Annotated in this window: 78 protein-coding genes, 2 tRNA genes and 1 pseudogene (2 of these 81 only partly in view); 9 read left to right on the forward strand and 72 right to left on the reverse strand. The window is 35.5% G+C overall.

The annotated features are described in order from the left end of the window. The 5 genes from rpsN to IGJ00_RS08185 form a co-directional block, all read right to left on the reverse strand. On the reverse strand, positions 1–149 hold the 5' portion of the coding sequence (gene rpsN / locus IGJ00_RS08165; RefSeq protein WP_065095743.1) for a 30S ribosomal protein S14. 121 nt of this gene lie to the left of the window's left edge; only the first 149 of its 270 coding nucleotides appear in the window; its start codon is at positions 147–149; its stop codon lies beyond the left edge, outside the window. Positions 150–405: 256 nt separating this feature from the next. Further along, entirely contained in the window at positions 406–762 is a 357-nt protein-coding gene (locus tag IGJ00_RS08170) for a YxeA family protein (protein ID WP_438844305.1), read from the reverse strand. Between the two features lie 250 nt (positions 763–1,012). Beyond that, a complete protein-coding gene (locus IGJ00_RS08175) occupies positions 1,013–2,419 on the reverse strand; it encodes a C39 family peptidase (protein ID WP_438844306.1) in 1,407 nt (468 codons plus the stop codon). Positions 2,420–2,645: 226 nt separating this feature from the next. Continuing rightward, entirely contained in the window at positions 2,646–3,353 is a 708-nt protein-coding gene (locus IGJ00_RS08180) for an ABC transporter ATP-binding protein (RefSeq protein ID WP_071867695.1), read from the reverse strand. 229 nt (positions 3,354–3,582) lie between these two features. After that, positions 3,583–4,959, reverse strand: coding sequence for a hypothetical protein (locus IGJ00_RS08185; RefSeq protein ID WP_438844307.1), 1,377 nt, complete (start codon positions 4,957–4,959; stop codon positions 3,583–3,585). Between the two features lie 618 nt (positions 4,960–5,577). On the opposite strand from IGJ00_RS08185, the pseudogene IGJ00_RS08190 reads away from it, so the two are divergent. From IGJ00_RS08190 to IGJ00_RS08205, 4 genes and pseudogenes are all read left to right on the forward strand, one after another. Beyond that, a pseudogene (locus IGJ00_RS08190) lies at positions 5,578–5,727 on the forward strand (DUF5960 family protein); the annotation flags it as partial. Positions 5,728–6,227: 500 nt separating this feature from the next. Further along, positions 6,228–6,860 (forward strand): SHOCT domain-containing protein, encoded by a 633-nt coding sequence (locus IGJ00_RS08195; RefSeq protein ID WP_414458008.1) that lies wholly within the window; start codon positions 6,228–6,230, stop codon positions 6,858–6,860. Between the two features lie 94 nt (positions 6,861–6,954). Beyond that, a complete protein-coding gene (locus IGJ00_RS08200) occupies positions 6,955–7,260 on the forward strand; it encodes a DUF5960 family protein (RefSeq protein ID WP_100495079.1) in 306 nt (101 codons plus the stop codon). 1,047 nt (positions 7,261–8,307) lie between these two features. Beyond that, complete coding sequence (locus IGJ00_RS08205) at positions 8,308–8,934, forward strand: hypothetical protein (protein WP_438844308.1); 627 nt, start codon at positions 8,308–8,310, stop codon at positions 8,932–8,934. 71 nt (positions 8,935–9,005) lie between these two features. On the opposite strand, the gene IGJ00_RS08210 is transcribed toward IGJ00_RS08205, so the two are convergent. From IGJ00_RS08210 to IGJ00_RS08540, 67 genes are all read right to left on the reverse strand, one after another. After that, a tRNA-Ile gene (locus IGJ00_RS08210) sits at positions 9,006–9,079 on the reverse strand. A 337-nt stretch (positions 9,080–9,416) separates the two neighbouring features. Further along, on the reverse strand, positions 9,417–9,746 hold the full coding sequence (locus IGJ00_RS08215) for a hypothetical protein (RefSeq protein ID WP_438844309.1): 330 nt from the start codon (positions 9,744–9,746) through the stop codon (positions 9,417–9,419). Next, a complete protein-coding gene (locus IGJ00_RS08220; protein ID WP_438844310.1) occupies positions 9,739–11,628 on the reverse strand; it encodes a DEAD/DEAH box helicase in 1,890 nt (629 codons plus the stop codon). The genes IGJ00_RS08215 and IGJ00_RS08220 overlap by 8 nt, the downstream gene beginning before the upstream one ends. 707 nt (positions 11,629–12,335) lie before the next feature. Next, the gene (locus IGJ00_RS08225; RefSeq protein WP_438844311.1) at positions 12,336–12,680 is read right to left on the reverse strand and encodes a hypothetical protein; all 345 of its coding nucleotides are present in this window, start codon (positions 12,678–12,680) and stop codon (positions 12,336–12,338) included. A 172-nt stretch (positions 12,681–12,852) separates the two neighbouring features. Continuing rightward, a tRNA-Ile gene (locus IGJ00_RS08230) sits at positions 12,853–12,926 on the reverse strand. 270 nt (positions 12,927–13,196) lie between these two features. After that, complete coding sequence (locus IGJ00_RS08235; RefSeq protein WP_438844312.1) at positions 13,197–14,123, reverse strand: peptidoglycan recognition protein family protein; 927 nt, start codon at positions 14,121–14,123, stop codon at positions 13,197–13,199. Between the two features lie 81 nt (positions 14,124–14,204). Further along, positions 14,205–14,462: a holin gene (locus IGJ00_RS08240; RefSeq protein WP_438844313.1), complete on the reverse strand. Its 258-nt coding sequence runs from the start codon at positions 14,460–14,462 to the stop codon at positions 14,205–14,207. Between the two features lies 1 nt (position 14,463). After that, on the reverse strand, positions 14,464–14,697 hold the full coding sequence (locus tag IGJ00_RS08245; protein ID WP_438844314.1) for a hypothetical protein: 234 nt from the start codon (positions 14,695–14,697) through the stop codon (positions 14,464–14,466). A gap of 17 nt (positions 14,698–14,714) precedes the next feature. Then, complete coding sequence (locus IGJ00_RS08250) at positions 14,715–15,521, reverse strand: hypothetical protein (protein ID WP_010734001.1); 807 nt, start codon at positions 15,519–15,521, stop codon at positions 14,715–14,717. Beyond that, positions 15,521–15,658 carry a CD1375 family protein gene (locus IGJ00_RS08255; protein ID WP_010734000.1) on the reverse strand — a complete coding sequence of 46 codons (138 nt, stop codon included), beginning with the start codon at positions 15,656–15,658 and terminating at the stop codon, positions 15,521–15,523. Before IGJ00_RS08255 ends, IGJ00_RS08250 begins: the two co-directional genes overlap by 1 nt. A gap of 37 nt (positions 15,659–15,695) precedes the next feature. After that, positions 15,696–15,809, reverse strand: coding sequence for a CD1375 family protein (locus IGJ00_RS08260; RefSeq protein WP_264082979.1), 114 nt, complete (start codon positions 15,807–15,809; stop codon positions 15,696–15,698). Position 15,810: 1 nt separating this feature from the next. Beyond that, positions 15,811–16,116 carry a hypothetical protein gene (locus tag IGJ00_RS08265; protein WP_438844315.1) on the reverse strand — a complete coding sequence of 102 codons (306 nt, stop codon included), beginning with the start codon at positions 16,114–16,116 and terminating at the stop codon, positions 15,811–15,813. Between the two features lies 1 nt (position 16,117). Continuing rightward, positions 16,118–18,223, reverse strand: a complete 2,106-nt coding sequence (locus tag IGJ00_RS08270) for a BppU family phage baseplate upper protein (protein ID WP_438844316.1) — start codon at positions 18,221–18,223, stop codon at positions 16,118–16,120. Between the two features lie 18 nt (positions 18,224–18,241). Continuing rightward, positions 18,242–19,285 carry a hypothetical protein gene (locus IGJ00_RS08275; RefSeq protein WP_010733997.1) on the reverse strand — a complete coding sequence of 348 codons (1,044 nt, stop codon included), beginning with the start codon at positions 19,283–19,285 and terminating at the stop codon, positions 18,242–18,244. Then, positions 19,285–20,160 carry a phage distal tail protein domain-containing protein gene (locus tag IGJ00_RS08280; RefSeq protein WP_096081705.1) on the reverse strand — a complete coding sequence of 292 codons (876 nt, stop codon included), beginning with the start codon at positions 20,158–20,160 and terminating at the stop codon, positions 19,285–19,287. The genes IGJ00_RS08275 and IGJ00_RS08280 overlap by 1 nt, the downstream gene beginning before the upstream one ends. Further along, positions 20,160–25,208, reverse strand: a complete 5,049-nt coding sequence (locus IGJ00_RS08285; protein WP_438844317.1) for a tape measure protein — start codon at positions 25,206–25,208, stop codon at positions 20,160–20,162. Before IGJ00_RS08285 ends, IGJ00_RS08280 begins: the two co-directional genes overlap by 1 nt. Further along, entirely contained in the window at positions 25,201–25,770 is a 570-nt protein-coding gene (locus IGJ00_RS08290) for a Gp15 family bacteriophage protein (RefSeq protein WP_169058388.1), read from the reverse strand. The genes IGJ00_RS08285 and IGJ00_RS08290 overlap by 8 nt, the downstream gene beginning before the upstream one ends. Before the next feature lie 8 nt (positions 25,771–25,778). After that, positions 25,779–26,240, reverse strand: a complete 462-nt coding sequence (locus tag IGJ00_RS08295; protein WP_126134284.1) for a hypothetical protein — start codon at positions 26,238–26,240, stop codon at positions 25,779–25,781. A 27-nt stretch (positions 26,241–26,267) separates the two neighbouring features. After that, positions 26,268–26,429 carry a HeH/LEM domain-containing protein gene (locus IGJ00_RS08300; RefSeq protein ID WP_080637949.1) on the reverse strand — a complete coding sequence of 54 codons (162 nt, stop codon included), beginning with the start codon at positions 26,427–26,429 and terminating at the stop codon, positions 26,268–26,270. Next, complete coding sequence (locus IGJ00_RS08305; RefSeq protein WP_010733992.1) at positions 26,384–26,860, reverse strand: phage tail tube protein; 477 nt, start codon at positions 26,858–26,860, stop codon at positions 26,384–26,386. Before IGJ00_RS08305 ends, IGJ00_RS08300 begins: the two co-directional genes overlap by 46 nt. 10 nt (positions 26,861–26,870) lie before the next feature. Then, positions 26,871–27,248 (reverse strand): minor capsid protein, encoded by a 378-nt coding sequence (locus IGJ00_RS08310; RefSeq protein WP_074799462.1) that lies wholly within the window; start codon positions 27,246–27,248, stop codon positions 26,871–26,873. Continuing rightward, positions 27,248–27,610 carry a minor capsid protein gene (locus tag IGJ00_RS08315; protein WP_224434333.1) on the reverse strand — a complete coding sequence of 121 codons (363 nt, stop codon included), beginning with the start codon at positions 27,608–27,610 and terminating at the stop codon, positions 27,248–27,250. The genes IGJ00_RS08310 and IGJ00_RS08315 overlap by 1 nt, the downstream gene beginning before the upstream one ends. Beyond that, entirely contained in the window at positions 27,610–27,945 is a 336-nt protein-coding gene (locus IGJ00_RS08320; RefSeq protein ID WP_226076025.1) for a putative minor capsid protein, read from the reverse strand. Before IGJ00_RS08320 ends, IGJ00_RS08315 begins: the two co-directional genes overlap by 1 nt. Further along, positions 27,942–28,397: a hypothetical protein gene (locus tag IGJ00_RS08325; protein ID WP_284592129.1), complete on the reverse strand. Its 456-nt coding sequence runs from the start codon at positions 28,395–28,397 to the stop codon at positions 27,942–27,944. Before IGJ00_RS08325 ends, IGJ00_RS08320 begins: the two co-directional genes overlap by 4 nt. A 31-nt stretch (positions 28,398–28,428) precedes the next feature. Further along, positions 28,429–28,533 carry a HeH/LEM domain-containing protein gene (locus IGJ00_RS08330; protein WP_161643373.1) on the reverse strand — a complete coding sequence of 35 codons (105 nt, stop codon included), beginning with the start codon at positions 28,531–28,533 and terminating at the stop codon, positions 28,429–28,431. A 59-nt stretch (positions 28,534–28,592) separates the two neighbouring features. Continuing rightward, on the reverse strand, positions 28,593–29,477 hold the full coding sequence (locus IGJ00_RS08335) for a hypothetical protein (RefSeq protein ID WP_265262215.1): 885 nt from the start codon (positions 29,475–29,477) through the stop codon (positions 28,593–28,595). A gap of 13 nt (positions 29,478–29,490) precedes the next feature. Further along, a complete protein-coding gene (locus IGJ00_RS08340; RefSeq protein WP_284592128.1) occupies positions 29,491–30,054 on the reverse strand; it encodes a capsid assembly scaffolding protein Gp46 family protein in 564 nt (187 codons plus the stop codon). 301 nt (positions 30,055–30,355) lie between these two features. Then, positions 30,356–31,504: a phage minor capsid protein gene (locus IGJ00_RS08345; RefSeq protein WP_284592127.1), complete on the reverse strand. Its 1,149-nt coding sequence runs from the start codon at positions 31,502–31,504 to the stop codon at positions 30,356–30,358. Positions 31,505–31,508: 4 nt separating this feature from the next. Further along, the gene (locus IGJ00_RS08350) at positions 31,509–33,047 is read right to left on the reverse strand and encodes a phage portal protein (protein ID WP_438844318.1); all 1,539 of its coding nucleotides are present in this window, start codon (positions 33,045–33,047) and stop codon (positions 31,509–31,511) included. A gap of 14 nt (positions 33,048–33,061) precedes the next feature. Further along, complete coding sequence (locus tag IGJ00_RS08355) at positions 33,062–34,357, reverse strand: PBSX family phage terminase large subunit (protein WP_100495005.1); 1,296 nt, start codon at positions 34,355–34,357, stop codon at positions 33,062–33,064. After that, a complete protein-coding gene (gene terS / locus IGJ00_RS08360; protein WP_100495004.1) occupies positions 34,332–35,219 on the reverse strand; it encodes a phage terminase small subunit in 888 nt (295 codons plus the stop codon). The genes IGJ00_RS08355 and terS overlap by 26 nt, the downstream gene beginning before the upstream one ends. Before the next feature lie 47 nt (positions 35,220–35,266). Further along, complete coding sequence (locus IGJ00_RS08365) at positions 35,267–36,064, reverse strand: class 1 fructose-bisphosphatase (RefSeq protein WP_100495003.1); 798 nt, start codon at positions 36,062–36,064, stop codon at positions 35,267–35,269. Between the two features lie 57 nt (positions 36,065–36,121). After that, positions 36,122–36,331 carry a hypothetical protein gene (locus IGJ00_RS08370; RefSeq protein ID WP_100495002.1) on the reverse strand — a complete coding sequence of 70 codons (210 nt, stop codon included), beginning with the start codon at positions 36,329–36,331 and terminating at the stop codon, positions 36,122–36,124. Positions 36,332–36,471: 140 nt separating this feature from the next. Then, a complete protein-coding gene (locus IGJ00_RS08375) occupies positions 36,472–37,743 on the reverse strand; it encodes a site-specific DNA-methyltransferase (protein ID WP_100495001.1) in 1,272 nt (423 codons plus the stop codon). Further along, entirely contained in the window at positions 37,733–37,975 is a 243-nt protein-coding gene (locus tag IGJ00_RS08380) for a hypothetical protein (RefSeq protein ID WP_071866030.1), read from the reverse strand. Before IGJ00_RS08380 ends, IGJ00_RS08375 begins: the two co-directional genes overlap by 11 nt. Then, on the reverse strand, positions 37,975–38,154 hold the full coding sequence (locus IGJ00_RS08385; RefSeq protein ID WP_100495000.1) for a hypothetical protein: 180 nt from the start codon (positions 38,152–38,154) through the stop codon (positions 37,975–37,977). Before IGJ00_RS08385 ends, IGJ00_RS08380 begins: the two co-directional genes overlap by 1 nt. A 67-nt stretch (positions 38,155–38,221) precedes the next feature. Beyond that, complete coding sequence (locus tag IGJ00_RS08390) at positions 38,222–38,758, reverse strand: hypothetical protein (RefSeq protein WP_438844319.1); 537 nt, start codon at positions 38,756–38,758, stop codon at positions 38,222–38,224. 124 nt (positions 38,759–38,882) lie between these two features. Continuing rightward, a complete protein-coding gene (locus tag IGJ00_RS08395) occupies positions 38,883–39,008 on the reverse strand; it encodes a hypothetical protein (RefSeq protein ID WP_269148518.1) in 126 nt (41 codons plus the stop codon). A 244-nt stretch (positions 39,009–39,252) separates the two neighbouring features. Beyond that, complete coding sequence (locus tag IGJ00_RS08400) at positions 39,253–39,669, reverse strand: ArpU family phage packaging/lysis transcriptional regulator (protein ID WP_034687947.1); 417 nt, start codon at positions 39,667–39,669, stop codon at positions 39,253–39,255. A 606-nt stretch (positions 39,670–40,275) separates the two neighbouring features. After that, positions 40,276–40,566, reverse strand: coding sequence for a hypothetical protein (locus IGJ00_RS08405; RefSeq protein ID WP_438844320.1), 291 nt, complete (start codon positions 40,564–40,566; stop codon positions 40,276–40,278). A 48-nt stretch (positions 40,567–40,614) separates the two neighbouring features. Next, positions 40,615–40,827: a hypothetical protein gene (locus IGJ00_RS08410; RefSeq protein WP_438748846.1), complete on the reverse strand. Its 213-nt coding sequence runs from the start codon at positions 40,825–40,827 to the stop codon at positions 40,615–40,617. After that, positions 40,824–41,027: a hypothetical protein gene (locus IGJ00_RS08415; protein WP_438748848.1), complete on the reverse strand. Its 204-nt coding sequence runs from the start codon at positions 41,025–41,027 to the stop codon at positions 40,824–40,826. The genes IGJ00_RS08410 and IGJ00_RS08415 overlap by 4 nt, the downstream gene beginning before the upstream one ends. Before the next feature lie 42 nt (positions 41,028–41,069). Next, positions 41,070–41,246, reverse strand: a complete 177-nt coding sequence (locus tag IGJ00_RS08420) for a hypothetical protein (RefSeq protein ID WP_326273860.1) — start codon at positions 41,244–41,246, stop codon at positions 41,070–41,072. Then, positions 41,246–41,599, reverse strand: coding sequence for a hypothetical protein (locus IGJ00_RS08425; protein ID WP_438748850.1), 354 nt, complete (start codon positions 41,597–41,599; stop codon positions 41,246–41,248). Before IGJ00_RS08425 ends, IGJ00_RS08420 begins: the two co-directional genes overlap by 1 nt. Positions 41,600–41,612: 13 nt before the next feature. Next, positions 41,613–41,804 (reverse strand): hypothetical protein, encoded by a 192-nt coding sequence (locus IGJ00_RS08430; protein WP_108173729.1) that lies wholly within the window; start codon positions 41,802–41,804, stop codon positions 41,613–41,615. 21 nt (positions 41,805–41,825) lie between these two features. After that, positions 41,826–42,053, reverse strand: coding sequence for a hypothetical protein (locus IGJ00_RS08435; protein ID WP_108173728.1), 228 nt, complete (start codon positions 42,051–42,053; stop codon positions 41,826–41,828). 45 nt (positions 42,054–42,098) lie between these two features. Beyond that, positions 42,099–42,353 carry a hypothetical protein gene (locus tag IGJ00_RS08440; protein ID WP_438844321.1) on the reverse strand — a complete coding sequence of 85 codons (255 nt, stop codon included), beginning with the start codon at positions 42,351–42,353 and terminating at the stop codon, positions 42,099–42,101. Beyond that, on the reverse strand, positions 42,350–42,817 hold the full coding sequence (locus IGJ00_RS08445; RefSeq protein ID WP_438844322.1) for a methyltransferase domain-containing protein: 468 nt from the start codon (positions 42,815–42,817) through the stop codon (positions 42,350–42,352). Before IGJ00_RS08445 ends, IGJ00_RS08440 begins: the two co-directional genes overlap by 4 nt. A 17-nt stretch (positions 42,818–42,834) precedes the next feature. Next, complete coding sequence (locus IGJ00_RS08450) at positions 42,835–42,981, reverse strand: hypothetical protein (protein ID WP_157798995.1); 147 nt, start codon at positions 42,979–42,981, stop codon at positions 42,835–42,837. Positions 42,982–43,058: 77 nt separating this feature from the next. Continuing rightward, positions 43,059–43,256 (reverse strand): hypothetical protein, encoded by a 198-nt coding sequence (locus tag IGJ00_RS08455; protein WP_100494989.1) that lies wholly within the window; start codon positions 43,254–43,256, stop codon positions 43,059–43,061. 424 nt (positions 43,257–43,680) lie between these two features. Then, positions 43,681–44,073, reverse strand: coding sequence for a YopX family protein (locus tag IGJ00_RS08460; protein WP_100494986.1), 393 nt, complete (start codon positions 44,071–44,073; stop codon positions 43,681–43,683). Further along, positions 44,070–44,279, reverse strand: a complete 210-nt coding sequence (locus tag IGJ00_RS08465; RefSeq protein WP_100494985.1) for a hypothetical protein — start codon at positions 44,277–44,279, stop codon at positions 44,070–44,072. The genes IGJ00_RS08460 and IGJ00_RS08465 overlap by 4 nt, the downstream gene beginning before the upstream one ends. Continuing rightward, complete coding sequence (locus IGJ00_RS08470) at positions 44,276–44,590, reverse strand: MazG-like family protein (protein WP_100494984.1); 315 nt, start codon at positions 44,588–44,590, stop codon at positions 44,276–44,278. The genes IGJ00_RS08465 and IGJ00_RS08470 overlap by 4 nt, the downstream gene beginning before the upstream one ends. After that, positions 44,590–44,733: a hypothetical protein gene (locus IGJ00_RS08475; RefSeq protein WP_198508193.1), complete on the reverse strand. Its 144-nt coding sequence runs from the start codon at positions 44,731–44,733 to the stop codon at positions 44,590–44,592. Before IGJ00_RS08475 ends, IGJ00_RS08470 begins: the two co-directional genes overlap by 1 nt. After that, positions 44,715–44,912, reverse strand: coding sequence for a DUF6877 family protein (locus tag IGJ00_RS08480; RefSeq protein ID WP_100494983.1), 198 nt, complete (start codon positions 44,910–44,912; stop codon positions 44,715–44,717). The genes IGJ00_RS08475 and IGJ00_RS08480 overlap by 19 nt, the downstream gene beginning before the upstream one ends. After that, entirely contained in the window at positions 44,909–45,067 is a 159-nt protein-coding gene (locus IGJ00_RS08485) for a hypothetical protein (protein ID WP_157798993.1), read from the reverse strand. The genes IGJ00_RS08480 and IGJ00_RS08485 overlap by 4 nt, the downstream gene beginning before the upstream one ends. 27 nt (positions 45,068–45,094) lie before the next feature. Next, entirely contained in the window at positions 45,095–45,457 is a 363-nt protein-coding gene (locus tag IGJ00_RS08490) for a DUF1064 domain-containing protein (protein ID WP_100494981.1), read from the reverse strand. Then, the gene (locus tag IGJ00_RS08495; RefSeq protein WP_100494980.1) at positions 45,457–46,365 is read right to left on the reverse strand and encodes a Lin1244/Lin1753 domain-containing protein; all 909 of its coding nucleotides are present in this window, start codon (positions 46,363–46,365) and stop codon (positions 45,457–45,459) included. The genes IGJ00_RS08490 and IGJ00_RS08495 overlap by 1 nt, the downstream gene beginning before the upstream one ends. Positions 46,366–46,401: 36 nt before the next feature. Next, positions 46,402–47,292, reverse strand: coding sequence for a recombinase RecT (locus IGJ00_RS08500; RefSeq protein ID WP_100494979.1), 891 nt, complete (start codon positions 47,290–47,292; stop codon positions 46,402–46,404). Next, positions 47,279–47,386: a zinc ribbon domain-containing protein gene (locus IGJ00_RS08505; RefSeq protein ID WP_143351906.1), complete on the reverse strand. Its 108-nt coding sequence runs from the start codon at positions 47,384–47,386 to the stop codon at positions 47,279–47,281. Before IGJ00_RS08505 ends, IGJ00_RS08500 begins: the two co-directional genes overlap by 14 nt. Continuing rightward, positions 47,386–48,327: a YqaJ viral recombinase family protein gene (locus tag IGJ00_RS08510; RefSeq protein ID WP_100494978.1), complete on the reverse strand. Its 942-nt coding sequence runs from the start codon at positions 48,325–48,327 to the stop codon at positions 47,386–47,388. The genes IGJ00_RS08505 and IGJ00_RS08510 overlap by 1 nt, the downstream gene beginning before the upstream one ends. A gap of 71 nt (positions 48,328–48,398) precedes the next feature. Then, positions 48,399–48,644 carry a hypothetical protein gene (locus IGJ00_RS08515; RefSeq protein WP_100494976.1) on the reverse strand — a complete coding sequence of 82 codons (246 nt, stop codon included), beginning with the start codon at positions 48,642–48,644 and terminating at the stop codon, positions 48,399–48,401. Positions 48,645–48,684: 40 nt separating this feature from the next. Next, positions 48,685–48,870: a hypothetical protein gene (locus tag IGJ00_RS08520; RefSeq protein ID WP_100494975.1), complete on the reverse strand. Its 186-nt coding sequence runs from the start codon at positions 48,868–48,870 to the stop codon at positions 48,685–48,687. A 10-nt stretch (positions 48,871–48,880) separates the two neighbouring features. Further along, complete coding sequence (locus IGJ00_RS08525) at positions 48,881–49,135, reverse strand: helix-turn-helix domain-containing protein (RefSeq protein WP_100494974.1); 255 nt, start codon at positions 49,133–49,135, stop codon at positions 48,881–48,883. Positions 49,136–49,141: 6 nt separating this feature from the next. Continuing rightward, the gene (locus IGJ00_RS08530) at positions 49,142–49,687 is read right to left on the reverse strand and encodes a hypothetical protein (protein ID WP_438844323.1); all 546 of its coding nucleotides are present in this window, start codon (positions 49,685–49,687) and stop codon (positions 49,142–49,144) included. 62 nt (positions 49,688–49,749) lie between these two features. After that, the gene (locus IGJ00_RS08535; RefSeq protein WP_198508192.1) at positions 49,750–49,902 is read right to left on the reverse strand and encodes a hypothetical protein; all 153 of its coding nucleotides are present in this window, start codon (positions 49,900–49,902) and stop codon (positions 49,750–49,752) included. Next, positions 49,899–50,153: a helix-turn-helix domain-containing protein gene (locus IGJ00_RS08540; RefSeq protein ID WP_100494972.1), complete on the reverse strand. Its 255-nt coding sequence runs from the start codon at positions 50,151–50,153 to the stop codon at positions 49,899–49,901. Before IGJ00_RS08540 ends, IGJ00_RS08535 begins: the two co-directional genes overlap by 4 nt. A 137-nt stretch (positions 50,154–50,290) precedes the next feature. Between IGJ00_RS08540 and IGJ00_RS08545 the strand changes: the two genes are divergently transcribed. The 5 genes from IGJ00_RS08545 to IGJ00_RS08565 form a co-directional block, all read left to right on the forward strand. Then, complete coding sequence (locus tag IGJ00_RS08545) at positions 50,291–50,683, forward strand: helix-turn-helix domain-containing protein (protein ID WP_100494971.1); 393 nt, start codon at positions 50,291–50,293, stop codon at positions 50,681–50,683. 7 nt (positions 50,684–50,690) lie between these two features. Further along, the gene (locus IGJ00_RS08550) at positions 50,691–51,119 is read left to right on the forward strand and encodes an ImmA/IrrE family metallo-endopeptidase (protein WP_100494969.1); all 429 of its coding nucleotides are present in this window, start codon (positions 50,691–50,693) and stop codon (positions 51,117–51,119) included. Positions 51,120–51,256: 137 nt separating this feature from the next. Beyond that, complete coding sequence (locus IGJ00_RS08555; protein ID WP_100494968.1) at positions 51,257–52,873, forward strand: SIR2 family protein; 1,617 nt, start codon at positions 51,257–51,259, stop codon at positions 52,871–52,873. 179 nt (positions 52,874–53,052) lie between these two features. Further along, complete coding sequence (locus IGJ00_RS08560) at positions 53,053–53,595, forward strand: DUF5067 domain-containing protein (protein ID WP_100494967.1); 543 nt, start codon at positions 53,053–53,055, stop codon at positions 53,593–53,595. Positions 53,596–53,768: 173 nt separating this feature from the next. Beyond that, positions 53,769–54,091, forward strand: partial view of a tyrosine-type recombinase/integrase gene (locus tag IGJ00_RS08565; RefSeq protein WP_100494966.1) — the start only. It continues 823 nt past the right edge of the window; only the first 323 of its 1,146 coding nucleotides appear in the window; the start codon lies at positions 53,769–53,771; the stop codon falls past the right edge of the window.

A 54,091-nucleotide genomic window follows, 5' to 3' on the forward strand; every position in this document is an offset into this window, starting at 1 on the left:
AGTTTCAAACGATTAGGATTAGACTCTTTTGGTAGCTTAGCTAGTCCTTCATAATCTTTTGCTGCTTTTAACTCTTGACGTTGTTCACTATATTTATTGATCAAAGCTACTTGCTTATTCATTTTTGCAATTTTTGATTTTTTTGCCACTAATAATCTGCTCCTTTATTCCACTTTATATTTATCAAATCGTAATAGTTACGTTTTGGGTAGAACCACAATACCACTTCTTTATTTGTTTGTCAAAAAAGAAATACGAATAAAGTCAATTTATTAACGACTTCAGACTGAGCTCATCTTTCGAGTACATTGAAAAAGCTCCAATGATGTTTATTCTTAGCATCACTGTGAGCTTTTTCTACTATTTAATAAATGGCACACTAATAATTCAACATCCTAGCCATTATTAATTGATTTTTTCCAACGCCTTCGTAGGCACTTCGTTTTCTGCAACTTCATTCCAACCTTTTCCTTGTAACCCTTTTGCATAGATTTTTAAGTATTTACCTTGTTTTAACTCGTGATCCCCTAATTTTTTTACTGTTTGTTGATTGCCAGCTTCGTCGTATCCTTCAAACGTGTAGAGATAATCCTTCCCTTTTTTATCCCCACTACTTGTTTTGACATAGTATTCTTTCACTTCTTTATCAGATAAAAAATTATCCGTTAATGCTTGAAAGCCTTCTGTCTTTGATTCAATAAAAAATGCACCAATTCCTAAAATAAGCGCAATTGCTAATAATCCTTTTACTAGTTTTCCCATTATCATTCCCACTTCCCTATTTTTTTTCACTTCCTGTCTAAATCATACTAAATAGGTATGTGAGTCGGAATCTATTCCACTAGTGATTAGCTTACATTAACGTAACAAAATTTTTTTCTAGCAATTGATTTTGACCTAGCTAGAATTATGCAATAAAAAAAACCGTAAAACCCAAGAAGATAATTCATTCTCGGATTTTACAGGCTATAGAAAAGTATTACTACAACAATTGGTTTTATTATGGTTTAGTCTATCTTACAACTACCGCGTATTTACGTGCATTATAAATATTCTCAAATGTTGTCCGATTCATCCAATAAGAACCACTGATCGGATCTGATACATGGACTTGATTACTTCCTTTATTATATCCATCAAGAGTGACCGCATGATTATTATTCGCTGCGACACCAAAATTCCAATTCCCCCAACGGATTGGTTGGAAATTGATCGTCACCCAAGCAACAACCGGATGGCCATTTTTGACTTCGTTTAGCAACGTATTCATCGAGCTACCTGAAATATTTTGGGCATTTCCGTACTTCTTGCCCCACGTCGTCAAAGGTGCAGGATAAATTGCAGAATAAGTCCATGAATTTTCGACGAATGGGCTGCCAACAAAACCGCTGTTTGGATTACCATTCGGTGATTTAGGGATCGTATTCAAGAATTGAGTCAAACTCCAATTGGTGATCTTCCCTTTATATTGAAGTGCTTGCAATAAAGAAGCCCCTTCACATCCACTTGGCGCACCTAACGCATATTGGTTGTAATTTTTCACACCCAATAGTTTATAGTCCTCTTGATTTTGTTGACCACTACCAACTGCGTACCAACCAACACCTTCATAGACCCAGCCTTGTTTCGTGATTACTTTTTTCTCATTTTCATCTAACGTGTAATGGTGCCAGTTCACTCGTTTACTATATAAACGACTGACAGGAATGGCATTCGCACCTTTATAGGAATACCAACCGATTCCTTCATACTTCCAGCCTTGTTTCGTGATACTATCTCTTTCTTTTGCGTTCATCGTATAAAAATGTTCCCCATTATAGCGATTGTACAAACGATAGACAGGATCACCACTTGTCGGTGCCTGCCAACCAACACCTTCGTAATTCCAACCAATCCTTCTTAAATTATCTCGTTCACCAGTATCTCTCGTGTAAAAATGCTCACCACTATGTGGATTGAATAAACGATACATTGGAATCGTTTGCACAGCTGCTCTAAATAATCTTGGAGAGCCTTCGATCAATTCCTCTTTTGGCGCTTGTGTGATATCCGCTTCGTTTTTACCAGCTTTTTCTGGCGCTTCCAAAGCGACTTCTACTCCATCGACGATTGCAGTTTGTGGTTGCTCTGGTTGAACTTCTGTTTCTTCACTCGCTTGTATTGATGGTGTTTGTTGTGACTCTTGCGTTGGTACCTCTGTTTCTGTCGTTTCTGTCGTTTCTGTCGTTTCTGTCTGCTGACTGACTTCATTTGTTTCTGTATTTTTTATCTGTGGAGCTGCTGACGTTTGAGTCGATTCAGTCGAGGTAGCCATTGTAGACGAATCCTCTGCAAAAACTTGACTCACACCAAACGAACTCGCTAAAATCGCAAGTATCGTGAACCCACAAATCCCCTTAGTAATAAATCCCCTTTTCATCTTTTTCCTCCTCATAAATGAATAAAAAATAGCAATAAATTTAACATAAAATATTCTCTGAAAATATTATAACGACAGTAATATATACTATTATTTAAATTATACATGAATCTATTTTTTTGTCCGAATGATTTGTTTAATTTATTTGAGAACCAAAGAAAGCATACGCTAATTTCATTGAGTAAAACTAGATGGAGCTAAGGTAGAAATGAATGAATCTTATCTTTTAGAATATGAGGTTTTCCAATGCTGGCGAACATATATTATTATGAATGCGCCCATCCTTTAAAACAATTGCTCTGGAAGATTGACTGGCAAGCTCTAGGTCATGAGTCACCATAACGATTGTCTTTCCTTTGCTTACTAATTCTTTCAGTACTTCCATAATAAGGACACGTGAGTGAGTATCTAATGCGCTAGTAGGTTCATCTAAAAATAATATTTCTGGATCTGCTAATATTGTGCGACCAATTGCCACTTTTTGTTGTTCACCACCCGAAAGAGCATCAATGGGTTGGTGTAAATCCGCTTTTAATTCCAATCGTTCTGCCAGAGAATAAACATTTTCCCTTTTTATTTTGTGACCATTCAATGTTCCTGGGAGTACCATATTATCGTAGGCTGACAATGAAGGTATGAGTTGGAAATCTTGAAAAATAAAGCCGATTTTTTTACGGCGAAACTTTGCTAATTTCGCTGCACTCCATCCATAAGGAGATTTGCCATAGATCATCACCTCTCCCTCTGTAGGAGGTAATAAGCTAGAGATACAATGAAGCAACGTTGTTTTCCCTGAACCAGAAGGTCCTACGATTGATACAAACTCTTGTTGTTTTACATCAAAAGAAATATCAGTAAGCACTTGTAAAAGATTTCCTTTCGCAAGCTCTATTTCTTTTTTTAATTCAGTTATTGAAATCACTATCTCTCTCATCGGTCTTAACCTCCAAAAATTTAATAATACTAATAGTACTATCCTTACCACAAAATCATTCTAGTTTATAAATCGAATTCTCATATAGAACTGTAGGGCGCAAACTACTCACTGATAGTAGAAGGATCTCCCCTTTCAGCTATTCCCCAACTTCTTTCAATCTGAATTTATTACTCTCTTATGATTGGTTCAACTAAAACAGATGGATTCTTTTAGTATACTAATAAATCTACTCCACATACTTCTTTGATGTATGACGCTCAAACCAATAAATGGAAATAAAACACAAACCGAAGACAACAAAATTTCCTAACGATAATAGAATATTAATCGACCAATTCGCCTTAAAAATATTGCCCCCACCCAGATAGGTCACTCTTAATAATGGAATCGCAAACATTATTATTCCAATGAAAGTAACTACTATTGAGATAAGTGAAACTATACTGATTTCAATGATTCTCATTTTAAAAATCCAATTTGGTGTACATCCAGTATAAAAGTATTCTTTAGATTCAACTTTTGTTTTAATTCTAAAAAGAAAAATTGACACAAATACATTGGCCAAGCTGATGAGTATTGGAGCACCAAATACAAAAATAAGGTTGATGACCAAATCTGAAATATAAGAGTTATCATTTGTACCATCAATCAGTAGTTTAGTGTTGAGAAACAAAGCTATAAAATTCCCAACTAGCAAAGTAATGATGCTGACAGGACGAATTAATTTTATTAATTCTTCTATATTGTATTGCATATTGTAAAATGCAGTGCGGAACATTGGATTCTTTGTCATTTTGGGTAATCCAACAATTATATGTACGATCCCTCGAAATATGGGACGAATCAAAAAATTCATAGTCATAAGTATAGAAAGCCACAGAAGGAGCAATAAATTCATTGAGTTACTCATACTTTGAGTATATTCTTTTATTAAAGTTGGATCAGGAATATTTTTGAAATATAAATATACTGTCGCACCTACGCTTATGAGTAACGCAATTATTCCCAAAAATCTACCACTGTTCTTCGTTTTATTAGATGCTCTATGAGAGGAAAGGCTTCCCTTTCTTTTCTTATAGTTTTTAAGACAATAGCGCATACATGTATATAGAATAATTGCTAGTTGAATCATTATCACAGCAAAAATGATATTCCATGAGAACTGAAGAGGGATATGTACAAGAGATTCTTTAGCAGCACTCGAAGGTAATGTGGATAAAAAAAGCTGTGAAGATTTTAAGGAGAAGCAGCCTCCAAAAAAGGCTCCAATCATACCGATTAATGACATTTGACCAGTCATTACCAAACTAATTTGAGCTGGAGAAGCCCCTAAAAGAAGCAATATGTCATTTGTTTCATCAAAAAAATCTATACACTGTTTCATTGCATTGGTAGTCAATAAAAACAACACTACTATCCCTATAACGATTGGTAACTGCATAAAAACACCATAATCAACCGAACTGTTAAGATCAGCCCTACTTAACGCATTTAATATCACGAAAGCAGTGCTAAATATTAAACCAGAAACAATAAAAATAGGTAGTATTGATAGCCAAATATTCCAATGCTGTAAAAATTGCTTAATAATTAACTTAAACATTTACCAGCAGCCTCCTTATTTAGTATTTCTAAATTTAAGGTAGCATAAGAAAATTGTAGTAACAATTAGACTTTAGCCTTATTCTGAAAGGTATTACTCTAATTACAAAGTAATAAATACGACTATATTTTTGTTAGTAAAATTAACCATTAAGGATTATGACTCGACAATGGATTCTTTCTGTCCAAATAAAAAGAACAGAAAGAAGTTAACTCCTTCTTACTGTCCAAATTATTCTAAGATTTCTCTTTGCCAACATCATTTTGACAAAGAATCAAAATCATTTAGTATTCTCATTTTGAAATAGCTATTTCTTCGTCTTATCCTCATCCATTTTCAGAACGGCCATGAAGGCTTCTTATAGTCTTGTATTCTAAAAGCATTACGTACATTTTCAATAAGTTTTAATTTGCTTCATGTAGAAGTCTTTTCAATTGCTGGATGTTCTATTGTTTTTTCACGCTACTTCGTATTATTTCAAATTTTTTCGTGATTTTATATATACCCCGTGGGATAAATGTGGGAGATATTAACTTTATTTAAGATTTACAAAAAAACTTTCGTTAGTATTTTTAAGGTGAACTTTATATTCTAATGTAATGAAAAACACAATTATAGTTTAGATTTAATTCTTCGAATAGATTTTTTAAAAGATTTTTATTAAGTACGGGATTCAGAAGCGTTCTTTTTAGAAATCGAGAACGGTTTATTAATAAATCTCTACTATTCCTATAAAACCACTTTAAAATACCTGCTGCGAAAACAAAACCCCAGATTCTCAAATAGAAGCAAGTATACACTATAGAAAACTTGTAAATGAAGATGAGGAAAAAGACACATAGAAACTACATGAATACTCATATAATCACACGCTAATTCATAAACTCTAATGCTATTCTTGCTGAGCTAAAAGAAGTAATTGCAGAACGAAAAATAGAACTCAGTCAACTATAATTGGTTTAGTTTTTTTCTATTGAAATACTATTAATCAAATACATTCCTAAATATTATTTATATTATTATTCCAACATTATATTAGAGTGTAGAAAAACTAATAAATTTGCTTTTTCTATTTTATTTGCAGAATGTGATTGCATAACCTTTTTACAATCCTTGCTCCTATTTTGCCCCTTGTGAATAGTTGTTTTAGGCTAAATTACATTCTTGAGTCTATTTACTAAATGAATAGAAATTATTCAATACAGATAGGTTCTGAATTTAATTTCTGATACAATGAATTTATAAAATTAATGAAAAGAGGAATGGGTATGGGCTTGTTTAGCAGCAAGGCAGATAAAGAAAAGGCGAAACGTGAAAAAGCAAATCGCAAAGCTGAAAACGAAAAAATACTAGAATACTTTAAGAACCATAGTGACTACAACGTTGGCGACATGTATTTCGATGATAAACATGGTAAAATTTTTATAAAGAAATCTCTTACAATGAACAAATCACAAGCTGTATACAATTACGATGAACTAATTACCTACACGCCTATATTTGAAGGTGGAAAAATAAAAAAACATCACGGCATTACTCGTGCAATAGTTGGTGGAGTTATAGCTGGTCCTGTTGGTGCTGTTGTTGGAGCTGGGACTGGTGGAAAAGAATTCGATACTATTAAGCGATTAGGATTTATTCTTCACCTTACCGAAAACCGTTCTCAAAAATACATGCTTATTATTTCAGAATCTAAAACAGACAGTTTCTTAACAAAATCTACAATGGAAGATTATAACAACATAGCAGCTAAATTAGATCAAATCATTTCTTCAAATACTAAAGAGTCCTTTCCCTCTGGAAGCTATGCCGATGAGTTACGAAAATTCAAAGGCCTTCTTGACGACGGAATAATCACTCAAGAAGAATTTGATGAAAAGAAAAAGGAATTGTTAGGTTAATAACTTTGTGCCTGTTCAACAGGCTTTTTTCTTTACCTTCTGTTCGCTTTACAAAAAGAACGTAAGTTCGTAAAATCGAACAAGGGGGAGAAAAATGATAATCCATAAAAATGTAATGCTCTGGTTCTTTCATGATCCAAAGAAAAAATTCGAAAAAGAACTATATAAATACTGGAATTCCGAAATTGATTTCAAACTTGCCGAAAACAAGCTATTAATCCACTTATACGAATCAAAGAAAAACTATTTTATGCTACCTGCTTCTAAGACAAAAAATAATATGAACGTATATTTTTTATTCGATATTATCACAGATGTTCCTAATACAAGAATGCAGCATCGAAGGTATGATTTTAGGAAACGCTTGTTTATAAATCCTGAGCAGATTGATTTGGCATGAGTAATCGCTTATTCACTCTAACAAAAAACACCTGCTCATATAAGAGCAGGCTACCTTAGGATAAAGAATCTTCTGAATGTGGATACTTAAATCTTACTATCATTTTACTTTAGGTTCAAATAATATGTTTTTTTATGTATACCACTCTGAAGAGTGGCACGTACGTTAATATGGGAATTATTTGGTCAGCTTCACATTACTAGAGTTTGACCCCGCATTCAAGTAATACGCTTTCCTTGCTGTTTAAAATACATGTGATAGAATCATAAAAAGAGTACCAATGCGCACGCTGAAAACTTCCCCAAGTTTTTAAAACTTTGTCCATTGGTACTCTTTTTTTAGAATGATTCCTATTCACACCTTATGGGTAACCAGTGATTATTGCAAGTACCTTGTCTTAATCTGAGAATTCTTAAACTTTGATCGAATCTTATTTTAAACAAAAAAATACCCGCTCGTAAAGAGCGGGATGTAAAAAAAGCAATGTTGTTAGGGTGATACAATAAGATTACTATCTTTTTATCTATTATTCAACTTATATAATCATTTTGTTGCCTAAATTACGTATGTTATAATTAATAAAGAGAGTATCGATATGCACGCTATAGACTTCCCCAAAAGTTTTTAGTTATTGATACTCTCTTTTATAATGGTGCCTACGGATAGTTTAAGGCTAACCTAAATTTATTGCAAGCGTTTTGTTTTTATGTTTTTTCAGATTTTCCCATAAAAAAAGACCCACTCCAGAGAATGGGCGGGTATTAAAAAACGAATTCTTAGTACTGAGGATAACTTAAGGGTACTATGATTTTATTTATTGTTCAAGTCATGTGCTTTTTTTATCAGAGAAAACCTAGTTATATTATCAAAGGTTAGGTTTTGATTGGAAATATAGACAAGTTGCTACAATTAATTGAAGAACGTAAAAAAGACCTCTCCCACGATTGATGGGCGAGTTTCTTTTTATTTAATATTGTTCTTCCTTGCTACCATTTCATTTGATATGATAATTTTGTAACGGAAATTATTATGAAATGAGGAATAAAAATGAAAAAGTTTAGTTGGTTAGTTTTAACTGGGTTATTTCTACTGATGTTGTCGAGTTGTTCAACAAATAAGAAAGAGGACAGCTCTGAAATATCTTCTACGCAACAAACGACGTCAACAACGCAAACATCTTCTACTTTAAGTTCAACAACCTCTGAAAATACACAAATCACTGAGACAACAAACATTGAAGAAACAACTTCTACTGAACCAGTTCAAACTACTATCCAAAATACAACTACTTCAACTGCTGTCGTGCAAGAAGAAAGTTATGAAGAAATGAAACAACGTACGCTAAATTCTATGCCTGCTGAAAGAGCGAGTTGGAACGATAAAGAATGGGAAGCTTTTGGAATGGCATTATACGAAAATGGATTAGCTTTAGACGATGCTGGTAACATCATTACTCAAGCTGAAGCTGAACAACAGGCTGCTGCAACACAAGCAGCTCAATCTGCAGAACCATCAACTTTGACAGAATTCATCAATAAATATGGGATGTCTCCAGTTGCCTATAAAATGCAATATGAAGGAATGAGCGAAGAAGAAGCTTTACGAAGCACACCAAATGATATGAAATCCTCTGGAGAAATACAAAGAGGATTTATAGAGTACGGTATTCAATAAATCGTCCAATAATAAAATTTATATTATAGAACATAAAACCTCGCTCACGATAAATGAGCGAGGTTTTTATATGTACCCTGTAGGACTCGAACCTACGACCGTATGGTTATGAGCCGTCTGCTCTGACCAACTGAGCTAAAGATACAGGTTGTTGCTACAATAATGTAAGAGAAGTTATTATGTGAAGTTATTTTTTGTGGCAACAAATCTACTATCGTATTGATTAAAAATACATAGGTATGGATGATAGTCGTTGTATACGATAACATATTTATTTTATCACGATGAAATAAATATTTATTCTAAATTTTTTAGAATAAAAGAACCACCCGAAGGTGGATAGAAATGGTGTTTATTTTGTTTATAAATGCTTTATATAACTTTATATTTTTATCTAAGCTAATTATCTGGATCAAATTAAAATATTCAATTAAAATTTCCGGGTCAAAAAAACTTCATCTAACGTGAGGTATATATGTTTTTTATAAGACATTTTTATTTGAATTTTCGTCATTAATATCATAAAGTTGCAGAAGTCTATCTAATTCTAATTTTCTATCAAACAAAACTATGTTCTCTTCATCATAGAATGAGTTGATTTTTATTAAAAAATCTCTAGAATCGAACTGGTAAAAATGTTTAACAATTGATGCATGTTCTTGTTCAATCAATGTACAAGTAATGCCAGTCTCATTTTTTCCATAATTGATACCTTTGTAGTTTTCTAATTTTATATTATCTAATAAATTTTTAGGAGTTAATATCGGTTTTTCTTTAAGTTCGTATATTCTTTGCATATTAGTTTTATTCATTAAAATATTCACCTTTCAAATACTCGTCCACATATTGCTGTTGTTGATCAAGCAAAATAGCTGCACGGGCATAATCGTCATTCGACCATAAATCACGTTTTCTACCAATTTTATTCTTCAAATAACTATTAAAATAAGTGGCTAATGCCCCACCATTATTTTTTATTTTTCCAGGAATCCACGAATATTTACCATTGAAAAATGGAAGATTTAAAATTTCATCCCCTTGAAGCTCTAAACCATGTCTATTTAGAATTTCCGGCACTATTTGTTGCGTTATCATAGCATATGTTGTTTTCTTTCTCTGTTTCAAAAGAAGATCTGGGCGTTTGAATTCACTTTCTTGTGTCTCTTGTTCATCAATTATACTTTCAGCCTGCGATTCTGTCACGTTTAAAATACTAATTAACTGATTAATTTTTTCTCTTCTTTCCTCTACTTCCTTTTGTCTTTTTCTTAATAACTGAGTTTCTATATAAGATGTTTTAGATAACTCACCTGATCCTGAATCATGAACTTCTCCTAAATTGACTAAATTTTTATTTCCTTTCCTTTTCTCGTCATTATCGTCATCTTCAAAGTTAGTATCTGGTAGCTTCCTAATCTCGTCAATAAATTCACTTTCCTGCAATTGCTCCTTATAATAATCCCATAAATCATCCAAATTAAGATTTTGATGTACTACTACACTTCCAACATTATCGTCACTTTTTTTCATTTCTTCTTCTGGTATTGTTCTTAAAATCCGTCCAATAAATTGCTCATACGGAAGTATATTTTTAAATACTCTAAAAATAGCAGCCACAGAAAGATATTTATGATCATATCCTTCTCCCATCAAACTAACATTTACAATTACATCATATCTATGGTTGTCAATATCATTAAATATTTGTCGTCTTTCATCTGGATGCTGTTCATGATAAACAGCTATTGCACGTAAATTGGTATATTCCTCATATAATTCTGCTATATGTTTTGCTTCTTCAATATTTGGAGCAGCTGCAATAATTTTGTGGGGTACTGTAGTATCCTTTCTTTTACTATTTAAGATTTCTTCACTTTTCTTTATAACACTAATTTTACACTCGTCTGAATATGAAACAGACTTTGCTACCCAATCCTCGCTATAATTAGGGTTGCTTAGAATTTCATCTACAGTGTATAACGTGTCATCTTCTTCAATTTTTAAATAAAGCTTATCTGGAATATAGTTGAATTTTTCCAATGATTTCACGTACATATTACTCATAGCTTGGCTCAGTTTATATTTATAAACCAGCTGTCCTACTAATTCTTTTTTATCTGTTCTGTAAGGAGTAGCCGTTATCTTTACAACTTTAGCATTTGAAAAATGATTAAAAGCTTCTATCCAAGTTCTTGCTTCAGCATGGTGAGCTTCATCGATTATAATCATATCAAAAAAATCTTCTGGATATTGATTTACCAATGACGTAATATTTCTACTTTGCATACGTTGGATATTCACTAAAACAATATTAGCATCTTCCATATGATCTTTTCTGGTGTCTTTTCCTTCATATACAACTAGAGTTGGTAATTTCCTAGGGTCCTTGATTACTTTTCTTTTAGACCAAAAATTATTGCTATCTTCAGGATTTAAACTTGCTTCAATTGTATCCAAAATAGTTAGCTGTGGAGCAATAATTAATACTCTACCTTTAGAAATATTGAACGGAGTAATAGCCATTAAACCTGTTTTACCAACTCCCGTTGGAAGAACTACTATTGCATGACTATTTTTTTTCTCCAATATAAAATGGTTATAGAGTTCCGCGTATGCTTCGACTTGGGGTTCTCTTAATTCTTCATTTCTGAGTATATTTGTTTCTACATCTAAAAAATAGTTTAGATTTACCATTTTTTCAACTCCTACATCAATTATTTTCTTAACGACATAAAGTCAATAAATCCGTCAAAATTTAAACACTATACTACACTAATATAATATCATTAAATAACTATCTAAAAAGAGTTTATTTTGATTTCTGTCAGTAAAATTCTAAAATTAGCAAGATTAACTAAATTTATTAGTTATATAGTTTATCAACCCTTTTAATATGGATTGATAACATTTTTACAATATCTATACAAATTTTGATTCATATTAATTATTAATAAAAACGGGCAGCAAAATTTTTGACCACCTCAACAATTATAATATTTAACTAATAAGTACTAACACAGCTATAAACAATAAAAATAGAATGCAAAAAAATTTCTTCAAAAATGCTGAAATTATCCAATTATTTCCACCCACAACAAATTGGAATAAAGTGGATTCTACATACGCTGATACTATATACACTCCTGCTAGAAACAAAGAGATATTTTTTTCGTCTATTTCAGAAGGATATTTAACAATTGAAAAAATAATACTTAAAAGAGAAACAATAAAAAGTAATATAGGAAAGATTAGAAATTCAATAGCTCTAATAATTCTACTCATAATATCCTTTTCTCTACCACATTTTTTTATTTTTCTAACATATCTGTGAAAAATATATCTAAAATATAGTGAAAGAGAAAATGAACTAACTATTACTATACAAAATCCTAATGTTTGAGTTAAAGAATCGATTTTTTCATGAAAAATAAAACTATACATATAACTGGACATATTATTAGAAATGATTTGTTATAGGCAACTAATCTACCTAAATTTTCTCTAAATATCTGATCTTCTATTATTTCTTTTTGGTGATTTTTTACTAATGTAGACTCTTGAATTTGTGTAGCCATAATGTTTATAGATGAATTCTTGCCGTTAGTACTAATATCACTAAATTTTTGTACTTGATTATTACTAATTTCTTGTTTATTGTCTAATGATTTTTTGTCTTGAAATATTCCACAAACAGTAGTCACTAAAGTAATCACTGAACTATCCATAGTAAGAATTGGTTCAATCATTCGTTAACTCCTTTTTTAATTATAACAATTTATATCTATTAAAAAATACTAGTATCATCTATAGAATTAAACCTAAGTATATTTCTATGTTAGATTACTAAAAAGTGCTGCACTCAAATATAACATTTATTTCTCCTTAGTTGAAATTTTAATAAATTTTAAACATACTATATATACCCTGTAGGACTCGAACCTACGACCGGACGGTTATGAGCCGTCTGCTCTAACCAACTGAGCTAAGGGTACAAGATATTTTGTTAAATAAGCATTTTTTACTATTATATAAAATTAAATAGCGAAATTTACTCACTTATTGGATTAACAAATAGTATATTTTAGAACAAAAGCTTATATAATCAAAGAGTCAAAACTGCTATTATAAAAATACACATGCTCACTCATGTTACTACAGATAATAGTCTTTATATGTACTGCCCCTCACTCGATATACACCCCAAAAAAGTTAGAATTAAGATTTAATTTTAGGGTGTGCGCATCAGACGAGGGGATATTTTTTTATCGCTTAGGAATCGTCAAAACATACTCAGGGAATCGAATGTCGACTGTTTGTCCATTGATCGTATTTCCGTTCGGATCATTTGTTCGTCGCAACATTGGAAAGACTCTTTTCCCTGCAAATTTTCGGATATCTAGTGTGCCATCCAAACCAAATCGCAGGCCACTAGGTAATCCATAGGCTGCATTCACATCATCTCTAATAATACCTGCTGATCGACAGCGCCCAATTTCGACATTCGGATTGTCGGCATCCATCCAGAAGACGTATCCTTGATTTAAATAAGCTGCACCGTTGATTGGAACTAACCAAGCACCAATTCGAAAAATACCAAGAGATAGCTCATTAAACACTTCTAGCTTACCTACATAATTACCAACAGTTTTTGGTGGGCTCGCCAAGATAATTTGATCATGCGTCTGTGGTTGATTCTGAACAGTATTTACATTATTGGTCTGATTCACTCGATTTCGAATCGTACCTAGTCTTGAGTACAAGAATGGTCCTGGGCAAACAGTAGCGGCGCCTGGGGCATCTCTATGACCAATGACTGCAACTTTTTTCCCAAGTCGTTTCTCGATATCCTGAATTAAACGGACTAACGAATCGATAGTCTTCTCCGACACTTGCCAATTTGGCGCTCCTGTCGTGTTTGTGCACTCGATTCCAATGGAATAATTATTCGCCCGATTAGCATGCCAAGCGATCTTATTTTCATCAATGTATGCTCGAATTGTCCCATCTGGACCAATACCATAGTGTGCGGATGCTTCGACATTTCGCCAGATTTCAGGCATGCTGTTAAAATTTGTCCCCGCTTGATGATGGACCACGACCGTTGTAATTTGTGCATTGGTTCGAGTGCCAGACCATTTTGTTCCAAAGTTTTCAAACTGATATCTTGTCGCTAAACTTGAAATTCCCATCGTAAATTCCTCCAATTTTCTAATAAAAAAGAGTAACCGTTTGGCTACTCTTTTTCTTTATTTATCATTTTTCTTGTTAAGTTATTCATCTAAATGGATAACACTGTTTCCTAAATCAAATAATCCGCCAGCGGCTAACCCTGATACAGCCCCTGCCCATGCGTAGATTGCTAAATCTTGTGGTGCTAGGGTCACTGCGTATAGCACGCCTAACAAAATACCCGCAATCATATTGATCACGGGTAAGAGTTTGTAATCCTTCATTTGTGTTTTGATTAACCCTGTGACACCGACGACTAGTGGTGTAATAATACTTGAAGCAGCTAAGATTTCAGTCATTTTATTTTCTCTCCTTTCCAATTTGCTTAAAAATAGATCTGATTTGTTCTTCGATAATTGATAGCCGATTGCCATACTCAGCCTGGCTTTTTTCTACACGGATGATCGTCTTTTCTAACTTTCCTAACGTGTGATCAAGTTTCGTGAACATCGCATAAAATTTCGCCACACCCACCATTAATGATCCACCGAGTGTAAGAATCGCGATCCACTCCCCGATTGTAATTCCCTCCATAAGTAACCTCCTTTATATCAAACTTCTCGAATTTCCCGTAAAACAGCCTTTAATCCTTCAGAACTCACATTCCCACCATGTCCCCAAATTGAATTAGAAGAATAATCCACTTGAATTCTCTTATTGATCCAGTTACTACTAGAATTTAATACTTGACTCACATGTAAACCTGCTCGTTTAGGTAAAAATTGTGTCGTAAAATCATAATTCCATGCTGAACCGTTAGCGTAAGGTGCCCAGATCAGTAATAGTCCTGAATTAAGATCCTCGAATTTTTTAGAAAGTCTTATGATGTGACTCGTATTCATAGTCAATATTCCTGTCCAAAGGGGAAGACTTTCAATGAGCGAATCATTATAATTTGTTGTGTTCTTTGTAATAATGGCAGTAGTTCCTGAAGTTGTATAACTACACAACGGGAATGTAACTACCCTATCCCCTGCTAAAGTATTTCCATTAATTAAATGGTTAACTGCCTCTAAACGAACCTGATTATTTGTCCAAGAGTAATTCTCACTATCTGCTGGAAAATCATCAGTTGGAATTACCGATTCATTTAAATCAATCGTTAAACAAACATACCCACTTGAATTTGCTGGAAGAGTAATACTTTGTGCTTCTTTCACATATACCATTCTACCTTGTATAATCGCACTACCACTGGCAACTCTTACATCCAAACCACTGGAAGATAATTCTAATCCTTGTTCATAACCAGAAATCACATAACTTCTTTTTCTTGCTAATGCATGGTACATTTTCGCATCATTTTCAGCACTGATTTTTATATTGTCAAATTGATATCCATCTACATTTCCAGCCATCAGTCCACCTCTTTAAATGTCAGTTCAGGTAATCCCATCTCAACCAAAACTTCTTTTACTTGTTCACGTATGATCTTTGGAACATCTTCAATTTTTTTCTTTTCTTTTATGATTAACGTTGCATATACAATGACCATTGTCTTATACTCCTTTTTTAAAATAAAAAAGACAATCCTACATCTCAGCCTGTTGAGATAAGATCGCTTTGACTTCTTTCTGGATTTTTTTAGGTACATCTTCAATTTTTTTTAACCCCTTGTTGATTAATTCAATATATATTTTTATCAAGTTATCCTCTTCCTAGAATCAATTCATATACTTCTGTTAAAGCTAACTGAGTTTCTGTTAGTTGCTCTTCTTGTCTTTTTACATTTTTTTCTAAATGTTTATAAAGTACTTGAAGATTATCAACCTGCTCACTAAGCACACTATTCTCTAACTCTTGCCAGCGATTTTCTGTTGGAACAAAAAACTGGTTGGCTAATGCAATTTCCTCTATCGGTGGAACATCAGTAAAAGGGACCTGAATTGGGAAATCATCTGAGACTTCTAGCTCTTTTCCGCCAGTACGTCCATACTGCCAAATTTTTTTCATTTCATACCTCCTCAACCTTACTATTGTTTGTGGGTGCAGGTGCAAAAACTAATGCATGACCTCGAACTGCTAGTCTCTTCACTAATGTTGTTGGCGAATCAATAAAACGGACAATCGGTTTACGAGCATCATCAAAATTGTTTGATACAGTAATATGATAAGAACCAAATCCGCCGTCTGTGTAGTCTGGTAAACAGGAGCCACCAATCCAAATGTATCCGCCAAAAATATTCGGAACATCAGGATAAGTGAAGCCCGGATGACCATCATTTCCAACGCGAATTGTACTTCCTCTTGCCCAACCAATTGAATTCGAAAATTCTAATGTCTCCCACGCAAGCCACACACAGCCACCTAAATACACCGCACCATGATTTTTATATTTATCAGTCGCTACTGCTTTCGCGTACTCAACACCTATATTTACACCATTAGACTGTAAACCGCTTAAAAAGTTTTTAAATCCTGGGACCTGCTGTGGCTCATTTAGACTAACTGTTTGTAAGATTTTAGAATCCAAGTACTCTTCGGTGATATCCCAGCTATAATCATTTGGGTTACTACTATCTTTCAAACCTTCGCCAAAATATTTATATTCCAAAATATTCGGAGTGGCTATATCACCTTTTTCTATTTTTAATGATTCAATCGTTACTTGCCCCATTGTTGCTTGAGGGAATTGGTAAATTTGTAATGTGCTAGGAGAAACACTCCCATTCAAATTTACTTCTGAAGGAGTGAATGTCAGTCGCCAAGTATCTGCTAAACCTTCTACTATTTCCATGTTCCCAATATTAGAGGTACTATTCGGACCAGTCGTGTATACCCTAAATGATTGTGGACCTAATTTGGTTCCTTTTAAAGTTAAGGTATATGTTTGGTTAGCAAGAAATGGTTCAATCATTTCAGCAGAATATACTAAATATTGTCGACTACTTATCGGAAAAGCTTGTTCTTTATTTGCTAGATTTTCGTTCAAGGAAACCTTCGACATCTGATACGGTTCAACAAGTAGATTGGGTTGATAAGGTGTAGCAACCGACCCTTCTTCTATCTTTATGTTTCGAAGCGATATTTTGCCTTTAATACGGCTTGAAGCTGTAACGTCTTGTAAAACTACATACCATTGTTGAGGCAGTGTAGTCGCATAAGTTGCTATTTGCGTACCACTAATCGTGTGCCAGATATTAGTAGATGTCGGGAGAGGTCTAACTGTAGATAACATAATATTCCCGCCCGGCACGTAAGTGTTAGTTAATCGAATATTAGAGGCATCTCCCTCTAAACCTTCATGTAACATAATCTCGGCGCTAATTGTGTATCTCTTGCCATTTTGAAGAGCGGGTAAACGCATGCTTGTATTAAATTTAGTTAGTTGTGCAGATCCATCTAACGTGAAAATGATCTCGCCATCTGGTCCATCTTCAACCGTAGCTCCATTTCCCGATGTAAAATGAGCAGCTGTAATCTTTGGTAGCAAATTGGCATTCCCTGAGTAGTCGTAATTACCGAAATCAATACTGTTTGAGTACATCCGTTTTAGATTACCTAGCCCGTTGATTTGTTTGCTTGTCTCGTTGACTTTTTCATTTAAATTTAGAACTTGTTCGTTTAACTCTTTAACTACGTTCTCAATACCCTTATACTCTTGTTCCTTTTCTTCAATAAATAATCGGAAACGATTATCAAAATCCTTTAGTTTTTCATCTAGCAAAGACACATAAAGCGTTGCTTGACCTTGACTGATATCGGCATCATTTTCAACTTTTATTCGAAAGCTCTGTGTTGCATAACATTCTCCGTTTTCTCTCGTCACACGAAAGAACGCTTCCTTGAACTCACCTTGGACACTAAAATTTTCACGACTAAATTTATAGCTGATTTCACCTTCAGTAGGATCTAAAATTGTGGGCACGCCAGTTGTGAATGTGCCATTTGCATTTGTTCCATAAAAAACTATTGTACATCCATTGAGATTTATTGTTGATCCGTCTGGATCTAATAATTTAAAGGGATAATTTATAAATCGATTATCCCCAACTCGACCAATAATGGACTTTGAGAGCTTTCGTCCGTTACCGCCTAATTTAAGTTCAATAGGCTCCATTACTCCACTACCTTTCTTTTATTCATCAAAATATTCACTTAATCGACTTCGAATATTACCAAATGTTAATTGCATCTTGTTCTCAGTACTATTTACTCGCCAAGCAGTTAGAACTGATTGATAAATTGTATTTTTTATTCTTACATTCGCTAATAATCCAGTTTCAATTTCTTCAACATCAATATTTTTTGCTTGAAACATAACTTTACAATTGATTTCATGTGAATAAGCATTTCCTTTTAGTTCACTATTTGCAACTTCTAAATATGTGGGTTTATCTTCTAAATCCTGATCATATATATATACCGTATTAACAGTAGGTCTAATAATTTTATTGCTGTTTGGATTGTTAGTGACATTATTATCATTTTCTAAATAGTAGGTAGCTAAGATAATTGGATGGTCCATACTGTTAGTTGCTTTATCAACAATTAACAATGCATTCTCATTACCAACTCCTGGCTTTTTTACCCAATAATCCCAGTCACTAAATTCTGAAGAATTATCCATTATTTGAATACTTTTTTCTATTCTTTTTATACCAGTCTGTATTCTGCCTCCTGAGATTGCTTTAACATACCACTTTACGTTGTATTTCCTAAATCCATTAATCAAATAGCTATTAATCCTTCGAGAATTTAATTCAATTGCTTGATAACTATGAGCTGTATCACTTTCAACATCAATACTTAATGTTCCATTTAAATTCTTTGTACGGTCATTTAAAAGGTAGTTAGTGATGATTGATTTAGCATGAGATTCAAAGCTATTCCCACTTGTTCTATAAGTAGGGAAATAACTATCTCCAAGGCCCATCAACCCACGACAACGGATTGTTTTATTATCTTGAGAGTCGACTATCCCAAAATAAGCGTATTTTCCACTAGGTATATACTTTGCTCTTAGCCAATCACCTTTTTCAATTTTTATATCTTCTGTTAAGGTGAACTCACTGGTCAGTTCACGATTAACTTCATCAATACCAAAGTCGAACTCTCCACATATATATTCTCTAGGATAGGGAGTTAGATCCCAACGAAATAAATGAACAGATATAATCATTAAAACAGATCAGCCTCCTCATAAATCGTTATTTCTACTTCTGCAGTACCGATATGAAATACTATTATTGATTCTCCGACAGGCGCATGAACAAACCCGTTTTTAGTTATATCTTGTTGTTGATAGACCGAAGACTGTAATCCATTCTGATCTATTAATATAGCAGTCCTTTCTTGAAATAAACTAGAAACAACCAACTGCTGTTCTTCTTGTAAAGTTAGAAAATAACCATCTGAGCTAATTAATTTTGAACCTTGGAATATTTCCCAACGAGGGTTTACACAATAACCAGTTATTTTTATTCTTAGCGGAGTCAGATGATTTTTTTCAGCAGATAAATAGAGGGAACGATTATTAATTCGATAGTTCCCTTTTTTCTCATGTGCATTTTGAGTATAGACATACGGCCGGACATAATTATAGACTTTTCCATGGGCATTAACATTTATATTTTTTTGATGAATTTTTGCATACTTCACTGTATACCAAGGCGATAATCGGTCAATTATAATTGATTCTTTTAAAAATCCGCCTTGTTGTATAGAAGATTTCGATAACATAGAAACTGTAATCAGTGCTCTTTTTTGGCCTGCGTCAGTAGTATAAATTAAATAAAGTGGACTAAAGGATAAAAATTCTACAAAAGAATAATATACTTGATAGGCATTTTCATTTTTACGACGTCCAAAATGAAAATAAGCTTCAAACTGATGTTGTTTCAATACGTGCTTTTCAATTCTAGAATGCCCATTTTCGCTCAAATAATCAGTTTCAAAACCTATTCCTAAACCATTTACATTAGAAGCCCTTAAAGAGTGCGTATTATCTATGAGCCAGGTATCACCATGACTGTTTTCAATTGATAGATGTTGCACTAAAATCCTCCTCTCGCCATCGTCTTACCGATTATTTTTGTCAGTCCATTAGTGTCTTCAATCATTACTATCTGTTCTTTATTTGCCAAATCTGTTAAAGCTTGTGCAATTTTGGAGGTGTATGGGGATTGCGTACTGTATGATTGATTAATAATTTGTGTACCTCTAGCTTCCATACCCATACTTGAAGCGCCTAAAGCTATTTCTGGGGTAGTGATCCTCAGTATTCCTTTTGATAAATTATCTATCGATTGATATGCTACATCTGCATACTTATCAATTCCCACAGCTACACCTTCTGGTATCCATCGACCAACTTCTGATGCCATCACTCTAGATGGACTGTTAATATCTAATGCTTGTTTCATTGTATTAGCAACCTGATTGGCAATTCTATTTGCGGTTGCCAATACAGATGCTGTACCGGCATTTAATCCAGCATTCAATCCAGCCATAGCATCTCGACCCACTCCATTTAGCTGGTTAGGTAATCCTGAAAAAGCAGATACAACCGCCGAGCTAGTTCTTGATGCAGTTGAAACAGGCTGACTTGCAGATGAATTCATTCCACTATTTAATGAACTAATTGCGTTGCGACCTGCCATTTGCATCTGATTTGGCAACTGATTGAAGGATTGTACAATCCTATTTGATATATTTCTGGAAGTTGCGACAACCCTGCTCGACTCTGCCATCATTCCAGAATTCAATCGACTCATAATATCTCGACCGATCGATTGAAATTCACTTGGCGTATTAGTGAAGGTCCGTATCAAGTTGCTATTCAAAGCTTTCACAGTAGCTAATTGTACTTGCGATCCACTTTGGAAACTCATATTCATAGAATTCATACTATTGGAAGCTACCATAGGAAGCGCACTCAACGCGTTAGCTACATTAGGAACAACTTGATTAAAACTTACTGTCATATTTTTGATACCAATGTCAGTTTGTTTTACCATTTGGTCAACCAACTTATTTACTTCCGCAACAACCACTGGATTAGTGGCTGCGATTCCCGTTGCAAGACCTTCTCCCACTGCTTGTCCGTACTCAGCATAGATACCTTGGTTCATATGGCTAGATAGTTCATTATTTGGAGTGTCTGCGACAGCTTTAGCACTTTGTTGCACAGCCTCTTGACTGCTATCAATCCCTTGTGCTATCCCTCGACCTACCTCTGTTCCACTTTCCTTAGTTTTTTCTGTAATCATCTCAGCTTGAATAGTATTTTCTGGTATCATTCCTATAGCTTTGGCTGCTAACTCAACATCAGCATTAGATTGATTAATTCCTTCACTTAATCCTTTACCTGTTTCTTTACCAGTCGGAATATAACGATTTGCTTGTATGGTTTCCTGAAACATTGTTTCTGGAGTTTGTGCTACTTCTTTAGAAGCTTCTTCTACTGAAGTAATATTATCTAAAATTCCTTGCCCCAATTTTGTTGGTGGTGCTGTACCCATTGAGGCGTAGTCTGTTTGTTCTAGTTGAGGGCCCATAACTCTCTCTGGCGTTTGAGCAACTTCCTTTGCTGCTTCCTCTACTTTGGCGGTTGCCTCTACCATCCCATCCCCAATTTCTTCGACAGGTTGACGTCCCCACTGTGCAAAGTCTCGCCCCTCTGTTCCTCTCCGTAAAGATGCCTCACTTTTTTCTGGAATTAATCCAAATTTTTCAGCAACAGTTTCCGTTTCTTCACCAACGATATTCCCCATACTCGCCATCGCTTGCTTCATCGTTGCATCCGCAGTCCCATTTAAATCACTAATGTGCTGTTGTGCTGTTTCTGGTAATTTACCTAATTCAAGATCTAAATTTTCAACAAACCACGCCGATTGTTCAGCTGACATTTTTGGTAGGTCCTCCATATGAAGACCCATTTGTTCCAGCAGGCTTTTTGTATGTTCTCCACCTAACTCCGCTAATGAACCAAGATTCAGCCCCATCTCATCCACCATTTGCTGTGTTTGAAGCGCACCCGCCGGGCCTAGTTTTTCAAGTTGCATAATAATGCCATCATCTACACCGGCCTTCGCCAAAATGGCAACATTGGTCGACCACGTTCTCATAGCTTCAGCATTTTTTTGTAGATTTTCCTTCATTTGATCTAAGCTGATTGCTTCTTGTTGTTCAATCTGCTTAAAAGCATTCCCTGATTCTTCTACCAGCTTTTTGTACATGCTATTCATTGATTCCAAGGCAGCTTGTTGTGCATCAGATAGAACATTCCATGAAGTAATCATCTGAGAATTAGCTTCTGAGACGGTCTCTGCGACTGCTCGTCTTTTCTCTTGCTCCTCCGCGTACAATTGATTTCGTTCGGATTGATTTTCAACAAGTAAACCTTGAAGTTCATCTTCCTTCTGGGACAGTCCTTCCAGTGATTCTTTGACTTTTTTCTTTCCATCCACGCCAGATTCTGAGGCTTCTTGCTCCAATCTCATACGTTCTTTGGCTACTTCAGTTAATGAGGATTCAATGTCTGCAGCTTCTTGATTCAACGTCTTTTGTCGTTCGGTTAGCCGATTGACTTCTTCCATTCCTTTAGAAGCTTCAATCCGTTTGTTTATTTCTTCTGTGGTTGCATTAAGCAGGCCTGTTTCTTCATCGTAAGAGAGATTTAGACCAGTCACTGAATTATTCAGTTCATCAACTGCATCAGCCATCAATTTTTTATCCGCAGTCGATTTATCTTCAATTGCAGAAAGCCTTTGTAATTCGGCTGCTAGATCCTTGTTTCTTTCTGCATTCGACTCGATCACTTTTGCTTGTGACTCAAATTCTTTTGCACTGGACTGGGTTGACTTTCCGACATTATCTAGATCGTCTTTTAATCCATCTAATTCACTAGCTAATTCTTTGGTCTTTTTACGTGTATCTAAAAAATTTTTTCCCATTATGGCTGCAGCTATACCAGCTGCTCCTAAAACAGCTGCTGTACCCGCGACTACTGGATTCAATAGAATGCTAGCTGCTGCCAGTGCCTTCTTCGCTGCTGCAGAAGCACCAGCAGCAATCGCATAGGTTTTTTGGGCGGCTGCTGCACCTTTTAGTGAAGCTGCATTGGAAATGTTTGCTGCAACAACCGCTTTAGTGGTGGTGGCGTTCTGTAAGTTGAGACTGATTCCTAGTTTTGTAGCAACTGCATCAACTTTTTTAGCCATCGTCGCACCAGAAGTTGCACCGGTCAGGTATTTCAACATCTGAACATAAGATGCTGTAGCAACTGCTGCTTTCTGTACAATAAGTAGTCCACCAAATGCAGTTCCTAATCCGATAATCACGGGTGAAGCTGTCACAGCTGCGTCCTTCACAGCAATAACCCCACCGGTCATCGTATCAACAGCCGAAACAACAGGAGGGATTACACCAGCAATCCCATTTAGCGCACCTTCAAATGTTTTACCAAATCCTTGGATGTTTTCTTTCATCGAGCCAAAACGTGTTTCTGAGAATGCCTCGTCCATAGATGCGATAATATTTGCTGTTCCTCGGCTTGTTGCAGTAGCCATATTGGCAAACGACCCTGCCCAAGTATCACCAGCTTGTTGAGCCATCCCAGAAACCGATGTGAATTCATTCCCACCATCACGCATCGCCTGTTCAACCGTATCAAAAAACTGATTGGCACTAATTTCGCCATCACGCAACGCATCACGAATGCTCTGCATACTCATACCAGTCGCATCTTCATAGATTTTCCAAGGATCTACTCCACGGCGAACCATTCGATCCATTTGAGCCATGTTTACGGTACTGGTGGCTCTCATTTGGATCATGGCATCCATTACGTTATCCATTGTCTCCGCTGAACCGTCACCATACATAGCCACAGCGTCACCCCAGATTTGATAACTTTTTGTCGATTGTTCCAGTGAGCCGTTTTGCATCACTAAACGTTGAACGGTCTGAGCCGCACTATCCAGCATGTAGTTTGTACCAACAACGACATCTCGAACGCCTTCCATCCCTGCAGCTGCTTCTTCTGAACTGCCAGTTAATCGAGTCATCGTATTTTCAAAGTTATTCAAAGTATCAATACGACCAAATGCACCATCCAATGACCCTTTAGCCATAGACAATGCAGCAGTCGCACCTTTGGTGATCAACATTGCAGCACTCAATTTGCCGACGCTGCCAGTTAAGAGATTCGCACTAGGATTAGGCTTTTCAAAGGAATCGCCTAACTTATTTCCTGTTGTATCTGCGTGTTCTTGAAGGGCTAATAAATGTCCCTTCATTACATCAACGGCAGATCCTAATGCACTTGATCCACGTTTTGCGCCGGCTTCAATACTTTCTGAAATGCTCTTGCCTGCTTTAGTTGCTGACAATTCAACAGGAGGAACCATTTGTGCAGAGGACTTTTCTATTGACCCAAGTGCGCTAGCTGCTTGTTTTGAGCCTGACTCAAACGAATCCCCGATACTTCTGCCTGCCTTTGGTGACGTCGCTTCAATACTTGCTAGCATATTACTACTTGATTTTCCAATGCCATCTAAAGAGCTCGTTGCCTCTTTAGCACCAGACTGGAAGGATCCGCCAAGCTCTTTTCCGATTTTAGGTGCAGAAGATTCCACGGAAGAAACCAAGCTTGCGACTGATTTAACGACACTGTCATTGGCCTGATTGGCATTTTTGGCGCCAGAATCAAAGGATTCCCCCATGATACGTCCCGACTTAGCTAGTTCAGTGCTCGTCGTGGCAGTTAGATCTGCCACTCCTTTAGCCACGCTATCTGTTGCGGTATTAGCGGCCTTAGATCCCACTTCGAAGTTTTCGCTTAATGATTTCCCAGCTTTGACAGTAGCCGTATCAGTCGATCTTCCCAAATCAGTCATCGACTGTTCAACTGAATCTACTGCTTGATTAGCAACTTTCGCTCCTGTCTCAGTATTGGCACCCATATTATTACCAATTTTTTTTGTAATATCATCAGCATTTTTTCCTAACTGTCCAAAGTTTTTTTCAATTGAACTTATTACATTAGGAACCTGCTTGGCGTCGACATCAATCAGAATACTTATTTTGCCATCTTTAGTCATTATCTTCCTCCTCTCTATCAGTATTTAAGGCATAGTATCTTTGTAAATCTGTCATATCTCGCTTATATTCTTCTGAATCATTATTTCCTGGTTTCCAAGCTCGAATCTGCATAATTCGTTTAAGTGGAGTGTCTGAAGGCAGATTATGTAAAAGAGCTCTAAATTTGGACCAAGTCAGTATTCCCTGTTTATCAATTAAATCGATGTTATATGCTTGAATAAAAGAAGCGTAAATAGTCTCTGCATCCGCTGATATATCTATTAATTGTTCGTGCTCTTCCACAGAAAGTGGATCTCCGTAAAAACTATATTTAATGAACGGTGGAACTTCCTTATGGATAAATTGGTCGTAAATAAATACCCATAGACTAAGTGCATCCTCAGATTGATAGCAACCTTCTCCAATTAATAAATCTAGACATAGACAAGCTTTCTCATAATCAGTGAATATTGCCTCGTTTAACACATCAAAAGCATCTAATACAATATCAAATGACAAGTTAATCAAATACTCACGTTCTTTATAAAAAAAGGAAGTGACTTCTGGGTCATTTAACCTCATGTCACCACCTACTTTTTATTTGCTACTTTTTGCTTTTTCTTTTTCTGAAACTCTTTGGTTAACTTTTTTGCGGCAAGCTCTCTATCCTTTTGTCTTTTCTTTTCTTGTTGTTCGACTTTTTTAACAATAGCTTTGATAGTTGGTTCATAAGCACGTTCAAGTGCATCAAAATCTGGTACACACTCATATAATTTTTTAAATGTTCCTTTACCAAAGAAAAAATCATATTGATATTCAAGAGTCCCTTTAGCATGTTCTATGACTGTTTCAACATTAGTTTCGTGGATAGAATCTTCTTTAAGTTTTTGTTCGTATATTTCGAATTCCTCATAGTTTTCTTCTACAATAATTCGTTTTAAATTTTCCAATGAGCTATCAAACCAGATTTCAACACGCTCACCAGTAATTGGATTTGTAAATCCTACTGGAAAGCCAGAGAGTTCAATATCGATATCAAGTGTTTGTTTCATAATTACCTCCATATAAAAAAGAGAAGGCTATAAAGCCTCCCCCAATATTTTAGTTAGTTCGTCTTTTTTAGCATTTGACGGGTATTCTATATTTTTACTATCAAGTGTTTGTTTTAATTCTGGAATAGTTAGCCCAGTAGCTTTCAGTTCTTCTGGCTCTGGGCTGTCTGCTTTGAATAAGGTTCCCATTTAGGTGTAGTATCATATAGAACAGTAAATTCAATATTACCAAATTCAGTAGCCCCTCCAGTTTTCGTTTGAGGACTTGATAAAGTTGCAATTCCTTCCCTTTTCTTTTTGGGATTATCTCGATCATCTGTTACTCGAAAACCAATTTTCCGATCATCTCCAAATAAACCAATCATTTCATCAATTAATTCGGATGCTTCATCACCCTCAAAGTATTCACCCGTAAAACTATAGCCTAGTCGATGAGAGGTGATCGTTTGTTCTGGTTCTCCCGACCCATCAAAGAAACCGTCTCCATCGTCAACTTCTTCTTGTGAGGCATCAGAGACACTCTTGATTTTTTTTAAACGAACCCAACCATCTTCAGTAATTTTTCCATCTTTCAATTTTTGAATTTCAAATCCAATTAGCGCAATTTTTTTTCGTTTCATAATATTCCTCCTATTTATCAAAATATAATGTTGCTTTGATTGCTAATCGATAATACAGAAATTTTTTGTCGTCATAACCTGTAAAAAAAGGTTCATCTACAATAGTTATTCCAACAAATTGATAACTATTGTTACTAGATGGAATATCTTCTTGTTCTTCTAGTAACTCACCTAGTTCAATCATTATCCGATCTGCATTTTCACATTTCGTTTTATAGACAAATTCATAATTTAGTTCTTTTTGTTTTGATCCATCCATAAAAGTTTCGACTGTTTTACCTCCAGGTAATGCGGTTAGACGCATCGACTCGTCTTTATCTAAAGAGTGAATACGAATTGGTACTGGTATTTGATTCGATACTTCTAACAACTGATCAATAAAATCCATTACCAATTCGCTCCCCTCTTGAACGCTTCTAACCAACTAGACATAAATATAGATTTTGCTTCTTTATCCCAATATGGACCAGTTCCCGGTGTAGTATAATCAGAAAATATTACCTGTGTTCCAAACTTATTTGTAAACCCTCCGTGGTAATGAGCCAAAGCATATCGAGCATTCCAAGTAATCTTTTCTCCATTACTTTCAACAAAAGACATATCTCTCAAGTGTTGGCTCCTCATAGGAACAAATCTTTCATTCATATCTAAATGAGCTTTATTTGCCATTTCATGCCGGCCATTTTGTATAGATGAATGACTTAATTTTCTTTTTGCTCGACTTAAATCAATTCTTACAGATGCTCCCACTAAACTACCTCCAATTCATAAGCGAATGGTTCAGGCGAGTCAGCAAGCAACGGAACGATTTTTGTGATTGTGTATTGTTCGCCAAAGATTTCAATTTGATCTGCAACTGAAAACTCCGGTAATGGTCCAGTGTATTTTTTCACCATAGAAATCAATGCATTTGGCGTTTGTACTTTCCCATCAATATCCCTTGGCTCAAATTTGACTGTGTCGTCAAAGCGGACATGATCAATCACAAGATCCTCTTCAAGAATCGGCTCACTTCGTGGACCCATTCCGTTTTTCTTGCGATAGATCATTGCATGGGGAAAGAATCGTTTTGGTGGCATTCTCATCGACTCACCCCACGATATAACAACCCTGTGCCAGATAACTGCAGCATAGCGTCCCCAGAAAGCAGGGATACTTCGTTTGTCGATGACGAACCACCTTTGCTTTTAGAAACACTCATCCGTCCGATGGACCAACTGTCAGGCTCTTGCATGCCAAACGTGGTAGTGGCATCTACTTCATGCATGTACTCGATTTGATAGGCAATAGCCAACTTAAAGGCATTGCGCCGCATCGGAATATCTGACTCGAGATCATTCCGCTGATAAAAACGTCTCGTTTGGATGTCCAACAATGCACTGGCTTTTCTCAGAAGCTTCTTGAACTCCTTTTCGGTCAGTTCCGTGTCACGATCCACGAGTCGCTTGTACTCTTTAAGAGACAGGTAGCCACATGGCTCGATGCTCTCCTGATCGTCAAAGCTTTCGTTCAACGGCTTACGTCTTATTCGTTCCATGGTTTTTCACCTCCATAAAAAAAGAGAGTGGTTATTCACTCTCTTTTAACAGCTCAATTAATTCTGGTTTCTTGGCAGTAGATGGATACTCAATGCCAAGACGATCCAACTCAGCTTTAAGTTCATCAACCTTCATATCATCAATGTCGATTGAATTGCCTTTTACGCCAGATTTCCCCGGTTCTTCCGGGGGATCTACTTTGCTAAAGTAGAGGCAATAACAGCATTTTCTTGATGTTTCATTTTAAATAAGTCATGGTAAATGCGGTTTTGGTACAACCAACCGTCCCCTTGTCCTACTTGACCAGGTGCGAATAAATAAACACTCGCAAATTTTGCTTTCGCAATTACCGCCGGTTTCGCTACCAACAGATAATTCAGTTGTTTAGAATCTTCTTTAGGAACAAATCCCTCTGTAAAGTCAAAGGAATCATAGAAGCGTTCTTCTGCCCATACCTCTTTAATGCGTACACCATCAAGGCTCGTTACACGAGTTTCGATTTGTGTTCCAGCAGAATCAACGTTAATAGTTCGTGTAAAGTTAGGTGCTTGCTCTAGGCAATCCATTACTTGGGAAGATACGTAAAGAATCAAGTTCTGGGTACCGTAACGACGTGTTTTCAGAACAGCAGCTTTTAATACTTCAACAACATTTTCTTTAGTGATTTTTTCGTCCTGAGAAAGTCCATCTTTCTCAGCGTATGCTGCCAATTTTGAAAATCGATATGCATCCATTTCTGGTGTTGCGTTTTCCTCAGAAAAGACACGAGTGATATTTCCAGCTGATGCAGCCTGATTCGTTTCATCCACATCCGCTTTATCTACATAAAATTCAATATCTCGGTCAAAATCCAATGTATAAGGAACGTCTTCAACTGTGATCTTCCCGGAGTTAAACCCTTTTTTCTCACGATTATGATTTTGATACCCCGATGTTTTAATATGAGGGACACGGAACGTCTTCGCATCTAACCAATTCACTTCAGGCGTTTCTAACTCCACTGTTAGTGATTCTTGTTGCAAGGTTTGATCTAACTCTTTTTGCCATTTCTCTGCATAATTCTGAACTGTAACTGTCATTTAAAAATTCCTCCTATTTTCCTTTTAATCCCGCTAAAAACGGGTCTAACTGATCTGGGTTTCCCGATTGAGGATTCCCTCCACTGACAAACTGCTTTTTCTTTTTCTTTGAGGTTGTTTCTCCTAAAATCTCTTTCGCCAATTTAAATGATGCCTCTGCTTTTTCAGCGTCGCTGCAATCAATCAAATCAATGATCTTCAACGGCAGTCCCTCTTCTTGCGCTTTCTCCCGATATTCTAGACGAATTTCTTTTTTAGCTAGCTCTGCCTCTTTTTGAGCAAGTTTTTCTTGGGCTGCTTTTCCACTCTGATCCTGCTCCGAGGACTCTTTATCCTCAGCATCCTTAGAAATATTTTTCTCCCATTCCTGTTTCGCCTTCTCAACGGCTTTCTTGGTTTCTGCAGCAACCATTTTGCCAACATCATCACGAGAATACTTCTTAGGGAACGTTGCTTTTTCCTTAGTTTCTACTTCTTCCTCAGTTTGAGTTTGATCTTGCTCATCACTAGCGGAATCAGACTCTGGATCAGCAAAAAACTGTAAGTTCATCTTCATTGACTTAAAAAAATCTTTCATAGTGACCTCCTAGTGGTTACGCCACAACCCGATAAATTTAATGGTTACGCCATCACCCGATACAGCTTTCTCTTTAATGCCTGAAAACTAAAAGAAGGCAAAAAAAGCCTAGCAAGCTAGACTAAACAAACCTAAATCTTCGAACTCCCAAAATTCTTCTAATTCATTTTCATCCATTGCAACCTCCTTCAAGTATCCGGCGGTTTCTTCTCATATTTCATTGCAAGGCCAATTTGATAAAATGCAAGTAAGATTTCAGATAAGCTCAATTTACTTTAATCCTCCACCATACTTCCTCCTTCTATGAATACACTTGCTCTCTCGAATAATCCCGACGTAACAATTGATCATGCTCATTGATAAAAGTACGCAGTGCTGCTTGACGTCGTCTGACCAGTCGTTTGAAGTGCAGAACATCTTCTTTGTTGTCCATTGTCGTTGCTGCGTTCAATTGCCGCTTAGCACGTCGAATAGCGACTTCCATGCGGCGCTGTTTTGCAACTAAGTCCGCATTGTCAATCGCTTGTTTTGGATCATACTGCTTCATATGAATATCAAGATCCTCATCATAGATTTGGATGTACAATCGATGTCGACAATTTATACCTTGGGTTCCGTCAGGCTCACCGTATCCATAATCATAGATCGATGAAATATGACGTAATTCTTCCGGCGCATCCTCTTTACGGACAAGCAAGACCCATCCGCCTTGGATATGGGCACAGTGTGGTCGTGCAGCCATATGGCTACTCATTAGCGCTGTGACAATTCCATGCTCTAACCCTCGCTTAAGTCGTAGATCCTGATAAACTCGATGAGTTGTGCTTTTCAAAACCATCCGAACGTAGCGCTCAAGGCTCCATTCACGTCCTGATTTGTCGACAAAGGTCGTCATCACCCCTTTTTCCACCATCGCATAGATCGATTCTCTAAGCGCCTGTTGTGGCGTTTTAGTGCCGCCAATGATTTTGGCTACAGTACCGTTTAAAACTTGTTGATACATTTTAGCCAGTGGATTATTCGGATAATTAGTGTCGATCAGCGTTTGATTGACATGATTGTCGAGATCTCGCCATTGCTGATTAAGATACGACTCCATCACATTGTCAATCTCAGTTCGTGATGGCGGTTCTTTTCCAGTTTGTTGAGATAAGTTTTTGTCAAGATCTGAAATGACTTCAAACCCCATATCCACGATGATTTTACGTAGCTGATCATAAGAATACTGACTTGTTTCATTGACCAATTGCTGCAAAGATTGTTGATTCAATAAATTTAATTGCTGCATCTTTTCAATTTTCCAACGAAAAGCGTTGTCCTCATTCAAAGGCGTTCGAGTTGGCATTTTCAAATGCTTAACAAGCATCCTCATGATCTCATCTTCCATCGCCATATAAGCATCTTGAATGTAAGAAGCCTCAATATCTAACTGGTTAGGTGTAATGGCCATTCAATCACTCCTCGAAGTCTTCGTATCCAGAATCTCGTATTTTACCAGTAGTCTCATCAACTACATCTAATTGCGCTTGTCGGTAAAGATCTTTTGCCTTACTTTCAGGTAACTTCATTATTTTGGCTAAAGTTAACCATCCGGGAATCAGCCCATCGTTTTTCAGTTCACGATAATAATCAGATTCTGACTTTTTATCTAAGAAGATGCCATCATCAAAATTCACACCTATCTCTTCACGATTTGGAGATTCACCACTAAATAGTGGTTTCCCATCAACTTCTGTGGCTCGACCTAGCTCACACAGCGCTAGCACAACATCCCGAATGAATTCCTCTAATTCGGTTGTTTGTTGGTTCCTTGATTGATACGTTTGCGAGTTCTCGCTGATTACCTCAGTTGCCGTCTTATTCGTCGTACGTACCCCGGCACCATCGAAAACGAACGTACCAGTCGACAGCCCCACTTCCATTTCTAGAAGTCGCAAGCGATGATTAATTGCTCCGATGTATTGTTCTGTTCGAATATCATGAGTTAAATCAGTAATTTTAAATTCATCAGGGTCCGTACCAGGAACAATGACATAGAAGTCATCATCTGTATCAAAGGTTAATTTCGTTTCGCCTGTTCCCTTGTCAGAAATTCCACTTAGCATAGATTCCGGAAAGGCCGCTCTTCTCTTACCCACGTCAATTTCATGATCGAACGCATCAAGTGCTTTGTTTAATCGATCAAGCGTTCGTTTACAGTTATCGTACACACCAACACCAAGTGGGGAGTATGGGTTGATATTATTAAAACCAGCTGTCTTGAAATAAGAGAAGATTGGACGTTCAATTTCTTCACCATGAACAGCCACCTCAAACTCTTCGTACTGCTTTAATGTGTTTAAAGATACTTGCATCCCCAACACATTAGATTTTTCACTTTCGTATAGTTCCATAGAGACCCAATACTCACCATCGATCCACTCATGGAATTCTAACAAGGTATAATAGAACGTTTTGTTCCCTTGGGTTTTGATCGTTTTAAATGCCATTGCACACTGACTGATCTTATTTGTACTGCTTTCCAATGGAAAGAAAGCATCCGGGAGCGCCCATGAAAATTCCACTTGTCCTGATTGATCATTGAAATAAGGTCGCACAACTAAGCCACCAAGAGCCATTGCTGGTTCAAGATACTTACTGAGATTACGCTTGAAGTCATTATGTTGAAACACAGACTCTATCCAAGCGCTAGCTTCATCATATTTTTTTGATTTATCGTCTTTTCCGATCGTGATTTCTGCCTGTTCATTGAACATTACCTTCGCATATTCAGAAGCAACCTTGCGGGCCATATTGATATTCGCCTTTGCCCTCTGATCAGAATTACAATGGGTGTACCCTTGATAATAGAGCAAGCTGTTTTGAATACGATCATACTCTTCACGACTCATTTGGATCTTTGGATGATCTAAAATACTTTGTAGCTCTTTTTTCGCTCCTATCGCAACCGCCCCCTTTCCAAAAACTCTTTTTATTGCTTGCCAAAATGACACCTGATCACCTCCTGCTAAAGAACATAGCGTTTCGTAAAATAATTAATCGCATAACGACATTCATCTAATGCATGGTTGTTTTTATCCACTGGGTAGCCAGAATCATTCCGAACGTACATTCCTAATTCTTTGATGAAATGATAGTGACCATACTTGCCATCATGATCGTAAAGAAAAAAGCGTCCTTTTGATAAGGCGCTTTGCATACGTTCGATACCTATTTCAATTTTAGTGCCATTGCTGGTTACTTTGTCTTTTGAGTTGTTGTCTGCTTTTGTTGTGACGATTCCTAACACACGTAATTCCTCACTCAATGACTTACAGGCTGGATCGACAAAGAATTTTGAATGTTTAGGCAGCCATGACCACTCTTTATAACACCATTCTTTAAACTGCTTAATTTCCTTGGCATACTCACTCATCGCTTTCGTGACACCCGTGTCGGCACCACTATGGTAGAAGTTAGCCATTCGATAGAGATAATATTTTCCGTCTTTCCATGTAACGAGATTTAAGGAACAGGTAGTTGCATCACTTTGTCCGCCGTCTGCACTAAAGAATGCTTCTACAGGCTTGCCGATGATTCCCTTCGACAGATGAGTATCTTCGTTAAACATTGAATAGATCACACCTTCAGGCATCACACGATCACCTAGCCAATCTCGTTTGTAAAGATACTCGGAGACTTTACATTCCGCTTCCCATTCTTTCAAAGCTTGTTTCGTTAAAATAGGATTATCTTGTGGTCGCCAATGACGAAACTTAAAAGACCCAGTTTCTATAAAAGGTTTAAGAGTTTCTAGGTTCGGATGATTTGGTGCTGGCGGATTCTGTTCAGCGAGATGATAACGAAAACTAGAAGCTTTAGTCCGACGAAAAGCCTCCTCTATGACCGCTTTGTTAAGTAGATTGAATTCCAAAAAAGTGACAGTTCCAAATGACATACCAGTGATAGCGCCGACAGCATTTACTTTTCCGCCGCCTTTATAATAGATCCGCTTTTCTCCCTCTGGAAGATTGATCCATAAATGATCCCCATGCTCATCGTGTCGAATCTCAGCACAGCTGGCAAAGATATGTTCCAGTCCGAACCCTTCACAATCCATAAACATTCTGTAGGCTTGTTCTTGGTTATAAGCAAGAACAAGATGATTCGTATCGGGATGTCCTGCGTATATTAACGCCATCTTTTGAGCATCTGACATCGTCTTACCAGAACGAATCGTTCCCTCGTTCATCTCCATCCGAATTCCTTTGAGTGGTTGAAAAATATTCTCTTTTTGTTTAGTCGATAGTTTCAACTGACTCATCTGTTTCACTCTCCTCATCTTCTTCTATTGGACCAATAATCGCTTGGCCAATATCAATAAGGCCTTGAACTTTACTTTGCTCACCTTGTTTAAGAATAAGTTTAGAGACTTTATGTTCGAGAATATCCGCTTCAAAGGCTATTTTCCGTTTTTGCTCTTCCATTAATACAACTTTTCCTCCTAATAGGGATAATTCATTTAGTTGTTTAATCGATTTTGTCAACTGGTTACTAATCCGAGTTAGTGAATCTTCAATTGAAAGAATATCATCAATTTTACGGTATACTTTTCTACTTACTTGGATATCTTGCATTGCTTCACGTTTGATTTCTAGCTTTTTACCATCTTTTTCTATAGGAGTTTTTATTTTTCTTAGCTGTTGCAGTCGCTCAACCTCTTCCTCATTTAACCCTTCTTCGGCTTTTTTGATTCTTTTCATCATACGTAACTGTCGAATCTTCAGTAACCTTATTTCTTCAGACAAAGCAAAAGAAGGATCATCATTCAGACTTGAATAGATGTCCTTCTCGTCATCACTTAACGTATCAAAGAATATTGTTTCATACTCACCTGTTTTCAAAGCGTTCTTGTTTCTCTTAGGTGGTGATGCCCTGCTGTTCCCTTTATTTCCTTTAGCATTCTGATTACCAAAAGGAGCGCCTCCTTGATTAGTAACGTTACCTTTTGCATTGGTAACATTACCTTTCAATTCAGCACTCCATTTATCAATTGATTTCCATTTCCTAATTTGAGAATCTGAAACATTTAACTCAGATGCAATTTCCTTTAATTGCTTTTCTCCGTTGGACTCTAACCAAATCCTTTTGGCTTCATCACGTCTTGGATCACGTTTTCTTGCCATTCAATATACACCACCTCACAATCTATTTTAAGTTGAGTTTTGTTTTTCTATTCTCCAGCTTTTACTTTTTCCCATTCTTTTTTATAATAGTCTCTTAAAATAATTGTTAACTCTTCAACTTTTTGATTTATAGCAGCCTTTTCACTGCTTATACTATTATTTATTTTAATCCAATCAACGTTATCATCCCCAAATGAAGATTGAGCTTCCTCTACTTTTGTAGTTACTCTCCTTAAATCATTATTTATAGCTTTTATTGACTTGATGATATTATTATTCTCGTCATTTTCGCTAAAATTTAATAAGAGTAACGTATATTCTTTAGAAGTTTTATACATTAAATCGTTTATTTCATTATTAATTTTAGAGATACTTTCTATTTGATCGTCTATTATCTTTTTGGCTTTTATATCGAAATTAATTTTAAAATCTTTATCATCCGAATTTGTATTATCACTTTGTATACTTGATATATTTTTTTGTTCAACGTCTCGCCAGATTTTTATACTAATATATTTATTAACAAGCAACGCATCGAGAGTTACAATTCTAAGAACATCGATTAAAAATTCTGACGCTATACTCTTTGTGTTATCAATCCAATGTAGACGAGATTTTAAAATTACGTCAGCCTTAATTTGTTTTTGTGTTAGTTTTTCTTGAAATTCTTGTTGTCTAGCTAACATTTGAACTTCGAATTCTTTTTGACTTGATTGAATAATATGTTGCGTCTCTTTATTTTCGTCATTTTGTTTTTTATTATTATTCTGATTGCACTTCGCTATAATGCTAGAAACTACTAAAGAAATAATCACTCCAATTAAACCTAACATTCCATCACTCATAAAAGCCAACTCCTAATAAATTTTTATTTAATTATAACAGGAGTCGTTTTATATTTGTTAATCATTATCAATATCTTTCAACATAAGATCTGCTTCAATCAATATCTTTAAATCGGAAACTTTATCCAACTTGATTTGTCCTGATTGGAGATTTTTCAACCATTTCCCCAAAGCGACACGAATGATCTTTTTATATTCTTGAATGGACTCTGCTTTCTCCATCGCTTTTTCAATCTCATAGTCTAAATCAAATTTTTCGTTTTCCATTGTCTAAGCACCCCTACATCTGTTATGATGCTAAAAGATACAGAGGGTATCGAAAAACCACGCGTGGGCATTCTCTGTATCTTCGGGGGGCTTAGTGTCCTCGTTGAAGTAGTCGAGTGTTTACGCACTCGGCTTCTTTTTTATTCTGAAACTAAAATTGCTTCGTTGCCTGTTGCTCGTTCCCATCTTTCAATAATTACATCACAAAATAGAGGATCTAATTCGAGAGTATAACAAACACGATCTAACTGGTCACAGGTCATTAATGTACTACCAGAGCCACCAAACAAATCTAAAACGATATCCTGTCTTTTAGAACTATTTTTTACTGGTATAGCAATAAGTGATAGTGGCTTTTGCGTCGGGTGATAATATGCATTCACATCATCTTTGGGAACTTTCCAAATGGTTGCTGGTAAATCTTCTAGTAAGTCGTCTTGCCAAACCGTTGTCTGTTTCCTATCTCCGTACCACGTAGGTGCATATCTGTCCTTATGTGCATAGAAAACTGGTTCATGTTGCCACCGATACTGACTCCAACCAAATGTTGCATTATTTTTAACCCAAATACACTGCGACCGAACTATAATTCCTGCGGCATTCATGCTATTTTCAAATTCTCGCTGATAAGAAGATCCATGAAAGACATAAATTGCCGAGTTGTCTTCCATGGCATTAGCATAGTTTTGGAATACAGACATTAAAAATTGATCAAACTCTTCATCACTCATATCGTCATTCATAATTTTATCTCGACCAGATTCGTTTAATTCTTTATTATCAGATTTCACCGCTACATTATATGGTGGGTCAGTGACAACTAAATTCACCTTTTTACCTTGTAGCAATCTTTCGACGTCGCTCGCTTTCGTAGCATCACCACATAATAAATAATGCTTACCCAGCTTCCATAGTTGACCATATTTAGTTCTAGGATCAGAATGATTTTCTATAAATTCATTCACTTCGAATCCATCTTCTATTACAGGCTTTTCGGTATCTTCTTTATACTCAAACGCAGTAAGTAATTCTTCTACTTCTTCCGATTCAAACCCTGTTAAAACAATGGTTTCATTTTCTAATTCTTTCAACAAAACAGAAAGCTTTTCATCATCCCAACGACCAGTAATCTTATTGAGAGCCACATTAAGAGCTTTTTCCTTATCAAGTGGTAAATCAACGACAGATGCCTCTATCTCTTCGCATAGGCCCAAATCTTTAGCCACAGCAACACGTTGATGACCGCCAACGAGATTTCCTGTTCGTTTGTTAAAAATAGGTGGATCAACAAAGCCGAATTCCAAAATGGACTGTTTTAACTTCTCGTATTCGGCCATACCAGGTTCTAACTTAATTCTTGGATTATAATCAGCAGGCTTTAAGTCCTGTAACTTCATTACTTCAATTTGCATTTGTATCCCTCGAATTCTTGTTAATATTTTCTTCAATATGTGATTCATTAAAGTAGCCATATCCACAGTATCGAAGATTATATTTGTCAATTTCTTTCGGTGTCGCTTCTCTGGTCATTTCTACAATGGAGTATTTCTTTTTGATCTGAACTGACTGGACGACTCTAACTAGATCACCTTCATTCGGCTGTGGATACCTATTAGATAGTGATACGTACCAGTAGTTTCTCATCACGTGGCCTTCTCTCTATCTGAGATCAAATCATTGTAAAGAGCAGTAGCTCGTTCCTTTCCAACACGTAATCTACGTTGAATAGTTCCAATCGTAAATACTTGACCTTGACCAACTTCTTCAAAGTCCTTCTTTAATCGTTTCATTTCCTCAAAATCTTTAGCAGTGTATTGTTTCATGAGTTCATTCCTCCTTAAAATAAAAAGACCACTCATTGAGTGATCTTTGAGTGATCTAACGTATCTTTTAATTTAAAATATAACCTAAAATAAATGTGATGATTGGAATTAATATAGAATATTTATCTTTTGGAGGTATTGTGTTCCAACTGGGAAAAATTTTTTCTTTGAATATAGTTATCATTACATCAGTAACTATATAACATCCAATCCAAATAAGTAAGGCTAAGTAAATCCATGCTTTGCTATGCATCAAGTTACTTTCGCTATAAAATATACCAATCAATAATATAAAAATAAATAAAAGATAAAGGGGAAATAAAGTTTTTAGTATTCCATAAAAACTTTTTTTAGTAGATAATTTTCTCATTATATAAATATATATAACGAAAAACATAATAGCAGCTATACTTATGATCACATATACATAAATAGGAGTAGTCTGATTAACTGGTACTTTTGACGGACTAAAAATATTATAACCATATCTCAAAATTAATAATAGCAAACAAATAGTTTCTATTCCGCTAATAATTAAATAAAATATAAAGTTTTCAAATCCCAATATATAATTAGATTTAACATATTTAATTATGCTTTTCATAAAGAACTCCTTTACTTTTTATCTTAAAGGAGATATTTTTATTTTTCAATGCCAAAAACTGTTTCTCTTAAAATTGAAACATTTACCCATTCCGCCACGGATATTAATTCCATTCGGTTGTTGACTATGACCAGTCAACGCTAGTTTGTTTAATTTTATCAATAGTAATCTCGATTTTGGTGTGAGGATTAGCATTTTTCTTTAATACCTCTGAAATTTCTAACGCTAATTTGACAATTTCTTTGTCCATTTACTTCATTCCAATACATAAATTAATAGACAGCAACATATGAACTATCCGCAGGAGCTGAACCCCACATCCTTTAGTTTATTTGCTGCTGTCTATCGAAGCTTAATTGTGGAACAATAACAAACGATGTTTCTATTTTTTTTATTTTGTCGAAGTCCTGTTTCCTAATCTATCGACAATATCATATTAACACGCTTTTTCGTCCAAAAACCCTACAATATCCCTACAAAAACCCTACAAAAAATTACCGATACTTGATTAATGAACCTTTTTTATATGCTTCGGCAAATTCGATCAATGCATTGGATTTTAGCTTTTCTACGTTTTTCTCTCCATACCCCTGAATTAGTTGTCCTATTTCATAATTAGAGTGCTTGTTAACATCGCAAAAACTATAATAGAGTATTTGACGACTGATAAGACTCAAGCTCATCAATGCTACTAAAATCGCATCTCTTTCTGCTTCTAGGTCCATCATTTGAATAAGCGCATCTTCTGTTTTGTTACCGTGTTTTGGTGATCTAGGCATGTCGGTTATAATCGGTGACTTAATGTCTATTAATGAACGACCTGCCATTCGTTCCAACCGTCGGAAGTTTTTCAACACATCTCTCGCATTACATCTTGTCTGCCTAAAGTCTACATCTCTTAGTAATTGCATTAAGTCAAACCGCTCCTTTTTGTGATATAATAAACTTGTCGGGTTTATTACATCAGTCGGAGCGATCCGGCTTTTTTTTTACCCCATGCTTATGCTAAACTTTTCAAGTAGCGAGATTACACTCGTTACTTATATCTATGTTGAGCCGTCTGGCGGAAAACAGATGGCTCATTATTTCAATATTCTGTTAAGGACAGCCAGTGGTCGGCTGTCTTTTTTATATTAAAATTAGAATTCATACATATTTGTTATCTTTCTTATAGAGAATGCTATAATTATTATAAATTGACCGTATAGGAGATGATTTTGTGATTGGTGTTTTAATGATTTTAGATCTCATGCTTTTTTTCTGGATTCCCATTTGTTTTAGTAGCTTCTCCATTTATTACTTTGTAAAACATTCTAGAACAAACAAGTTTCTCTTGTTATGTTGTTTACCTGCATTTATTTTTATCATAGAATCTATCTCAATTATTTTTGGTTTTAATTCTTTTCTTTTACCTTTTGGATCATTCGAGTATTATGCGGCAAGCTTATACGTTTATTTTATTGTGATGCTATTTTATGGTTATTTTAAAAAGTAGACTTGCTTCAAATCGATGCATCTTATTGCAGTTGCTCAATTTCGACTAATCGAGCAACTGCAATATTCGCTTTGCTCTTCGCTAGTTCTTTGTCACAGTCCATCGTATTCTCAATACGAATAACTGCTGAATGATTGTACACACGTTCTACATACCCTCTAATTGGATAAATGAACTCTTCTGCTGTACAACGAACCATATCACCGACTTTAATTTCTGATTCCACTTGCTTTATAGGATTCTTAGTTGGTAGATCCATCATCAAGCCACCAATTCCATAAGCATCAGTGTAAAATTCGTCTTTTAGTTTCATTACGTCTCCTCCGCATCCATCGCAATAACTCTAACGCTTCATTTACTTTCATTTGATTTCCTCCTCAGCCTCTTCCAATCCCGATACACTGCATCCTTTAACTTCACCACCGAATTTTTCCGCAGTTTCCTTCGCATCTTCATAACTATGAAACCAGCGAGAATCTTGCAATAGACAAGTTAAATTTAATGAAGCAACATTTATAAATCTATCATTTTTTCTATAAAAATATTGACCAAACTTAATTACATAAAATTTCATTTGATTTCCTCCTGCTCTAAAGCATAGCCAGCAATATTATTGGTGTAGAATACTGCCTTCCGACAGACTCGGGTGCTAACGCCAAAGTATTCAAAAGAAATTTGTTCTTTTTGCCATTCATCTCTAAAATTGGTTACTTTCTCAAATTTCATTGTTGACCCGTCTTTATTCCATATGATTAAACTTTTATCTTTTTCCATCTTAATTACTCCTTTAGTTTGATATCGCTGACGATTACGGAATTAAAGAACATCCCTGAAATAACATGCAGCGTTGCAATATCCATATTTAATGCCATATTTGTTTCTCTTTAAATCAAACTTTTTTAAGCAGTATCCACAGTACAGTTGATGTTCAACTTCTTCGCCAATCATAGCAATCCACTGTTTACGTTTTTTCTTTCTTTGGCGAGCATTCATCACTCTTCCTCCTGGTCCAAAGCCCATTCAATAAACGCTCGAATAACTTCCGCTTCCTGTTTATTTGTTAAGGAATCCAATGCGTTGTCGCTCTTCGGGTCTTCGTAAATATCAGATATCCGTTCTATCCCAAAAAAAATGCTATCTTTCGGACGATAGTATTGTTTCAACCAACCAAGGACTTGTTGCTGATTCTCGTTTAGTTGCGGTTGTTTTAACATTTCTACCGCTTCATTAAATTCATTGGAAGTATAGCTTTTACCATCAATTATTATTGACGATTCTAGATCTATCTTTAGAGTCTCACCAGTGATTTTTCCTGTAGTAATTTTGTATTCTTCACTCACATCCATTCCTCGCTTTCTGCTATTTCGTCGGATAGCTGACTACTTCACCATCTGCGTTATAGCCTGTATCTTGTTCTGCTTGTTTCGTCCATTCCCATACTTTGTCAGTGGAAACCCAACTTTGATTCCATAGGATAAAGTAGAAAGCCAGTAGAAACTCATGTTGATTCAACCATTCTTGTGTAACTTCTTGTGGCTCATTACCAGACATAATACGTCTCCTTTCAGTTTGTCATTTTGGTAGATTACTGACTTCCCATTCTTCGACTAGATAGATATCTGCTTCGCTATATCCTCGCTGTTTTGCAAATGGTCTCACGTATCCCCCATATTTTTCTGTTGTAAATCCCTTGTTTGCGATATATTCAACTGCTTGAGCCTTCGTTTTAAATACTTTTTCGATAGAAACCTCTCTATCTGAATACGCGCCCATGTCTCTTAAAACAACTGAAACGATCAAACCTTATCACCTCGCTTTAATTTGCTAAATCTGTCGATTGGAGAATTAATCGTATTCACATTCGCCTAGCTGAATCTCTTGTTTACAATATTCACACTCAACACTTCCGCAATTTCCATAATATAATCCGCTTCCCATTTTTGAGTAGATCTCATCCCAATCGTAATCATCTTCCCACTCGCAATAAGGGCAAGTTACGTTAACATGGTCAGGAATTGAGCAAATCACATAATCTGCTTTATTATTCATTCCGTATCCTCCTGTTCCAATCCCCATTGAGCGAACATCTTGTTTCTTCAACGCTGTTCCTCCTTCATAAAAACTAACCAGTGAGTTTGACTCCTTTTATTTCCAAACAAAGGGCTATATGGTTCAACTGCTTTCAACACGTCTTTGAGTTTTACCTGGTTCTCATTCCATTTGAAAATCAATGTTCCACTAGGTTTCAAGACTCGCATACACTCTGACATACCTTGTTTTATATCTTCTGGCCAGTTATCTTTATCTAGCTGTCCGTATTGCCCCTTCATAATCGAATTCTGGCCAGCCCATTTTAAATGTGGCGGATCAAATACAACTAAATCATAACTATTATCTTCAAAAGGTATGTCCCTAAAATCAGCTACAACATCTGGTTTCACATTTATTTTCTTTCCGTGGATCTCGTACTCTTCTTCTCGTATATCCATATAAGTTGCAAAACTACAATCTTTATCGAACCAGAATAAACGACTACCGCAGCATGCATCTAATATTTTCGGCATTCATTCCACTTCCTCCGTTATTCGACTTCCGCATCTTCAAATACTCTCTTATTACAGTCCATGCAATACCACCATTTCCCAACAACTTGCCTCAGATGATCATACATCCCACCGTTGTCAACTTCTTGCACATTACTAGCTAAATACCACGACGGACCATTCATATAGTCTTTCCGATAAAAGATAGAACACCCACAGCACGGACATTCGTTAATAGGTAAATTCACTTGTATAACCTCCTTCAAATTCTTCTCTCTTCTCCGCCTTCTAAATAAATGATCCCAGATTTCTTATTAAGGCTTACGCATCCGATCCCTTGATTAGAACCTCTTTTGTAGCCAAAATCTTGGAAACTCTTTTCGTAATAATCCACGGTTGAAACTAAAACTTCCGCTTCTGGATTAAGTTGTAGAATTGGTATTAATTCTTTTGCTTTCATTTGCTGTCCTCCTTCATAAAAATTAATTAATGTTTATTTGTTCACTTGCTTGAACATATCTGAGTTTCAATCTTATTGTTCGTCTCTATATCTCTTACGTGTTAGCGTTAATTTGTGGGGGATTTAGGGGGTGGCTCATTGTTTATAGCTGCAAAAGTTATCTTTTGGGTGATAGTTATTCTTTTTGTCCTAGTTATTTGTAGATTTGCAAAATGTAATGCTCAATGTTACACAATGTTTCTTTTTGCATGTCCGATATTTTATTTTATAATTAAAATATTTAATTATGGACTTGACCAATCGTTATCTGTTTTTATTAGATATTTGATTGGCCTAATTCTCGCAGTTGTTACTTTTATCGCATATCTAATCTATCGCTTTAAAAAGTAACAACTAAACCAGTCTTTATGGCTGGTTTCTTAGTCTATTGCTTCAATAATTCACCATTCTCGTATATATTTCCGATGACTTCGTGGTTTGTTGCTTCTGCATATGATTCCCCAGTATTTCTATGACCTAATCTGTAATCACTTTTCTTTAATACAACTACAAAGCCAGCTTCTTGTTGTAGATAAGTTACATAGCCGGTTGATCCATTTGAGTTTTTTATAATATCCCCTTCAAAAATCTCCACGTCATTTTTGTCTTTCAGTCCTGTAGATTGCATGAGTTCAATATCATCAAACGGAAGTAAATCACACCGTGTATCTAACGCAACATAAGGTTCATCAACTACCCAGTTTCCCTTATAACTAATATCAGTTACATTTGCCATCTCCATACATTCTTTATCCCATGCTCTAAACTTCGGTATCATTCGCTGTCCTCCATATTTTCCAATCCCAATACACTGCATTCTTTAATTTCACCACCGAATTTTTCTGCAGTTTCCCTCGCATTTTTAAAGCTATGAAACCACTGAGAATCTTGTAATGAATGAGTTAAATTCAATGAAACAACATTTGTAAATTGATCACTTTTTCTGTAAAAATATTGACCAAACTGAATTACATAAAATTTCATTTGCTGTCCTCCAGTAAATCTTCTAGTTTCACAAACACGCCATCAACCATTACACCTTTACGTCCTTTGATTTCGTTGTATGCTTGATTCAAACATTCGTATAGGTCCATATCATTTTGCATTGCTAGAATGATCAAAGTAACCATTACGTCGCCGATACCATCTCTTAATGCACTCTCATCTTTTCTAGCCAATGCTGATGCAACCTCGCCGACTTCTTCGACTGTTTTAAGCATTTGTTTGCTAGATTCTGCTTGATCCAATCCCTTTTCTTTAGCCCATTGCTCTACTTTTGTAATTAGTTCGTCCATTATTTTTCCACCTCAAAATATTCTTTCAATGTTCTAACTAAGCTTTCATATAGTGGTTTAAATGATTCACTAGCGATTAACTCGATATTTTCTAGATTAGTAAAGTGTTCTTCTAGTCCTTCTTTTAACATTTCTTCGTCCACTTTTTATCCTCCTTAAGCTTAACTTCGCCAAGCTTGATCCAATTTTCTAAATATCTTAGTTGCTGTTTTACATATGCATCTTCTCTACAGCTTTCCAAACGATGATTAATGTCGGTCAGTACTTCTACAGGAAAATCATATTTATTTATCAGCTCATTGATTTGATTGATTGCGCTCATTTGACTGCCTTCATCTCTCTGAATGGAACAATCGTTCTTCCACCACGATCAGCAATTAAATAGTCATCATCTGGATGAGTAGTCGTATCTATAAGCTTATTTTCACGATTGACAGTCTTAATTACTTGTCCATTACGTTTTATAGTGAACGACATAACTTCGTTCTCCTTGCAACTCGTTCTTTAAAACCGTTCTTCTTTGAACGTTTTCCGATATTTCTTTGCTAAAATTAGCGGTACTTGATATTGACTGCAGAAGAGTTTTGCTTTGATTTTGAAATCTTTTGTCTGCATCCCTTTCACATCAACGACTTTGACAAGCTTGCCGTTTTTGTAGAACGTGAAATCAGGAATATACTCGATCTTGCGATACTTCTTTCCTTCTAGTTCGAATTTCGGCAATAGCTCAAATCTTTCCTGGAGTTTCACTTTCCAACCATTCGCCTGTGCTTGCCACAGGGCTAGATCGTAGTACTCCGCTTCTGCCTTTGAATCGAACTTGATACCACGATATACAGTTTTCTTATTGCCATATTTGGTTGCCATCAATTACTTGCGCCTTCTTTCTCATCACTTGTCCGAGAAAAATAGTCTTCGAATCTAGCATCGATTTCCGCTTTCTTCTCAGGATCGATTTTTTGTTCTTCTTGCGGTTTATTTACCCAATCAGGGAGTTTTTCACGGCGGACATTTTTTTGATATTTCGGAGTGTGGAACTGTTTCTTCTTACGGTTCTTATAGTCTTCTTGAGCTTTCAGAGCATCATCCAACGTTTTGATATTTTGCTTACTCCACGACTCCAATATCGCCTCGACGTATTTTTTTAATCCGGGCATTTCAACGCTATTCTCAAATGCTAATTTAAAAGCAAATAAGATTATGTCTGATCCCCATTTTTTGATCATTGGTCCTAATGCACCTTGCAAAAGACCTGTTGGCGGTTTTCCCCAACTGACCTGAATAAATTCGTAAACGCCCATATCTTCTTCATCTATTTTATTTACTTTACTTTCATTTACTTTACTTTGGGGATTAATGTCATCATTATCTCTTTCATCTTGTGTATTATTGTTTACATTAATTACATATTTAGTTGGTTTTGGTGATTTTCGTCTTTTAGTTGCTTCAAAGTAGGTGGCTTGGATATTCTCACTCGTAAGCACCTCGACCGAGTCAAACAGTTCTTTATCAAAAAATCCCCATATGACTAAGCGGTTCACTATTTGATTGAGCATTTCCTTACTTACTCCGGGCAGGCGTTTTAAAAGAGTAGCTTGCGTTAAATCATTCCACAGAATGAAATATCCTTTTTTGTATATCGCACAAAGCAGTTTGATTACCGCAATTTCTCCTTTAAGTCCAAATTCCCCAGCAATAGCCTCTATTTTTTCATCTTCGAAAACATCAACATCAAGAGGAAAATAATCAATACCATCCTTCGTCGGTCTTGCCACAAAAAAACCTCCTGATAGAGGGAGATAACTCCCTCATTATTTGTTTAGTGGTGGATTAGATGTGTCAAATAATCCTGTTTGTACATCCTCTTTTTCATCAGGAATAATATCTGCTTCTTTTCTTTCAGGTAGTTCTTCATTCACTTCTGTTTCAGCAATGATACTGCCGTCTTCTTGAACTATTTGAACTTTCTCATCTGATGTGGTAGCCTCTTGCATTTCAATAGACAAGATTCCCCATTTAGAAAGAAGATTTCTCAAAACAGTTTTACGAGCCATTGCATTATAATCACTTGCCCATACACCACTTAATTTTGTTTTGTCGCGTTCTTTATTATTAGCAATTCGATGAGCTTCGATTTCTTGTTTCGTCCAATAGACAGTTTTCTTAAATCCATTTAATAGTTCGAAATAACCTACATAACCAATCACTTTATCTGAAGTTCGACCATTCGGATCAAAATCAAATTCTTCAGTCAGCCGGTTCCAGCTATTCAATTCACCTTCATATACTTCAATCACGTTCAGTGCTTTGTATTTTCCCGAACGCTGAGCTAGTTGAATATATCCTTTATAACCAAGAATAAATTGAGCTTTCTTTTCCCATTTTCCTGTTTGCTTGTTTTTACTATTGAATGGAACTAAATATGCATAACCTAAATTCTTATCTAGCCCAAGATTTAATGTTGCAGCAGTTAACGCACCACTCATGATAGACATTGGTTCACTATCTGCAAGATAACTATCGTTAGATACAAGAGTCATAACATTCGACATAAAAGCATTAGCATTGTCATGAAGTACTTCTTCGAATTTCTTTCTCATTGTTGGTGTATTCATTAGAGTTTTTAACCCTAATTTCCCTGGTGCAACTTGTTTCTGTGGCTTTTCTGCCAATTGGTTTTTTAACATTTCATTTGTTGCCATTGTTTTTTTCCTCCTTAAGTGGTAATCCACAAATCGTACAATAATTCCATGATGTTTCTCGAAGTTCACTCCCGCACCGTGGGCATTTATTCATTATTTGATCTCCTTTTCTGTCAATCTTCTAGATTCAGTAAAGCTATAGATTTCTTCATCATTTGCGATCTTTGGATATTTCTCTGCTAGTTTCTTCGTATTCAAACGCTTAGTACTAACAAGTTTCCAGTTGATAATGTTGCTTTGCGTGATACCAATACTAGCGTTACGTTTCCCTAGTTCACTGATAATTTCGTTATCTACTTGACGAATAGCTGACTCAATTTCCTTCTTAGTTCGTTTTAATTCTCTTTTTTGTTCAATAAATTTATCGAATTTTGAGGGTAAAGTAGTTTGATTTTCTTCGACATCTACATATTTATCTTTTAAGAAATCAGCTGTTGCTTTACTTCCATCAATTATCGGTTCAACGCCTTCAATTACATTGGTTTCCCAAAACTCTACCAATTGTTTAGTGATTGTATCAATCAACTCTTGATCTCGTTCAATCCGTTTCCAGATGAATTTTTGGCCACCAATCAAGACAGCGATGTAACAATAGTCTTTGTTTAGAACGTTCATGTAATGCTGAACTTGGCAGAGATAACTAAGTGGTACTTCTTCGCCTTCCCACTCCTTACCAAGGAACTGATTTGCGGTTTTGCATTCAAGAATGGCGTTTTCTCCCACAACATCACGATCAATATTCGCTCTTAAGAATGGATGTAGCGGATGTTCAAATACTTGATTTCTTCTACGTACTTTTTTACCAGTTCGTTCTTGAAACTCTTTCGCAACAACTTCTTCTAAAACATTGCCCCAATAAGCAGGCTCACTTTCTAATTCTTCAAGTACGACTTGTCCTGTTTTTTCTAACCATAATTGATAAGGTGATTTCCATTTATTCAACCCTAAAATGGTTCCGACATCAGAACCTCCGATACCTTTTTTACGATCTTCGAGCCATTCTTGACGACTCATTTCTAACGTTGATTTACTCATCTTCATCATCCTTCTCTTGCGGTTTTCCCCACTCAGGATTAGTCAAATACTGGTCTAAAGCTTGACTGAAATCATTCATGAAACATCATCTCCTTAGTTGCCATACAAATTGGACAATGGCAATCACTGTGTTCCATAAGATCTCTCAGTTCATCATTTAGCATTGCAACTATAATTGCTTGTAAACCTGCTTTTCCGCTAAATAAGGTTGATGTAATGTAGTCCTCTGGATTTATTGTTCCCAAGACCAATGAAACTCCAGCCTTTTCACATTCTTCTTGTAATTGTTCGATTAAATTTTCCATTTTTGGATTCATGTGCTAAAATCTCCTTAGATATGTTTTGTTTTATTTCCGACTAGCGACGGCCATCGCGGGTCGGTCTTTTTTGTGTGGACATTTTGAAACTTTCTCTTGTGAACGTTGCTGAAAATAAACCTCCCCAAATTATCAACGCAAATCTAACATCAATACTAGCTAGTACGATTGCTACTAGACTCATGAGCAAAGCACTTTTGACAGTCATTTTGTATACAGTTCTCATTTATCCCACCTCAATTAATTTTGTATAGACTATTCTTTTTTAACATTTCCGGATCTGAAAATTTTCTATAATCTTTTTGGCTACTGATAGCAGATTTCATAAATCTTCTAATTTCAAAAAGAGGAATTGAAAGAGTTCCAAATTTTATTGCCCTTAATTCTCCCGTTTTAATAAGGTTTCTTATTACGTGTTCACTGGTATTCATGATTTTAGCGGTTTCCTTAACAGAGAAACTTTCTTTTGGTATGTTTATTGTTTGACTCACAGATAATCATCCTTTCATATATCCTTGGTTTATCCAGTACGATAATCGCTGCTCACTGAGCTTGCGGATGTCGATACCAAGCATTTCGCATAATGCACTGATAAGAGTTACTTCAACCATAATCTCGTCTAAAAACTCATAGGCATATGAGATTATTTGTTGACGATCGTCAGTGGTTAAATAATTAACTTGTTTGAGAAGAATTTTCTCAACTTCTTTTTTCTTTTGCTTTCTTTCATCAGATTCAATCATTTGCAATTTATCTAATGAAGATGGATCTCTTCTATAAACATCACCATCAATTGATTTGAATAGACCAAAAAACTCATGAATCACTTGAAGGGTAAAATCAGAATCTCGAAAGTAATCAGTTAAAGTTTGGGCATTTTCAAGTGTGACTGGCTTTGTATTATGAGGTGTTGACCAATCGCTTAGTGACTGCTGTGAGACATTGATTTGCCTTGCAATCTCCTTCTTGGTTTCACCACTCTTATTAATCGCTTCAACTAATGATTCTCTAATCACCACTGATTGTTTTAGCATTTTCATCACTCCTTTTTCTTATTTGTTCATATAGTAATATGAACAAATTTCCTATATTATTAATTTATGAATCATACAAAAGCAGCTTCATCTAGTTCTCGTTGAATTTCTTTTTGAACTTCTTCAACTAAGCGATCAAGTTGATCATCGTTAGCGCATTTGATGATGTGAACCAAACGTGGTCTAGCATCAAGGACAATGTTTATTTTTTCATGTCGTGTCATTTGGAAATCTCCTTTCTGTTGTTTTTTGGCAATACTTCACTAAAAATAAAAAGCTTATCAAAATCTTTTTCAGAAAGTTCGAAAGCTTTGAGTAGTTTAGGGATCAGTTCTCCTCCAATCCCTCGATCTCCATTCAATATCCTATAGACTGTTGATGGAGCAACGTCCATTCTTCTAGCTAAGGAATATGGATCATCCCCTTTTAATTGCATTAAGGAATTGAGTTCGTCTTGTTTAAGTAATGTTTTCATTTTGCACCTCCGTTGCCTTATGACAATACTATAATACTTAATTTGTCATTTGGCAACACTTATTGTTGCCAAATTGCAATTTTTTTTGCATTTGTTGCCATAAGGCTATATTATTTAACTAAGAAAGGGGTTTTATCATGGAGTTCGGAGAAAAACTAAAAGAATTGAGAACCTCTAGAGGATTAGGAGTGAATCAGTTAGCATTAAAATCTGGGGTTAGCGCATCTCAAATATCTAGATTTGAAAAAGGAGAACGAAAAGATCCTACCTTAGAAACACTAAAAAAATTATCTACAGCTTTAGGTGTGTCTATATCTTATTTTGAAGATGATTCACCAATTAAAACAGATTTAATTCCAGAATGGGCTGAAGTAGACGATTTAATCGAACTTGACAAGATGCTCGAATCAAATATTAATATGGCCTATGGCGGAGAGACATTAACTGATGAGGAAAAGCAACGAGTAAAAGATGTTTTAACTGGTCTTTTTTGGGAGTTTAGAAAAGAAGATAAAAGCAAAGAGAAGTGATTTAAGTATGGAAATGGATGTCATTAATTTAGTAGCGGATTTGAAAAGAAAGTATAATTCATCTAATCCTTTTAACATCTGTGAACAAATGGGAATTCAAATTAAGTATGTTCCCTTTATGACTAATCCGAAAGGACAATTTCAAGAATTATTAGGACGTTCTGTAATTCTTTTAAATCATGATCTCAAAGATTCAGAGGAACGCTTTTATATTTGTGCTCATGAACTTGGTCACGCAATCTATCATAAAGGATTATCCAGTTACTATGTCTCTAATAGGAAATCACGCAGTAAGTCAGAAAGCGAAGCTAATTGCTTTGCAGCAAACTTAATTGTGTCTTTATATAAAGAAGATAAGCAAGTCTATCCTAGAGATATCGTAGAGTTATCTCAATTATATGGGCTGCCTTTAAACTGTTATCGTTTTTTGATTTAGTTTTGGAATAATTAAGTATTTTGGTTAAGGTCTTGGTGGGGAAAGTTCAATATAATAAATACTTGTACTTATTGTTTCGGCGACTATCACTACCTGCCATTAAGTGGGAGTAAAAAATATTGTTAGGAGAGAAAATTGTGACAATCTTTGACGAACTAGTTCAAAATAACACCTATCCTATAGTATTTATCGGTTCTGGTATATCAAAACGTTATCTGAAAAATTTTCCTTCATGGTTAGAATTATTAGAACAGTTTTGGCAAGAAATCGAAGAGGAAGATGATTTTTATAGTTACCTAACAGAAATTAGAGAATCATTGCCTTCAGAATTAACTGATAATGAAAAAAACTTTAAAATTAATGTTAGCACTGCAAAATTCATTCACCAAAAATTTAATAAAGCATACAGAGAAAAAAAGATTTCATTACCTTGCCTATCTTCAGAAGAAGTCTTTAAAAAATCAATCGATCCATTTAAGTATGCTATAGCTTTAAAATTTAGTTCAAGTGAAATGAAAGATGATATTGATAACGAAGAGTATTCTTATTTCTGTGATATGTTAGTTAACTCTAAAATTATTGTTACTACCAATTATGACCAGTTAATTGAAAATATATTATATGAGAGAAATAACCCTGCAAAAATATATATTGGTCAAAAAGGGTTCTTCGATCCCTATGAAGATTGGGGAGAATTGTATAAAGTACATGGTAGTGTCGATGACTCTTCCTCTATAGTTATTGATGAAGATGATTACAAAACTTACGACGAAAATTCAATTCTTATCAGCGCTAAACTACTTAGTAATATGATTCATTCACCAATAATTTTTATAGGATATTCTCTAACAGATAGAAATATAATAAAACTCCTATCAGACTTCTCTTCACAAATACCGAATGAAGATTTACGAAAAACAGCAAATAGAATAATAGTTGTAGAATATGACAGAGACAATTCAAGCCTTGATGAAAAACAAATTTACGACCGTGATAGTAATATGAGCTACACACATATTCAGACTGATAATTACAAATTTATATTTTCAAAATTAGCACAAATTGATCAAGGACTTACTCCTCATGAGGTTAGAAAGTTTAACGGTGTAATAAAAAAACTTGTGGTTGCCTCTGGACATAAAGGATCTTTAGATGCTGTTTTATTATCACCTACCCAATTAGAGAACATTGCAGATCAAATTGACCAAGGAAAACCAATTGTTTTAGCATTAGGAGATGCTAAAAACATCTTTATTAATCCTACTCCAACTAATTATTTAGAAGATTATATTCTTGGAAAAGATGAAATATTATCTGAAAATGCACTACGTTTCGTTTCAAAAGAAGGAGTTGCAACGAAAAATCCTTTTATAAAACACTACAATAATTTAAATGTAGAAAATACAAATTTAGAAAATTGGGAACTTGACAGACTTCAACAAAAAATCAAAGAAAAAGGGCATACACAAATAGACTGTTTGAAAAACAGTATTAACTTATCACATAGAAAACCCTATTGTTCATTACAAATGATTATTGAGGAACAGGCGATTCTAAATAAAAGAATAGATTTAATAACTTTTAACGCCCAAAATTTAGATTTCCAAGAATTAGATGAATATGTCAAAAAGATGGCATTACCTAATTTTGTTGAGGTATATAAAAGAAGAAATCAAAAAGATGGTAATGTAAAATCATCATATAGAAAACTTTTTATGATGTGGGACATTTTAACTCATGGAGAAATAAAATAGGACTCAGCCCTCGTACCTAAAAATAGATAGTGACTAAGCCCCTTATTTTTTTTAATATTAACAATTTTTGTTCTATAATTCAATGAAAAAGACTTATCTTCAAGCTGTTTTTTTGTAATGGCGACTATCACTACCTGCCATTAAGTGGGAGTAAATCATTTTATTTTTTGGAGGAAAATATGAAGAGGATAGTTGGGATATTTTTTATGGTAACTTGTGTTATGGGATTGTCTGCTTGTAATAATTCGAAAGCTGAAAAAAATGTAAATGACTCTACTGATAAAAAATCTACAACATTGAATGTTGCAGAAAGCTCTGCACAAGACTTAGTGACGTATTCAGATGGAAAACTAACTACTCCTGAAGGAATAATTAGTTTTACGAGTTCCTCTGAAGACATGTCCCTCGATGGTTCTAAAGCAATTACTATTTTATTCGATTATCAAAATACGACTGATGTAAATCAATCGGTAGAATACATCGTTTGGGATTATTTAAATGCTAAGCAAATTTTAGATGCCACTACAGAGTCTCTTCATCCTTTAATGATGGACGAGGAATCTTCTAATTATGATGCATACAACAACACTCAAGTAGAGGTTAATCCTGGAGCAATAGTTTCTTGTGCTTACGCTTATATTTTAGTCGACAACACCAAACCACTCACACTTGATATTGAAGATGGCAATAACAATGTGATTGGTACACGCGAATATAAGTAATCTATTTTCAAATAAAAGTTTAGCCTTCGGGCTTTTCTTTTCAACCGAAAAAGAACATAGGTTCGCATCGTTAATGGAGATATAAGAAAGTAAGTAAATTTAACACATATTAACTAATATAGTTTAAATAGTTTACCGTATTTATTTAATACAACTACGAAAGGAAAATAAATATGAATGGTTCAGTAAGAAAACGTGGAAATAGTTGGTATTACAGAATGGATTTAGCTTATATAAATGGTGAACGTAAACAAATAGAACGCTTTGGAGGTAAAACTAAAGAAGAAGCTCAGAATGCTTTAAGAAGCGCCATTAAAGAATACCAAACGACAGGAGATGTACTATCCCTCTCTGATATATCTGTTATTGATTATTACGAATATTGGTTTAACAACTACGTAAAAATAAACCTTAAAAAAAATACGCAAAAGAATTATCGAGGAATTTTAGACAATCATATTTATCCATATATAGGTAATTATAAGCTGAAATCTGT

Origin of the sequence: Enterococcus sp. AZ062 (assembly GCF_051715065.1) — a bacterium.
GTDB lineage: Bacteria > Bacillota > Bacilli > Lactobacillales > Enterococcaceae > Enterococcus_B > Enterococcus_B mundtii.

What these genes read in the sequence shown, in the direction of transcription:
- IGJ00_RS08170 (WP_438844305.1), bottom strand. Translation starts at nt 762, where the DNA reads ATGGGAAAACTAGTAAAAGGATTATTAGCAATTGCGCTTATTTTAGGA.
- IGJ00_RS08175 (WP_438844306.1), bottom strand. Translation starts at nt 2,419, where the DNA reads ATGAAAAGGGGATTTATTACTAAGGGGATTTGTGGGTTCACGATACTT.
- IGJ00_RS08180 (WP_071867695.1), bottom strand. Translation starts at nt 3,353, where the DNA reads ATGAGAGAGATAGTGATTTCAATAACTGAATTAAAAAAAGAAATAGAG.
- IGJ00_RS08185 (WP_438844307.1), bottom strand. Translation starts at nt 4,959, where the DNA reads ATGTTTAAGTTAATTATTAAGCAATTTTTACAGCATTGGAATATTTGG.
- IGJ00_RS08195 (WP_414458008.1), top strand. Translation starts at nt 6,228, where the DNA reads ATGGGCTTGTTTAGCAGCAAGGCAGATAAAGAAAAGGCGAAACGTGAA.
- IGJ00_RS08200 (WP_100495079.1), top strand. Translation starts at nt 6,955, where the DNA reads ATGATAATCCATAAAAATGTAATGCTCTGGTTCTTTCATGATCCAAAG.
- IGJ00_RS08205 (WP_438844308.1), top strand. Translation starts at nt 8,308, where the DNA reads ATGAAAAAGTTTAGTTGGTTAGTTTTAACTGGGTTATTTCTACTGATG.
- IGJ00_RS08215 (WP_438844309.1), bottom strand. Translation starts at nt 9,746, where the DNA reads ATGAATAAAACTAATATGCAAAGAATATACGAACTTAAAGAAAAACCG.
- IGJ00_RS08220 (WP_438844310.1), bottom strand. Translation starts at nt 11,628, where the DNA reads ATGGTAAATCTAAACTATTTTTTAGATGTAGAAACAAATATACTCAGA.
- IGJ00_RS08225 (WP_438844311.1), bottom strand. Translation starts at nt 12,680, where the DNA reads ATGATTGAACCAATTCTTACTATGGATAGTTCAGTGATTACTTTAGTG.
- IGJ00_RS08235 (WP_438844312.1), bottom strand. Translation starts at nt 14,123, where the DNA reads ATGGGAATTTCAAGTTTAGCGACAAGATATCAGTTTGAAAACTTTGGA.
- IGJ00_RS08240 (WP_438844313.1), bottom strand. Translation starts at nt 14,462, where the DNA reads ATGACTGAAATCTTAGCTGCTTCAAGTATTATTACACCACTAGTCGTC.
- IGJ00_RS08245 (WP_438844314.1), bottom strand. Translation starts at nt 14,697, where the DNA reads ATGGAGGGAATTACAATCGGGGAGTGGATCGCGATTCTTACACTCGGT.
- IGJ00_RS08250 (WP_010734001.1), bottom strand. Translation starts at nt 15,521, where the DNA reads ATGGCTGGAAATGTAGATGGATATCAATTTGACAATATAAAAATCAGT.
- IGJ00_RS08255 (WP_010734000.1), bottom strand. Translation starts at nt 15,658, where the DNA reads ATGGTCATTGTATATGCAACGTTAATCATAAAAGAAAAGAAAAAAATT.
- IGJ00_RS08265 (WP_438844315.1), bottom strand. Translation starts at nt 16,116, where the DNA reads ATGAAAAAAATTTGGCAGTATGGACGTACTGGCGGAAAAGAGCTAGAA.
- IGJ00_RS08270 (WP_438844316.1), bottom strand. Translation starts at nt 18,223, where the DNA reads ATGGAGCCTATTGAACTTAAATTAGGCGGTAACGGACGAAAGCTCTCA.
- IGJ00_RS08275 (WP_010733997.1), bottom strand. Translation starts at nt 19,285, where the DNA reads ATGATTATATCTGTTCATTTATTTCGTTGGGATCTAACTCCCTATCCT.
- IGJ00_RS08285 (WP_438844317.1), bottom strand. Translation starts at nt 25,208, where the DNA reads ATGACTAAAGATGGCAAAATAAGTATTCTGATTGATGTCGACGCCAAG.
- IGJ00_RS08290 (WP_169058388.1), bottom strand. Translation starts at nt 25,770, where the DNA reads ATGAGGTTAAATGACCCAGAAGTCACTTCCTTTTTTTATAAAGAACGT.
- IGJ00_RS08295 (WP_126134284.1), bottom strand. Translation starts at nt 26,240, where the DNA reads ATGAAACAAACACTTGATATCGATATTGAACTCTCTGGCTTTCCAGTA.
- IGJ00_RS08300 (WP_080637949.1), bottom strand. Translation starts at nt 26,429, where the DNA reads ATGGGAACCTTATTCAAAGCAGACAGCCCAGAGCCAGAAGAACTGAAA.
- IGJ00_RS08305 (WP_010733992.1), bottom strand. Translation starts at nt 26,860, where the DNA reads ATGAAACGAAAAAAAATTGCGCTAATTGGATTTGAAATTCAAAAATTG.
- IGJ00_RS08310 (WP_074799462.1), bottom strand. Translation starts at nt 27,248, where the DNA reads ATGGATTTTATTGATCAGTTGTTAGAAGTATCGAATCAAATACCAGTA.
- IGJ00_RS08320 (WP_226076025.1), bottom strand. Translation starts at nt 27,945, where the DNA reads ATGAGAATGCCACCAAAACGATTCTTTCCCCATGCAATGATCTATCGC.
- IGJ00_RS08325 (WP_284592129.1), bottom strand. Translation starts at nt 28,397, where the DNA reads ATGGAACGAATAAGACGTAAGCCGTTGAACGAAAGCTTTGACGATCAG.
- IGJ00_RS08330 (WP_161643373.1), bottom strand. Translation starts at nt 28,533, where the DNA reads ATGAAGGTTGATGAACTTAAAGCTGAGTTGGATCGTCTTGGCATTGAG.
- IGJ00_RS08335 (WP_265262215.1), bottom strand. Translation starts at nt 29,477, where the DNA reads ATGACAGTTACAGTTCAGAATTATGCAGAGAAATGGCAAAAAGAGTTA.
- IGJ00_RS08340 (WP_284592128.1), bottom strand. Translation starts at nt 30,054, where the DNA reads ATGAAAGATTTTTTTAAGTCAATGAAGATGAACTTACAGTTTTTTGCT.
- IGJ00_RS08345 (WP_284592127.1), bottom strand. Translation starts at nt 31,504, where the DNA reads ATGGCCATTACACCTAACCAGTTAGATATTGAGGCTTCTTACATTCAA.
- IGJ00_RS08355 (WP_100495005.1), bottom strand. Translation starts at nt 34,357, where the DNA reads ATGAGTCAGTTGAAACTATCGACTAAACAAAAAGAGAATATTTTTCAA.
- terS (WP_100495004.1), bottom strand. Translation starts at nt 35,219, where the DNA reads ATGGCAAGAAAACGTGATCCAAGACGTGATGAAGCCAAAAGGATTTGG.
- IGJ00_RS08365 (WP_100495003.1), bottom strand. Translation starts at nt 36,064, where the DNA reads ATGAGTGATGGAATGTTAGGTTTAATTGGAGTGATTATTTCTTTAGTA.
- IGJ00_RS08370 (WP_100495002.1), bottom strand. Translation starts at nt 36,331, where the DNA reads ATGGAAAACGAAAAATTTGATTTAGACTATGAGATTGAAAAAGCGATG.
- IGJ00_RS08375 (WP_100495001.1), bottom strand. Translation starts at nt 37,743, where the DNA reads ATGCAAATTGAAGTAATGAAGTTACAGGACTTAAAGCCTGCTGATTAT.
- IGJ00_RS08380 (WP_071866030.1), bottom strand. Translation starts at nt 37,975, where the DNA reads ATGAGAAACTACTGGTACGTATCACTATCTAATAGGTATCCACAGCCG.
- IGJ00_RS08385 (WP_100495000.1), bottom strand. Translation starts at nt 38,154, where the DNA reads ATGAAACAATACACTGCTAAAGATTTTGAGGAAATGAAACGATTAAAG.
- IGJ00_RS08390 (WP_438844319.1), bottom strand. Translation starts at nt 38,758, where the DNA reads ATGAAAAGCATAATTAAATATGTTAAATCTAATTATATATTGGGATTT.
- IGJ00_RS08395 (WP_269148518.1), bottom strand. Translation starts at nt 39,008, where the DNA reads ATGGACAAAGAAATTGTCAAATTAGCGTTAGAAATTTCAGAGGTATTA.
- IGJ00_RS08400 (WP_034687947.1), bottom strand. Translation starts at nt 39,669, where the DNA reads ATGCAATTACTAAGAGATGTAGACTTTAGGCAGACAAGATGTAATGCG.
- IGJ00_RS08405 (WP_438844320.1), bottom strand. Translation starts at nt 40,566, where the DNA reads ATGAAACTAAAAGACGAATTTTACACTGATGCTTATGGAATTGGTGGC.
- IGJ00_RS08410 (WP_438748846.1), bottom strand. Translation starts at nt 40,827, where the DNA reads ATGAAATTTTATGTAATTAAGTTTGGTCAATATTTTTATAGAAAAAAT.
- IGJ00_RS08415 (WP_438748848.1), bottom strand. Translation starts at nt 41,027, where the DNA reads ATGGAAAAAGATAAAAGTTTAATCATATGGAATAAAGACGGGTCAACA.
- IGJ00_RS08420 (WP_326273860.1), bottom strand. Translation starts at nt 41,246, where the DNA reads ATGAATGCTCGCCAAAGAAAGAAAAAACGTAAACAGTGGATTGCTATG.
- IGJ00_RS08425 (WP_438748850.1), bottom strand. Translation starts at nt 41,599, where the DNA reads ATGGATGTGAGTGAAGAATACAAAATTACTACAGGAAAAATCACTGGT.
- IGJ00_RS08430 (WP_108173729.1), bottom strand. Translation starts at nt 41,804, where the DNA reads ATGTCTGGTAATGAGCCACAAGAAGTTACACAAGAATGGTTGAATCAA.
- IGJ00_RS08445 (WP_438844322.1), bottom strand. Translation starts at nt 42,817, where the DNA reads ATGCCGAAAATATTAGATGCATGCTGCGGTAGTCGTTTATTCTGGTTC.
- IGJ00_RS08450 (WP_157798995.1), bottom strand. Translation starts at nt 42,981, where the DNA reads ATGAATGGTCCGTCGTGGTATTTAGCTAGTAATGTGCAAGAAGTTGAC.
- IGJ00_RS08455 (WP_100494989.1), bottom strand. Translation starts at nt 43,256, where the DNA reads ATGAAAGCAAAAGAATTAATACCAATTCTACAACTTAATCCAGAAGCG.
- IGJ00_RS08460 (WP_100494986.1), bottom strand. Translation starts at nt 44,073, where the DNA reads ATGATACCGAAGTTTAGAGCATGGGATAAAGAATGTATGGAGATGGCA.
- IGJ00_RS08465 (WP_100494985.1), bottom strand. Translation starts at nt 44,279, where the DNA reads ATGAAATTTTATGTAATTCAGTTTGGTCAATATTTTTACAGAAAAAGT.
- IGJ00_RS08470 (WP_100494984.1), bottom strand. Translation starts at nt 44,590, where the DNA reads ATGGACGAACTAATTACAAAAGTAGAGCAATGGGCTAAAGAAAAGGGA.
- IGJ00_RS08480 (WP_100494983.1), bottom strand. Translation starts at nt 44,912, where the DNA reads ATGAGCGCAATCAATCAAATCAATGAGCTGATAAATAAATATGATTTT.
- IGJ00_RS08485 (WP_157798993.1), bottom strand. Translation starts at nt 45,067, where the DNA reads ATGTCGTTCACTATAAAACGTAATGGACAAGTAATTAAGACTGTCAAT.
- IGJ00_RS08490 (WP_100494981.1), bottom strand. Translation starts at nt 45,457, where the DNA reads ATGGCAACCAAATATGGCAATAAGAAAACTGTATATCGTGGTATCAAG.
- IGJ00_RS08500 (WP_100494979.1), bottom strand. Translation starts at nt 47,292, where the DNA reads ATGGCAACAAATGAAATGTTAAAAAACCAATTGGCAGAAAAGCCACAG.
- IGJ00_RS08505 (WP_143351906.1), bottom strand. Translation starts at nt 47,386, where the DNA reads ATGAATAAATGCCCACGGTGCGGGAGTGAACTTCGAGAAACATCATGG.
- IGJ00_RS08510 (WP_100494978.1), bottom strand. Translation starts at nt 48,327, where the DNA reads ATGAGTAAATCAACGTTAGAAATGAGTCGTCAAGAATGGCTCGAAGAT.
- IGJ00_RS08515 (WP_100494976.1), bottom strand. Translation starts at nt 48,644, where the DNA reads ATGAATCCAAAAATGGAAAATTTAATCGAACAATTACAAGAAGAATGT.
- IGJ00_RS08520 (WP_100494975.1), bottom strand. Translation starts at nt 48,870, where the DNA reads ATGAGAACTGTATACAAAATGACTGTCAAAAGTGCTTTGCTCATGAGT.
- IGJ00_RS08535 (WP_198508192.1), bottom strand. Translation starts at nt 49,902, where the DNA reads ATGACACGACATGAAAAAATAAACATTGTCCTTGATGCTAGACCACGT.
- IGJ00_RS08540 (WP_100494972.1), bottom strand. Translation starts at nt 50,153, where the DNA reads ATGAAAACATTACTTAAACAAGACGAACTCAATTCCTTAATGCAATTA.
- IGJ00_RS08545 (WP_100494971.1), top strand. Translation starts at nt 50,291, where the DNA reads ATGGAGTTCGGAGAAAAACTAAAAGAATTGAGAACCTCTAGAGGATTA.
- IGJ00_RS08550 (WP_100494969.1), top strand. Translation starts at nt 50,691, where the DNA reads ATGGAAATGGATGTCATTAATTTAGTAGCGGATTTGAAAAGAAAGTAT.
- IGJ00_RS08560 (WP_100494967.1), top strand. Translation starts at nt 53,053, where the DNA reads ATGAAGAGGATAGTTGGGATATTTTTTATGGTAACTTGTGTTATGGGA.